This window comes from Rhodoglobus sp. GW821-FHT12B09, assembly GCF_058809925.1.
The window spans coordinates 1-50152 of record NZ_JBXATB010000006.1; the positions used below are offsets into that span (position 1 = coordinate 1).

The window sequence follows — 50152 nt, forward strand, 5'->3', positions numbered from 1 at the left end:
CGCTGAGAGTGCAGTTCGACGGAGTGGCTGCGTTCCGCAACCCCGGCAAACTGCACTCTCAGCGCACAGCACGCTCTCGGAGAGCGTCCGCGACTTCGGAAACCACGGCGTTGGGACGCTGCAGCTTTCGCGCCGTGACCAGAATGACGAGCCATCCGGCACGACGGAACATCTCACGACGGTGGATGTCGTCCTCGTAGACCTGCTCATCGGTTCGATGCCCCTCACCCTCGTACTCGATCGCGATCCGCTCGACGGGGTAGGCGAGGTCGGGCGTCCCGACAAAGTACCCGTCGTCATCGATCACGGTGTACCGAACCAGGGGCTCAGGAAGGCCAGCGCGAACGAGGATGAGACGTGTCACCGATTCGCGCGGCGAATCGGTGCCGACTCGAACATCGAGGAGTGCGGCCTCGGCCACGCACACTCCCCTGCTGCCTCTGGCATTGCAGAGCTCCCGGGCCAGCTTGTCCAACGTCGACGCCGGCCGCTTCCTCCTGACGAGATGGTCCCCGGCGATCACAAGCTCGTCCAGGGACAGGAGAGGAGCGATCTGCCGCCACGCGACCTCGGGGTGGACCACGGGCAGGCCCTCCACGGCGCGGTGCGCGAAGTCACTCAGCCGGTGACCGGTCACTCCTGCCCGTCGCGGAGGCTGCGACTCGCGGGGTACCGCCACATCGAGCTCGGATCGACGCCGCAAACTGAGGGGAAGTGGCATCCGGTACAGCCGCGCGGCCGTGACGTGGCTGAAAGCCCACGCCCTCGGTGCGATCGGGATGTACTGCTGGCACCGCCTGACGAGTGCGAGGTGCGCCGCCTCGAACGGGTCGTCGACACTCGCGAGCGGGACGCGTCGAGACCGGGCCCCGCGAAACGGGATGGACAGGTCGGATGCGCTGAGGCGATCGCGGGTCACCCCGCGGGCGAGCGCTTCCTGACGAGAGAACTCCGAGCCGAGGTGGGGATCGAGTTCTTTCCGCTTGGACACCCTCAGAGAGTGCCGGGCCCGCCCTTGTCGCGCTGAGAACAGTCCACAACTGCGCGCGAGAGTGCAGTTTGACGGGGTACCGCCGGGACAGCACTGCGTCAAAGTGCACTCTCGACGACGGCCGGGGGCCGGGCCGGGCCGGGCGGGGCCGGGGCGGGCGGGGCGGGGCGGGGCGGGCGGCGGCGGGCGGCTAGCCGACCGCCACCGTGATGGTGTGGTACCCCTCGGAGCCGTCGGGGGCGGGAGGCAGGCGCACGTCCCGTTGCGTGTCGCCGGGGGCGCCGGTCGCGCGGACGGCGACCGTGTGGTTGCCCGGCGCCGCATCCCACTCGTAGACCCACTGCCGCCAGGTGTCGATCGAGATCACGTCGGCCAGCGTGGCGGGCTCCCACGCACCGTCGTCCACGCGCACCTCGACGCCCTCGATGCCGCGGTGCTGCGCCCACGCCACGCCCGCGACGGCGACGCGGCCGGGCGCGACGGACGATCCGCTCTGCGGGACGTCGATGCGGGATGCCGTCTTCACGGGCCCGCGCGCCGACCAGCCGCGCGGGGTCCAGTAGCCCATGTCCTTCTCGAACGTCGTGACCTTGAGCTCGCTGACCCACTTCGTCGCGGACACGTACCCGTACAGCCCCGGCACGACCATACGCACGGGGTAGCCGTGCTCGATGGGCAGCGGCACCCCGTTCATCCCGACCGCCAACAATGACTGGCGGTCCTCCTCGAGGAGCACGTCGAGCGGGGAGCCCGCGGTGAACCCGTCGACGCTCGTGGAGAGCACCATGTCGGCGCCGGGCAGCGGGCCGGCCTTGGCCAGCAGATCCCGGATCGGGTAGCCGAGCCAGGTCGCGTTGCCGACCAGGTCGCCCCCGACCTCGTTCGAGACGCACATGAGCGTGACCGTGTGCTCGACGAGCGGGAGCGCGATCAGCTCGTCGAACGAGATCTCCACCTCGCGCTCGACCATGCCGGTGATGCGCAGCTTCCACGTCGAGGCGTCGACGACCGGCACCTGCAGCGCCGTGTCGATGCGGTAGAAGGTGTCGTTGGCCGAGAGCAGCGGCGTGATGCCGTCCACGTCGAGCGACGCGCCGGCGGGGAACGGCGCCTCGGGCGTGGCGGGCGGGGGCAGCGTGATGGCGTCGCGCACGGCGTTCACGGCGGCGGTCCCCGCATTGATCGCGCGTGCCCCGAGCCCCACCACCAGGGCGCCCGCGGCGGTGGAGCCGAGCATCACGAGGAATCCGCGGCGCGTGACGGCGGCACGGACGGGTCGGGATGCCGCGGCGTCCGTCCAGCGGTGCAGCCGGTCGGTCGCGACCCGCAGCACGATGACCCCCGCGAGCACGCCCACCAGGGTCGGCACCGACGACAGCGAGTTGGACTCGGCCCGCGTCACGACGGCGAGCAGTGCGACGACCCCGACCACGACGAGCGCCACGATGCCCCACGGCGAGCGGCGGTACTGCAGGATGCCGATGCCGACCGCCAGAATTAGCACGAGGATGCCCAGCGCGACGAACAGGGCGATCTTGTCGCCCGTGCCGAACAGGGCGATGACGGCGGTCTTGAACCAGCCGGGGACGAGGTCGATGACGAGCGACCCGACCCCGAAGAGCGGACTGCCGGACGGCAGAACCATGATCGCGGCGGCAGCCTCGGCGACGGCCAGGGTTACCGCGCCCGCGAGCACGCCGACGAGCGCCGACCACAGGGCCACGCGCCGCGCACTCATGTGGATGGTTCGGAGCGGAGAGTCACTCGGTGAGCCAACTCGGTCTAGCCGGGAGATCCCTGAAAGTGCGGTACACGATGTCCGACTCGGGTCGCAGCACGACCCACGCCGTCAGGAGCACGAGCCGGGCATCCAGCCACAGCGACTTGTGAGCCAGGTACCACATCTCCAGCTCGCCCTTGTACGGCGCGATCTCGTCGCGGTAGAACGCCCGCGGGTCGATGCCGGGCTTCGAGAGCAGCCGTTCCTCGTCGCGGAACACGATCGAGCCGATACCGGTGACCCCGGGCCGCACGTCGTAGATGTGCTCGCGAACGTGGGCCGGGTAGCCGTCGAAGTCGACCTGCACCTGCGGCCGCGGGCCCACGAAGCTCATCTCCCCCGTGAGCACGTTGAGCAGCTGCGGCAGCTCGTTGATCTTGGTGGCGCGCAACGACCGGCCGACGGGCGTCACACGCGGGTCCCCGCGCACCGTGAGCGAGCCGGTGCCGAGGTTCGGGCTGTCCTTGAGCATCGTCGCGAACTTCCAGATGCCGAACGTGGTGTTGCGGTAACCGATGCGCTTCTGCTTGTAGAACACCTCGCCCTCGCCCGTGAGGCGCAGCGCGAGCATCACCGGCGACAGCAGCGGGGTGAGGATGACGACGGCGATGCCGGAGATGAGCACGTCGAAGAACCGCTTGGCGAAGGGATACATCGTCACATCTTCTGGTCGAGGCTCTTGCCCGTCTCCACGTGGTGGAAGGTCGGGACGAGAGTCGCGAGGACATCGACGATGGCCTCCTTGGGCAGGTCCGCGCGCTCGAACAGCGCGCGCAGGTCGTCAAGGGTGGAGCGGATGCCCGCAACGTCGTTGCTCGCGCGCCCCCGCACGATGCCGAGCGCACTGAACGACGAGAGGTCGACCTTCTCGTCGGACGTGTAGAACTCCTCGAACGACTTCTCCCCGGAGGTCTCGGACGCGAAGTAGTACACCGGCCAGGTGGTGTCACCGGGCTGGCGCGCGGCGGCCGCAGCGCGGGCCTCGTCCTCTGAGGAGCAGTACTGGGGCTCGTAGCCGAGCTCGCGCAGCAGGGCGTCCGCGATGCTGCTGAAGGTGAGCATCCTGGGCTCGTCCAATTGCGGGAAGAAGATGTCGGCGGGCGCGCCCAGGATGCACGCGAGCAGGCACAGCTGCCCGCTCTCGATCGGCGACACGAAATAGCGGCGCACGTCGTGCGGGGCGGAGAGCGGCTGGTTCTTCGCGATGCGCTCCAGGAATCCGGCGGGCAGGCTGCCGTTGCTGAACGCGACGTTCGCGAAGCGCGCCGTGACGGCGGGGAGCTCGGCGGCGTACGCGAGCACGGCCTCCTCCATGAGCTTCTTCGACGCTCCCATGACGTTGGCGGGGTTCGCAGCCTTGTCGGTCGACACGCAGAAGAAGTGCTTCGGCGGCAGCTCGAGCAGGAGATCGAGCAGCGCGACCGTGCTCATCACGTTGTTCTCGAGCATCGCCTCGATCGAGTAGCGGTCCTTCTCGCTGCGCACGTGCTTGTGCGCGGCGAAGTGGGCCACGATGTCGAAGGGCCCCTCGGCGCGGAGCAGCCGTTCGAACACCGGGCCGCCGAAGCTGATCGGATAGGTCTTGTAGTCCTCGGGCACGTACTGGTGGTCGGTGCTGCGCAGGTCGCGCGTGAGCTCGGTGAGCCCGTTCTCGTTGAGGTCGACCACCACGAGCCGCGCCGGCCGGTACGGCAGCAGTGCGCGGATGAACGAGGAGCCGATCGTGCCGGCACCCCCGATGACCAGCACGGATGCCCCCTCGATCGCCGCGCGGAGCTCGCCGTCGTGCGCCGCCAGGTCCGGGGCGAACAGGCTCTCGCGCCGCCCGATCACGTGGTTCTCGATGAACGCCTCGAGGTTCATACGGTGCCCTCGACAGCCCGCGCGACGACGTCGATGACCTCGGCGACCTGGTCCTCCGTGAGCGTGTTGTACAGCGGCAGCGTGATCTCGTTGGCGTACAGCTCGTAGGTCTTCGGGTAGTCCGCGATGTCGTAGCCGCGGCTCTTGAACAGGGTGAGCATCGCCATCGGGATGTAGTGGACGTTCACGCCGACGCCCGCCTCGGCGATCGCGGTGATGATCCGGTCGCGCCGGTCCTCGTCGGCCCCCTTGATGCGCAGGAGGTACAGGTGCGCCGACGACTCGCGCTCGGCATCCCGGTACGGCGGCAGGATGGCCCAGTCGTACTTCGCGAACCCCTCCTGGTAGAGCTCGAACTTGTGCTTGCGGTCGGGCAGCAGCTCCGACTCGTACTTGCGGATCTGAGCCAGGCCGACCGCCGCGTTCAGGTCGGGCATGTTGATCTTGAGACCCTGGTCGATGATGTCGTAGCGCCAGGCGCCGGGCACGTTCTTCTCGAACGCGCTCTTGTTCTGGCCGTTGAGGGCGAGTGCCTTGAGGAAGGTGTACTCCTCCTCGTTGTCGAAGGGGGCGGGGAGGTTGATGGCGATCGCCCCGCCCTCGCCGGTGGTGATGTTCTTCACCGAGTGGAGGGAGAAGACCGTGGCATCCGTGAACTGCCCGTTCGGGCGGCCCTTGTAGGTCGAGCCGATCGAGTGGGCGGCATCCGTGACAACCAGAATACGGCCGAGCTTCTCCTGGCGGGCGGTGGAGGCGACGTACATCGACATGACCTCCGGCGCCTCGAGTACCGCGTGGATGGCGTCGTAGTCGGCCGGCCAGCCACCCATGTCGACGGGGATGACCGCCTTGGTGCGCGGCGTGATCGCGGCCCTGATCGCGGCAGGGTTGATCGTGAAGTCGTCCAGCACGTCGACCATCACGACCGTCGCACCGAGGTTCATCGCGCACAGCGCCGTCGCGCTGTAGGTGTATGCCGGAATGATGACCTCGTCGCCCGGGCCCACGCCGAGCCAGCGCAGCATGAGCATCGCGCCCGACGTCCAGGAGTTGACGCACAGCACGGGGGTCCCGGTAATCGTGGAGATCTCGGTCTCGAGCTGGCGGACCTTCGGCCCGGTCGTGAGCCAGCCCGTGTTGGTGAGGGCGTCGTTGACTTCCGCTATGACGTCCGCATCGATGAGCGGAAGCGAGAAGGGGATGGCCACGGACGTTAAACCTAGTCGCCGACGATGCGAGCGCCGTGCACGGGCCCGGTCGCGCGGACCACGGTCAGCCTGGCCGCGCTCAGTGCGATCTGCAGTTCGAGCGCCGAGTCGAGGTCGGCCGCGAGGAAGGCGACAGTTGGTCCCGATCCGGAGACGATCCCGGCGAGCGCTCCGTTCTGCTCCCCGAGCTCGAGCACATCGGCGAGCGACGGCTCGAGGTGCAGCGCCGGAGCCTGCAGGTCGTTGTAGAGGCACTCGGCGAGCATGTCGGGGTCGCCGGCGCGCAGCGCCTGCAGCACGTTCGCGTCGACCGACGGCGCCGTCTGGGCCGGGAAGATGTCCTGCGAGTGGCGCTCCCGGTGGCTGTCGAGCTCGCTGTACACCGCGGGGGTGGAGAGCCCGAAATCGGCGAGGGCGAGCACCCACTGGAACGTGCCCTTCGCGAGCGCCGGGCTCAGCTGGTCACCGCGGCCGGTGCCGATCGCTGTTCCGCCGGTGAACGCGAACGGGACGTCGGCGCCGAGCTGGGCTGCGAGGTCGAGCATGTCCTCGCGCGGGAGCCCGGTGCCCCAGAGGGCGTCGCACGCCAGAAGGGTTGCTGCGGCATCCGCGGAACCGCCCCCCATGCCGCCGGTGACCGGGACGTGCTTGTCGATCTGCAGCCGCACCCCGCCGCGATAGCCGGTCTTGCGGGCGAGGAGGCGCGCCGCCTTGATCGCGATGTTGGAGCCGTCGGTCGGCACGCGCGAGAGCTCGACGGTGCCGTTCACCTCGACGGAGAAGTCGTCGGCGGCGTAGGCCCGCACGTCCTCGTAGAGCGAGACCGCCTGGTACGCGATGGCCACGTCGTGGTAGCCGTCGTCCAGGAGCGAGCCGACCTTGAGGAAGACGTTGATCTTGCCCGGCGCTCTCGCGTGCACCATGGTCGTTCCCGGCTCCGGTGTCATGCACCCAACCTATCGAACGTTACGAGCGGGCTATTGCCAGGTACTGCTCGACCGTCAGCTCCTCGCCGCGCGCGGTGGGCGCCACGCCCGCCGCTTCGAGGCGCGCGACCGCGGTGTCTCCGAGCACCGGCACCAGTGCCTGGCGCAGCATCTTGCGGCGCTGCTGGAACGCCGCGTCCACGAGCTGGAAGGTCGCGAGGCGCTCGGCCTCGGTGCCCGGCTGCTCGTGGCGCTCGAACCGCACGAGGATCGAGTCGACGTTGGGCACCGGCCAGAACACCTGCCGGGAGACCTTGCCCGCGGTGCTGAACGAGCCGTACCAGGCCGCCTTCACCGAGGGCGCCCCGTAGACCTTCGAGCCGGGGCCGGCGGCGACCCGCTCCCCCACCTCGGCCTGGACCATGACGAGGCCGCGGTCGATCGACGGGAAGTGCTCGAGGAAGTGCAGCAGCACCGGCACCGACACGTTGTACGGCAGGTTCGCGACGAACACGGTGGGGCCGCCCGGCAGCGCGGTCACCTTCAGGGCGTCCTCGGTGATGACGGTGAGGGTTGAATCCGGCGCCATCTCGGCGACGGTGACCGGCAGCTGGGCAGCGAGCCGCCTGTCGATCTCCACGGCGACCACGGATGCCCCGGTCTCCAGCAGCCCGAGCGTGAGCGACCCCAGCCCGGGGCCGACCTCGACGACGGTCTCGTCCGCGGTCACCCCCGCCGACTTCACGATGCGCCGGACGGTGTTCGCGTCGATGACGAAGTTCTGCCCGAGCTTCTTGGTCGGCTGGAGGTCCAGCAGGTCGGCGAGATCGCGCACCTCGGCCGGGCCGAGCAGCCTAGTCATCGATGACGACCGGCTCGGAGTCCCACGTGCCGTAGACCTCCTCGGTGTTCGACGTGATCTGTGCGGCGAGCATGGTCACGTCGGTCTCCAGGTGCGCGGCCATCGCCCGCAGCGTCACCGGGATCAGGTACGGCGCGTTCGGCCGGCCGCGGAGCGGGTGCGGCGTGAGGTACGGGGCATCCGTCTCCACCAGGATGCGGCTGCGCGGGATGACCTCGAGCGCGTCGCGGAGGTAAGCGGCGTTCTTGAACGTGACGGTGCCGGCGAACGACAGGTACCAGCCGTTGTCCGCGCACAGCCGCGCCATGTCCGCATCGCCCGAGAAGCAGTGGAACACCGTGTGCTCGGGGGCGCCGACGCGCCGCAGGGTCGCGATGACCTCGGTGTGGGCATCCCGGTCGTGGATCTGGAGCGCGAGTCCGTGCTTCTTCGCGATCTCGATGTGCGCCTCGAACGACTCGTACTGCGCGCGCAGCTCCGCCTCGCCCTCGGTGCGGAAGAAGTCCAGTCCCGTCTCGCCGACGGCGCGCACCCGGGGCCGCGACGCGAGCTCGTCGATCTCGGCGATGGCCTCGGACAGGGTTCCGGATGCCGCATACCGCGGCGCCTCGTTCGGGTGCAGTGCCACGGCCGCGAGCACCCGCGGCTCGCGCGCGGCAATCTCGGCGGACCAGCGCGAGGACTCGAGGTCCCCGCCCACCTGCACGACACCGCGCACGCCGACGCTCGAGGCGCGGTCGAGGTGCTCGCGGTAGTCGAGCTGCCCCTTCAGCTCATTGCCGAACGGCTCGAGGTGGGTGTGGTTGTCGTACACCCCGACGGTCAGCGCCTCCGGGAGCGGTGGGTAGCTGTCGTCACTCACCCGGTTCGATCCTCGGGAACAGCGGGCTCTCGAGCGGGGTCACCGTCGTGCCGCCCTTCCACTCCCACGCGCGGTCGATGCTCTGCCCGTCGACAGCGCCCTCGCCGCCGAGCGCCTCCCACAGCTTCGCGGTCGCCTTCGGCAGCACGGGCGCGAGCAGCACCGCGAGGGTGCCGACGCCGTGGATCGCGGTGGCGAGCACCTGCGCGAGCCGGTCGCGGTCCGCCTCGTCCTTGGCGAGCACCCAGGGCTGCTGCTCGGTGATGTACAGGTTGAGCGCGTCGACGAGCTCCCAGATCGTGGCGAGCGCCTTGTCGATGGCGAAGGCGTCGATGTGCTCGCCCGCGGCAACCGTCACCCGCTTCTCGATGACCGTGATCGCGTCGTCGAGCGCGGCCGATGGAACGTGACCGTCGAAGTACTTCGTGACCATGGCGATGACGCGCGAGGCCAGGTTGCCGAACCCGTTGGCGAGCTCGGCCTGGTAGCGGGCGCTCAGGTCCTCCCACGAGAACGAGCCGTCCTGGCCGAACGTGATCGCGGAGAGGAAGTAGTAGCGGAACGCGTCGGAGCCGAACGTGTCGGTGATCTCGTTGGGCGCGATGCCGGTGAGCTTGGACTTGCTCATCTTCTCGCCGCCGACGAGCAGCCAGCCGTGGCCGAACACGGCCTTCGGCACCTCCAGGCCCGCGGCCATGAGCATGGCGGGCCAGATGACCGCGTGGAAGCGGGCGATGTCCTTGCCGACGATGTGGACGGCCGGCCAGCGGCGGTCGAAGTTCGCCTGGTCGGTGCCGTACCCGATCGCCGTGACGTAGTTGAGCAGCGCGTCGAACCAGACGTAGACGACGTGCGAGTCGTCCCACGGCACCTTGATGCCCCAGTCGAAGCTCGAGCGCGAGATCGACAGGTCGGCGAGGCCCTGCTTGACGAACTGCACGATCTCGTTGCGCACGCTCGCGGGCTGCACGAAGCCGGGGGTGTTCTCGTAGAGGTCGAGCAGCTGCTGCTCGAACGCGCTCATGCGGAAGAAGTAGTTCTTCTCCTTGAGGATCTCCACCGGGCGGCTGTGGATCTTGCACACCAGCTGGCCGGCGTAGTCGCCGTCCTTCGTCTCCATGAGGTCGTCGAGCTGCTTGTACTCCTCACAGCCCACGCAGTAGTAGCCCTCGTACTCGCCGGAGTAGATGTGCCCGTCGTCGTAGAGCTTCTGCAGGAAGATCGCGACGGCCTTCTCGTGGCGCTCGTCCGTCGTGCGGATGAAGTCGTCGTTGCGGATGTCGATGGTCTTGAGCAGCGGCTTCCACGCGCTCTCGACGAGGTTGTCGGCCCACGCCTGCGGGCTCGTGTCGTTCGCGACCGCGGTGCGCAGGATCTTCTGCCCGTGCTCGTCGGTGCCGGTGAGCAGCCAGGTGTCGTCGCCGCGCTGGCGGTGCCAGCGCGCGAGCACGTCCGTCGCCACCTCCGTGTACGCGTGTCCGATGTGGGGGACATCGTTGACGTAGAAGATGGGCGTCGTGATGTAGAAGGAGTCGCCAGCGGCCATGATCATCCAGTCTACGGATGCTCGGGCTCGTGTTACTTGCGCTGCCCCACTTGCCCTGGGCTACTTGCGCAGCGCGCCCTCGTACAGCTCGCGCTTCGACAGGCCGGTCGCCTCCGCGACCTCCGCCGCGGCCTCCTTGAGGCGGAACCCGCCCTCCACGAGCGACCGGACCTGCGCGATCCCCTCCGCGAGGTCGAGCGTCGCGGGCACCGCCCCCTCGACGACGAGGCAGATCTCGCCGCGCGCGCCCTCCGCGAAGTGCTCGGCGAGCTCGGCCGCAGTGCCGCGCACGACCTCCTCGTGCAGCTTCGTGAGCTCCCGGCAGACGGCGGCGCGACGGTCGGGCGCGACGGCCGCGAGGTCGCGCAGCGAGTCGGCAAGGCGGTTGGGCGACTCGAAGAACACCATGGTGCGCTCCTCGCGCACGAGCGAGGTGAGGTAGGCGACGCGGCCCTTGCGGGGAAGGAAGCCCTCGAACGTGAAGCGGTCGGTGGGGAGTCCGGAGACGGCGAGCGCGGTGATGACCGCGCTCGGGCCGGGGAGGGCCGTGACCGCGACGCCCGCCGCCGCTGCTGCCGCGACCAGGGGGAATCCGGGATCGCTGATGGCGGGCATCCCGGCATCGGTCAGCACCAGCACGTCGCCGTCGCGCGCGAGCTCGACGATCTCGGCGGCCTTCTCGGTCTCGTTGTGCTCGTGCAGCGCGATGAGCCGCGGCCGGTTCTCGATGCCCAGGGCGCGCATCAGGTGGATCGTGGTGCGGGTGTCCTCGCTCGCGATGACCTCCGCGCTCGTGAGCGCGTCGATGAGCCGTTTCGACGCGTCACCCAGATTTCCGATGGGCGTCGCGGCGAGAATGATCACGCCGCCTAGCATTACAGACATGCAGCCCGCCTTCGACGACCTCCTGGGCGACAAGGAGGAGGCCGAGCCCACCGGCTCCCGTCTCGACCGGTGGTGGGAGTCGCGCTCGCCGCGCGTGCAGCGGGCCGTGCGCTGGGGCGCCCCCGCACTCGTGGTCGGCGTGGCGGCGTTCACCCGGCTGTGGGGGCTGGGGCATCCGGCCGAGCTCGTGTTCGACGAGACCTTCTACGTGAAGGATGCCTGGACCCTCACCAACCTCGGCTACGAGGCGTCCTGGCCGGCCGAGGCGGACGCGTCGTTCAACGCCGGCAGCACGGACATCTACCTCGCCAACCCGTCGTTCGTGGTGCACCCGCCCCTCGGCAAGTGGATCATCGGGATCGGGATGAGCCTGCTCGGCTCCGACAACCCCGTGGGCTGGCGCATCGCGACCGCGGTCACGGGCATCCTCGCCGTCGTGCTCCTCATGCTCGTGGCGAAACTGCTCTTCCGCTCCACGGCCCTCGCCGTGCTTGCGGGCTTCCTGTTCGCGATCGACGGCAACGCGATAGTGATGAGCCGGGTCGCCCTGCTCGACAACTCCGTCATGTTCTTCGCGCTGCTGGGGTTCGGCGCGGTGCTGCTCGACCGCGGGTGGAGCTCGGCACGGCTGTCGGCGTGGATCGCCGCCCGGGAGAAGTCGGGCCGGCTCCCCGACTGGGGCCCGATGATGTGGTGGCGCCCGTGGCTGTTCCTGGCCGGCGCCGCCTTCGGTGCGGCGGCCGCCGTCAAGTGGAACGGGCTCTACTTCCTCGCCGCGTTCGCCGTGTACACGCTCGTCGTCGATGCGCTCGCGCGCCGCCGCGCGGGCCTGCCGCTCTGGTTCGCGGGCACCCTGTTCAAGCAGGCGCCGGCGACCTTCCTGCTCACGGTCCCCGTCGCGGCCGCCGTGTACCTCTCCAGCTGGACCGGCTGGTTCCTCAGCGACAACGGCTACGACCGGCACTGGTCGGATGACGCGGGCAACGCCTGGACGGGCGCTCTCGCGTGGGTGCCGCACTCCCTGCAGAGCCTGTGGCACTTCGAGACCGCGGTGTACCAGTACCACGTGGGCGAGATGAGGCCGCACGGGTACCAGGCCAACCCGCTCACGTGGCTGTTCCTGATCCGGCCGACGAGCATGTTCTACCAGTCGGTTGCGGCCGGCCAGAACGGCTGCGACTCGCTGTGCGGGCAGTCGATCACGGGCATCGCGAATCCCATCATCTGGTGGGCGGCGACGGCCGCGGCGCTCTACCTCGTCTACCGCCTCGCGCGCTACCGGGAGTGGCGCGTGGGCCTCGTGCTCGCGGGCCTGGCGGCGGGCTACCTGCCGTGGCTGCTATACCTGAACCGCACCGTGTTCCAGTTCTACACGATCGCCTTCGAGCCGTACCTGATCCTCGCGCTCGTCACCGTTGCGGGCATCCTGCTGGGCTCGCCCGACGACCCGGCCTGGCGGCGCGCGAGCGGACTGCGGATCGTCGCGATCTTCCTCGGGATCGCGATAGTCGTGAGCGTGTTCTTCTGGCCGCTCTGGACGGGCACGCAGCTCGACTACTGGCTCATCGCCGCGCACTGGTGGCTGCCGACCTGGCGTTGAGGCCGTGTCAACTAAATTAATCCGGCGTTAACACGCGGGAGTGTAGCTTTCAACGGTGATCCGACGCACTGCCGCTCGCGCGCCCGAACGCGCCCAGAGTCGTGGTCGCGCGCGCGCGGCCGTTCTCGCCCTCGCGCTCGTGGGCGTCTCCGTCTTCGGCGGCGCCTCGCCGGCGAGCGCGGCGCCCACGGGATACCCCGACATCACCGCGCTCAACGCGCTGTACCCGGACACGGCGCCGCCCAGCTTCATCGTCAGCACCCCGGACTCCGACACCGTCATCTACGTCGACTGGACCGCGACGGACGGCGGGACCACCGTGCTCGACTACTGCCCGGGCACGCAGACCTTCTCAGGCACGAGCGCGACCTGCACGGGGGCGGCGAGCCTCGCGCCGGGCTTGTACGACGTCACCGCCTACAGCGAGCTGCTCGGCGACCCGGGCTTCTTCAGCAGCACCAGCCCCGCCGTGAGCGTGGAGGTGTACGGCACGCAGGGCGGAGCGTTCCTCTCCGGCCCGGCGACGACCTCCGCCGACGCGACGCCGACGTTCTCGGGCACCGGCCCGGCGCGCGGGACTGTCGCCGTGACTGCGGACTTCGGGGGCACGCCGCTGTGCTCCACGACGGTGCTGAACAACGGGACGTGGTCGTGCACGGCGACCCTCGCCGCCGGCTTCTACGAGGGCATCGGGCTGCTGGGCACGGACCGTGCCGGCGCAACATCCACGGACGCCAGCACCGACTTCACCATCACCCCGATCGCCGACCCCACGCTCACGTCGGTCGACGGTGCCGGCTCGCCGTGGATCACCGACTACGCGTTTCCCGACGTGGGCGGAGGCAAGGACCTCTACGCGAACGCGGTCTTCACCGAGGTGTCCCAGACGATCACGGGGCCCTGGGACTCCTACTGCGGAACAGTCAACGGGGCCGGCTCGTCGACGACCTGGGCGTGCTCGGAGCCGGACCACGCCCTGCAGCACGGCGACAACTACATCCAGGTCACCTCCGAGAACGAGAACGGCGACCCCTCCCCCAACGCGCAGCAGTACTACGTGAAGCTCGTGAACACACCGGTGATCACGAGCCCCGCCAACAACTCGTTCACGAACGACGTGACCCCGCTGTTCTCCGGCACCGGCGAGGGCACGGACGCCGACGTCGTGGATGCCGGCAGCACCACGATGTGCTCGGCGAGCACGGCGTCAGGATCGTGGTCGTGCAGCACTACGCCCCTGGTCGATGGGACGTACAAGTTCCACGTCGTCGTCACACCGGGCATCAACATCACCACTGCCGATCTGACCATCACCGTGGACACGGTCGCGCCGGCAGCGCCCGCGATCACCAGCGGCGACATCTCCTCGACCGACCGCACCCCGACGATCTCGGGGACGGGCGAGCCGTTCTCCACGATCCAACTGAGCGTCAACGGCAGCTCGTGGCCCTGTAGCGGCGGTGCCCCCGTGGTGAGCTCCGGCGGCGCGTGGTCGTGCACGCTCGCGAACGACCTCGGCGTCGACAGCTACCCCGTCACGGTGCGGCAGGCCGATCGGGCGGGCAATTACTCCACCGCGAGCGGCGCGATCACCGTGACGGTGCTGCCCCTGCCCGCCCCGGAGCCCGCGCCCTCCGCAACCCCCACCGCGCTCCCCTTCACCTGGCGCCTCGGCTCGGGCCTGCCCGACGAGGTGCACCCCGGCGACGCGGTGGTGCTCACCGCGAGCAACCTCCCGCCGGGCCTCCCGGTCGACGCGGAATTCCACTCCACAGTCGTCGCTCTCGGCTCCACGAGCGTGAAGCCGAACGGCACCTTCTCGCTGCCCGTCACGATCCCGGATGACGCCACCCCCGGCCTCCACCACTTCGTCGTCACCGTCTGGTCCCCCGCGGGCGAGGCGGTCGTCGTCGAGCAGCCGGTCACGGTCGTGGCGTTCCCGAAGGGCACCGTGGTGCGCGTCGCGGAAGCCAGCGGCGGCGGCGCGGCGGCCGGCACCTTCGTCGACCGCAGCAACCCCGGCGCGCCGAGCTCCTTCACGCACGGCATCAACAGCGTCGCCTCCATCTTCAGCAACCCCGTCGTGATCGGCGTTGCGGCGGCCGCGGGCCTCGCGCTCTTCCTGCTCATCGCGTTCCCCGCGGAGCTGCTCAACTCGACGATCTCCGAGCAGTACCCGCGCTTCGCCAAGCGGGTGCCGCGCGCGCCCTGGCTCACGCGATTCACGAGCTGGCTCGAGAAGACGCCGATCGTGGGCGGTCTCGCGATCACCCTGGTCGCCGCCTACATCTTCGGCTTTGCCGACCCCGGGTTCGGGTTCGACATCACCTCGTTCCGCGTCGTCCTCGCGTGCTTCATCGCCCTCTTCATCGTGGGCTACCTCGCGAGCGTGATCTCGGGCCGGATCATCCGGCGCCGCTGGAAGCTCGACACGGTGATGGAGCTGAAGCCGCTCGGCCTCATCCTCACGGTCATGGGCGTCGTGCTCTCGAGGCTGCTCGACTTCTCCCCCGGCTTCCTGCTCGGGCTGATCCTCGGCCTCTCGATCGTCGGCTCGACGACGGCAGCCCAGCGGGCCAAGACCACCCTCGTGCAGGCCGGCGTCGTGTTCGTGCTCGCCCTCGGGGGGTGGGTGGCGTACAGCATCCTCTCCGCCACAACGAACCCGGACGACTTCGGCACCGCGCTGCTGTTCGACACCCTCGTGGCGGTGACGAGCGAGGGGCTCACCGCGGTATTCATCGGGATGCTCCCCGTGAAGTTCCTCGACGGCCCGGCGGTGTTCGAGTACTCCAAGCCCCTGTGGGCCGCGTCCTTCCTCGTCGCGGCCTTCGCCTTCGTCGTCGTCATCGTGCCCTCGGCCTGGGGCGAGCTGGGCGGCTCGCTGGGCGTGTGGATCGCGATCGTCGGCGCCTTCGCCCTCGTCGCGCTCTGCATCTACCTCTACTTCCGGTTCTGGGCGCCGCCCCTGCCGGAGGACGCGGCGGAGACCGAGCAGGAGCCCCAGAGCGTAACGGTGGGAAACCCGGAGTAACCCGTCCGGTAGCGTGATCGCATGGCTGATAGAGAGTACGGATTTCGCACGCGCGCGATCCACGCAGGCAACATCCCCGACTCCGTGACAGGCGCCCGAGCCCTGCCCATCTACCAGACCAGCGCCTTCGTCTTCGACGACACCGCCGACGCCGCGGCCCGCTTCGCCCTCCAGAAGTACGGCAACATCTACTCCCGCCTGGCGAACCCGACAGTGGCGAGCTTCGAGGAGCGCGTCGCGTCCCTCGAGGGCGGCCTCGGCGCGGTCGCCACCGCGAGCGGCCTCAGCGCGCAGTTCATCACCTTCGCCACCCTCGCGGGCGCCGGCGACCACGTGGTCTCCTCCGCCAACCTCTACGGCGGCTCGATCACGCAGCTGGATGTCACGCTGCGCCGCTTCGGCGTCGACACCACGTTCGTGCGCTCCTCGGACCCCGCGGACTACGCGGCCGCCATCACCGAGAACACCAAGTTCATCTTCGCGGAGACCATCGCCAACCCCTCCGGCGAGATCGCGGACATCGAGGGCCTCGCCGATGTTGCCCACGCGCACCACCTGCCGCTCATCATCGACTCGACGGTCGCCACGCCGTACCTCAACCGCCCGATCGAGTGGGGCGCCGACGTCGTGACCCACTCGGCGACGAAGTTCCTCGGCGGCGCGGGCACCACGCTCGGCGGCGTCGTCGTCGAGTCGGGCCGCTTCCACTGGGCCAACGAGCACTTCCCGCTCTTCGACCAGCCGGTCCCCTCCTACGGCGGACTCAACTGGCACGGCAACTTCGGCGAGTACGCCTTCCTCACCCGACTTCGGGCCGAGCAGCTGCGCGACATCGGCCCCACCCTCGCGCCGCACTCCGCGTGGCTGCTCGCCACGGGCGTGGAGACGCTCCCATTCCGCATGCAGGCCCACGTCGACAACGCCCGCATCGTGGCCGAGTGGCTCGCCGCCGACTCCCGCATCGAGCAGGTCTTCTGGGCCGGGCTGCCCGAGCACCCGCACTTCGAGCGCGCCAAGAAGTACCTGCCGAAGGGCCCCGGCTCGGTGTTCTCCTTCGTGGTCAAGGGCGGCCGCGAGGTCGGGCAGAAGTTCATCGAGAGCGTCAACCTCGCGAGCCACCTCGCCAACATCGGCGACGCGAAGACCCTCGTGATCCACCCCGCGTCCACCACCCACGCGCAGCTCACCGAGCAGCAGCTCCTCGACGCGGGCGTGCTGCCGGGCGTCGTGCGCATCAGCGTGGGAATAGAAGACCCCGAGGACATCGTTGACGACCTTGACCAGGCACTCGCTGCCGCGACGAAGGGCTAGCCATGTCGACTGCTGAACTCCAGACCACGCAGCTGGCCAACGGCCTCACCTGCGAGCTCCCGGCGAGCTCCCCCCTCGCGAAGCTGCTCAAGTCGCAGCGCACCTGGATCGGCCCCTCCGCCAAGGAGCGCCTCGCCATCCTGCGCAACGCCAAGTCGATCGCGATCGTCGGCGCCTCGCCGAACGCGGCCCGGTCGAGCTACTTCGTCGCGACCTACCTGCTGCAGTCGAGCGACTACACGGTCTACTTCGTGAACCCGATGGTCGACGAGATCCTCGGCCAGAAGTCGTACAAGTCCCTCGCGGACCTGCCCGAGGTGCCCGACATCGTCGACGTGTTCCGCAAGGGCAGCGACATCCCCTCGGTCATCGACGAGGCGATCGCCATCGGCGCGAAGACGGTCTGGGTGCAGCTCGGCATCTGGAACCAGGACGCCGCGGTCTACGGCGAGTCGAAGGGCCTGACCGTGGTCATGGACCGCTGCATCAAGATCGAGCACGCGCGCTTCCACGGCGGACTCCACCTGCTCGGCTTCGACACGGGCGTGATCACGGCGCGCAAGACCGTGCGGTAGCTAGCGCGAGCCCACCAGGTTCCGCTCGCCCGACTGCACGACCTCGCCCGTGACCTTCGCGTCGACGACGTTGTCGTTGCCCTGGATGGTCACGGCCGTGCTCGTTCCGGCGTCGACCGTGTTGCGGTCTCCGGCGATGTTCACGCCGCCGATGTCGTGGGCGTCGAGCTCGTTGTCGTTGCCTTCGAGGTCGAGGCGGCCGAGCGAGCCCATCTCGATGTCCACCCGGTCGCCCTTCACGATGATCGCCTCTGCGTTCTCCGCCTTGATGGTGATCTCGTCGCCCGTGACAGTCACGACCCCGCAGTCGCCCTGCAGCGTGTAGAACCCGATGCCGGTCACGGTGAAATCCACGCCGTCGCACACCTGGAGCGAGCCGCTCGTCGGCACCGTGGTCGGCGACGTCATGTTGGGCCTGACGAAGACGCAGCCCGACAGGACGGCGACGGTGATGGCGGAAAGAGTGAGTCCTGCAACTGTGCGTCTCATCAGTCCACCGTATTACGCCCGGTGTCGGGGGCTCTGGGCCTGACGGATGCCCGTGCGTACGGTGTAGGCATGACCGGTCCGCTCATCGACTCCCCCGTCGTCTCGACCCAGTGGCTCGCCGACCACCTCGGTGCGGAGCAGCTCGTCGTCCTCGACGCGACGGTCCTGCCGTACACGCAGCCGAGCGGGCGGCCCGGGTACCTGAGCGGCCACGAGTCCTACGTCGTCAACGGGCACCTGCCCGGCGCGGTCTTCGCCGACGTCATCGAGGAGCTCTCCGAGCCTGGCGCGCCCTACCCGTTCACGCGGCCCTCCCTCGAGCGGTTCGAGTCCGCGGTGGGGGCGCTCGGCATCGACAACGAGACGACGGTGGTCGTCTACGACGCGATGGTCGGCCAGTGGGCCGCCCGTGTCTGGTGGCTGTTCCGCGCGTTCGGGTACGACCGGGTCGCCGTGCTCGACGGCGGGCTCACCGCGTGGCGCGCCGAGGGGCGCGAGACGGACGTGGGGCACGTGGAGCCGTCCGCCGCCCGGTTCACCGCGGTGGAGCGGCCCGAGGCGTGGGCGAGCACCTCGGACGTGCAGGAGATCGTGGACGGCGTGGCGCCCGGGGCACTCGTGTGCGGCATCCCGCCCCAGGAGTTCTCGGGCGAGGCCGGGCGCGGGCACATTCCGGGCAGCATCAGCGCGCCCGCGGGGCGGCTCGTCGACCGGGACACGAACACCCTGCTGCCCGTCGACGAGCTGCGGGCGCTGCTGCCCGTGCGGGGCCGGGTCGTCACCTACTGCAACGGCGGCATTGCGGCGGCGGCGGATGCCCTGGCGCTGGTCCTGGCGGGGCACACCGAGGTGGCGCTGTACGACGGGTCGCTCAACGAGTGGGCCGCCGATCCGTCGCGCGCGCTCGCTACAGCAGCGGCTCCAGCTCCCTGATCGTGGTGACCGGCAGGCGGCACACGAAGTCCTCGCAGACGTAGGCCGCCTCCGCCGTGCGGCCCTCGAAGAGCTCGAAGCCCGCCGCCGCGAACTCGCGCGACTGCTCGGGTGTCACGACGATGCCTCCGCGGGGCCGCGCGAAGTCGGCGAGCGCGCCGCCTCCCACGACCACGAGGTGGCGCACGGGTTCGGCGAGCCGGGCCATGACCGTGAGCGCGGCGCCCAGCGAGACGGGATGCCGCTGCGCCGGCTCGGCGACGCGGGCCATCGCCGCGCGCGCCGCGGCACGGTACGGCTCGTGCGCCGTGAGCAGGAACAGCGCGTGCGCCGCCGACGCCATGGCGCTCAGGCCCGACGGGTGGGCGCCGTCGCTCGGGTCGGCCTCGACCGCGAGGCCCTGCGACGCGAGCACCGGGTCCGCGCCGCCCGGTACGCCGAACGGCTCGCCCACGGCCATCGAGTCGTCGACCAGGGTGCGGGCCGCGGCGGCGTAGCGCACCTCGCCGGTGGCCGTCGCCAGGTGGAGGAGGCCGGCGGCGAGCATCCCGAAATCCTCGAGGGTGGCGCGGGCCGACGAGACCGTGCCGCCGATGGACGCGCGGACCAGCCGGTCGCCGACGTGGTTCTCGAGGAGGAAGTCGGCGGCCCGCTGCGCGGTCGCGATCCACTCCGGTCGGCCGAGCACGCTGCCCGCGATCGACAGGCCCTCGATGGCCAGGCCGTTCCAGCCCGTGAGGACCTTCTCGTCGACGGGCGGCTTCTCCACCCGCTCCCTGCTCGCGGCGTCGAGCGTGTAGTAGAAGCCCTCGACGCGGCGGCCGTCCACGGTGCTCTCGCTGTCCTGCGCGGAGGCGAAGCCGCCCTCCGGGAGCTGCATGCCGGCCAGCCAGTCCGCGACCCCCTCGGCCACGTCGGCGCGGCCCGCCAGGGCGTAGGCGGCGACCAGCTGCGCGTTGTCGTAGAGCATCCGCTCGTAGTGCGGGTCGTGCCAGTCGCGCCGGGTCGAGTAGCGGAAGAAGCCGCCGTCGACGGGGTCGCGGAGGGCCGAGGCCGCCATGGCGTCCAGGGTGCGGGCGCCGAGTGGCGCGCGGCGCTCGACGAGGAACCTGAGCACCGGGGAGACCGGGAACTTAGGCGCTCCGCCGAAGCCGCCGAACGCGGCATCCTCGAGACTCTCGAGCTCAGCGATCACGGGGGCGAAGTCGGTCGGCAGGGCCGAGCCTGCCGGAGAGTGCTGCGCGAGGGCCTCGACGATCGCGGCGCCGTTGCGCTCGACCTCCTCGCGGCGGTTCGCCCACGCGTCGAGGACGGCGTCAAGAACCTGGCGGAACGAGGGATGCCCCTCCACGGGCTCCGGCGGCCAGTAGGTGCCGGCGAAGAACGCGCGGCCCTGCGGGGTCACGAACACGTTGAGGGGCCAGCCCAGGTTCCCGGTGAACGCCGCCGCGGCGGCGAGGTAGGTGGAGTCGACCTCCGCGTGCTCCTCGCGGTCGACCTTGATCGCCACCAGGTTGGCCTTCATGTACTCCGCGACGGCCGGGTCGCTGAAGCTCTCGCGGGCCATGACGTGGCACCAGTGGCAGGTGGAGTAGCCGATCGACACGAGCACCGGGACGTCGCGCGCCGCCGCCTCCGCGAACGCCTCGGGGCCCCACTGCTGCCAGTCGACCGGGTTGGCTGAGTGCGAGCGCAGGTAGGGGCTCGCGGCGTCCGCGAGGGTGTTGGGCATAAGTTCAGGCTAGCTCCGGCGCGCGAGTGTGCAGGAGACGCGCAGAAAAACGCGGACGAGACGGCTAGCCTCGTCCTATGTCGACGACGACCATCACGTATATCGGCGGACCCACCGCCGTTCTGGAGTATGCGGGCAAGCGCTTCATCACCGACCCGACGTTCGACGGGCCGGGCTCGTACTCCGACCCGGGCGAGACCACTCTGGTCAAGACGGCGGGGCCCGCGATCCCCCGCGAGCAGGTTGGCCCGATCGACGCAGTGCTGCTCAGCCATCACGCCCACAAGGACAACCTCGACTACGAGGGCCTCGAACTCATCGCCACGGGCATCCCGACTCTCAGTACTCCGGATGCCGCGAGCGACCTGTTCGGCGGGTCCGTGGTCGGCCTCGACTCCTGGGAGGAGTACCGGCTCGGCGACGTGACGGTCACCGCCGTCCCCGCGCTGCACGGACCGCCCGGCAGCGAGCGGCTCGTCGGCGAGGTCACCGGATTCGTGCTCGAGGCTGACGGTGAGCCGACCGTCTACGTGAGCGGGGACAACGCGTCGATCCCGCTCGTGGAGCAGATCGCCGGCCGGTTCCCGATGGTCGAGATCGCGGTCCTCTTCGCCGGCGCCGCGCGGGTTGCGGACATTGACGCCAACCTCACGCTCACCTCGCCCGACGCGGCCCGCGCCGCGATCATGCTCGGCGCGCGGAAGGTCGTCGGCCTGCACACCGAGGACTGGGAGCACTTCTCCGAGTCCCGCGCGCAGCTCGAGGCGGCCTTCGCCGGCAAGGGGCTGCTCGTGGCAACCCCTCGCGGCGAGACAGTGGCTCTCTAGGTTTCGATACGGCCGCGGGCGGCCTACTCAACCCGCTCTAGAACACGTCCGTGTCGGGGTTCGACCCCATGCGCATCCCGGCGTCGAGCGCGTCGATCGCCGCGACCTCGGTGTCGTCGAGCTCGAAGCCGAACACGTCGAAGTTCTCCGCCATGCGCTCGCGCGAGTTCGACTTCGGGAACACGATGAGCCCGTTCTGCAGGTGCCAGCGGATGACGACCTGCGCGGGCGTCACGCCGTGCGCCTCGGCCGCGCGCGCGACCGGCTCCATGCCGAACAGGTCGTACTTGCCCTGCCCCAGCGGGCCCCACGACTCGATCTGGATCCCCTTGGCCGCGGCGAAGGTGCGCACCGGCAGCTGAGCCAGACCGGGGTGCAGCTCGATCTGATCCACCGCCGGGACGGTGCTGCTGCCCGCGATGACCTTCTCGAGGTGGTTGACGTGGAAGTTAGAGACGCCGATGGAGGTGGAGCGGCCCGACTCCTTGATCTGCTCCAGCGCCAGCCACGTCTCGAGGTACTTGTCGAGGTCGGGGCGCGGCCAGTGGATCAGGTACAGGTTGACGCTCTCGAGCCCGAGCTTCTCCAGCGACAGGTCGATGGCGTCGAACGCCGACTGGGTGCCCTGGTCGCTGTTCCACAGCTTGGTGGTGATGAACAGCTCGTCGCGCGGGATGCCCGACGCCGCGATCGCGCGCCCGACGCCGACCTCGTTGCCGTAGACGGCCGCGGTGTCGATGTGGCGGTAGCCGACCTCGAGCGCGTCCGAGACGATGCGCTCCGTCGCATCCGGATCGACCTTGAAGACGCCGAAACCGAGCTGGGGGATGGTGTTGCCGTCGTTGAGGGCAATGGTGGGAACAGTCATGGTTCAAACCTAGAACACCTCCGCGAGCAGGTCGGCGAACAGGTCCTCCGCATCGAGGTGGATGCGCTGCCGGGTGAACCACGTCGCGACGTTCACGCAGTCGCGGTGGAGCAGGTCGAGCCCGTTCGGGTTGCTCACCGCGTCGACGATCTGGGGCAGGTCGATCACCACCACGCGCCCCTCGTGCACGAGCAGGTTGTAGGGCGAGAGGTCGCCGTGGGCGAACCCCGCGCGCGAGATCACGTGCATGAGGGAGACGACCTGGTCGAGGTGGTCGCGCGTGGGGCTCACCTGCGCGAGGCGCGGGGCGGCGGTGCGGCCCGAGCCGATGAACTCCATGAGCAGCTCGGTGCCGTTGACCTGCACGGGGTAGGGCACCGGGGCGCCCAGCTCGTAGAGCCTGCTCATCGCCTCGAACTCGGCGACCGACCAGTGCTCGGCGGCGACCGAGCGGCCGTACGACGACTTGTTGGCGATCGCGCGCGAGTCACGGGTGCTCCGGGTGCGGCGGCCCTCCTCGTAGAGCGACGACCGGTGGAAGTCGCGCTGCTGGGCGCCGCGGTACCGCTTGGCGGCCATGACGGCACCGGGATGCCCGGGCTCGGCCCGCTCGATGAGGAAGACGTCCGCCTCCTTGCCGGTCTTGACGATGCCGAGCTCGGTGTCGAAGGCGCCGGACGAGGTGACTACCCAGGGCGGGCGCGGCTCGGGGCCGCGCATGCTCGGGATGATCGAGGGCCAGGTGGACCAGCGCTGGTCGGCGCCGGGCTCGAGCTGGAGGAAGGAGAGGTCGGTTTCGGGGAGAGGCAGGTCTGACGCGAAATAGGACAAGGTTCAGCTTTCGGAGAGGAGGCCTCCGGGTGCGAACTGTCTAGGAGACCTCAAAGGAAGGGTGGACATAGCGATCCACGGCAATGGTGGTCATCGGGTCCTCCTTCCGGCTCTCAGTGGGTGTGGCGAGTGTAGCGCATGCGCATCGCGGTCTGCGAGAGCGCCGAGGCCTGGTGGAACCCGCGGAGGCTCTCCCAGCCGCCCGTCCACGTCACGCGGCTGGCGACCTCCCACACCGTGGCGGCGGGGTCGGCGCTCAGGATCGCGGCGACCTCGTCGGTGCGCCCGACCTGGTGCGCCCGGGATGCCGCGACCCGCTCCCCCAGCCCGCGGAACACGTACCCGTGGCCGGGAGCGACGAGGGGGTCGCCCAGTGCCTCGACCCTGTCGAGCGAGCGCAGGTAGTCCGCGAGGGGATCGTCCGAGTCCCCGCCGAGTCCCACGCCCGGGAAGATCGTCGGGAGCAGCAGGTCCCCCGTGAAGACGGTGCCGCCCTCGACCAGCGAGATGCTGCCGGCCGTGTGGCCCGGCGTATGCAGCACCCGCACCTCGCGGCCGGGGATGTCGAGAAGCTGCCCGTCGACGAGCAGCACGTCGGCGGTGAGCTCGAGCGGGCGGGTGCGCCCGACGATCGCCGCGATGCCCTCGTGCAGCTCCGGCGGAACGCCCCAGGCGGACAGGTCCGGTACGGTCACACCGCGGGCGGCGAACTCGTCGAGCCCGCGCTGCTCGGCCTCGTGCACCTGCACGCGCGCGCCGGAGGCCGCGCGGATGCGCTCCGCGAGGCCCAGGTGGTCGGAGTGCAGGTGGGTGGCGGTGACCGACTCCACCCCGTCGAGCGCGAGGCCGATCGACTGCAGGCCGGCCGCGAGCAGCTCCAGGCTGCCGGGAAGGTCCCAGCCGGTGTCGAGGAGATGAGCGTGGCCGCGGGCATCCGTGAAGACGTAGACGAGCGTGTAGGCCGGCGGGCCCACGGGCAACGGCAGCGCAAGCGCCCAGAGCCCGTCGGCCAGCTCGACCGCGGCGGGCAGCTCGCCCGCGTCGTGTGCGGCGAGCTGCCCGGCGTCGAAGGCGATCACTCGATGTGGCGCTCGTCCGGCCCCACGTACTGCGACAGGGGGCGGATGAGTGCGTTGGCCTCGAGCTGCTCCATGATGTGCGCGGTCCACCCGGTGACCCGCGCGGCCACGAACAGCGGCGTGAAGATCTCGGTGTCGAAGCCGATGAGGTGGTACGCCGGCCCGCTCGGGTAGTCGAGGTTGGGCTTGATGCTCTTGCGCTCGTTCATCGCGTTCTCGAGGGCGTCGTAGAGCTCGGCGAGATCCGGGCGGTCGTACTCGGCGATCAGGGTGTCGAGCGCGGCCTTCATGGTCGGAACGCGGGAGTCGCCGTTCTTGTAGACCCGGTGGCCGAAGCCCATGATCTTCCGCTTCTCGGCGAGCGCGGTGTCGAGCCACTCCACTGCCCTGTCGGCAGTCCCGATCTCATCGAAGATGTGCATGACCGCTTCGTTGGCGCCGCCGTGCAGCGGTCCCTTGAGTGCGCCGATTGCGCCGACGACCGCGGAGTACAGGTCGGCGAGGGTGCTCGTGATGACGCGCGCAGTGAAGGTGCTCGCGTTGAACGAGTGCTCCGCGTAGAGGATCATCGACACGTCGAACGCGTCGACGACTACCTCGTCGGGCATCTCGTCGAAGGTCATGAACAGGAAGTTCGCGGAGTAGCCGAGGTCGTCCCGCGGTTCCACGAGGTGCTGGCCGCGGCGGCGGCGCTGGTCGTACGCGACGATCGACGGCAGTTGCGCGAACAGCCGGACGGACTTGTCGAGGTTCGACGCGGGGCTCGAGTCGGCGGCATCCGGGTCGCTCGCACCGATCACGCTCACCGCAGTTCGCACGACGTCCATGGGATGCGCGGAGACGGGCAGCTCGTCGATGACGCGCTTGACGCGCTCGTCGAGGCGGCGCAGCGACCGCTCGCGGGTCTCGAACTCCGCGAGTTGCTTCGCATCGGGAAGCTCGCCGTGCCACAGCAGGTACGCGACCTCCTCGAACGTGCACTTCGCAGCGAGCTCCTGCACGGGGTAGCCGCGGTAGAGCAGCGAGTTCGTCTCGGGGTTGACCTTGGAGATCGACGTGGTGTCGACGACGACACCGGCGAGGCCCTTGCGGATATCAGGATCGGTCATGGTTAGCGCCCTTCTGGGACCTGGAAGTTGAACACCGACGTGTCGAACGCGTTGTACGCCTCGTAATCGAGCAGCTCGTACAGTCTCGCGCGAGTCTGCATCTGCGGCACCTGCGATCCCAGTGAACCTTCGGCGACGAGTGCGTCGAGGCCGCGCTCGGCGGCGCCCATCGCGATGCGCAGCAGCGACACGGGGTAGATGACGATGTTCACACCGACGTCCGCGAGCTGCTGCGTGCTGAACAGCTCGCTCTTGCCGAACTCGGTCATGTTCGCGAGGATCGGCACGTCCACGGCCTGGCGCACAGCCTCGAACTCGCCGAGGTCGGCCATCGCCTCGGGGAAGATCGCGTCCGCGCCCGCGTCGACCAGCGCCTTCGCCCGGTCGATCGCGGCCTGCAGCCCGTCGATCGCACGGATGTCGGTGCGCGCCATGATGAGCAGGTTCGGGTCGCGGCGGGCATCGACGGCGGCCCGGATGCGCTTGGTCGAGGTCTCGAGGTCGACCACGGCCTTGCCGTCGAGGTGGCCGCAGCGCTTGGGGTTCACCTGGTCCTCGATGTGGAGCCCGGCGACGCCCGCGTCCTCGAGCGTCTGCACCGTGCGGGCGACGTTCATCGGCTCGCCGAAGCCGGTGTCGGCGTCGATGAGGGCCGGGAGGTCGGTCATCCGGGCGATCTGCTGGCCGCGGCCCGCCACCTCGCTGAGGGTCGTGAGGCCGATGTCGGGCAGGCCGAGGTCGGCGGCGAGCACGGCGCCGGAGATGTAGACGCCCTCGAAGCCCTTCTCCTCGATGAGCCTGGCGCTCAACGGGTTGAAGGCGCCCGGGAAGCGCAGCAGCTCACCGGTCGCGAGGGCCGCGCGCAGGTTGATGCGCTTCTGGGCGGCAGTGGTCTTCGAGTACAGCATCAGAAGAGTCCCTTCGGGCCGGCGCTGAGGATGCCGGGCTTGGCGACGAAGTTCAGACCGGTGAGGTCGGTGAGCTCCGGCAGGCGCTGCACGGTGTCGAGGAAGCGCTCGATCTCGGCCTCGTCGAGCACGGGAGCGGCGAGCGTGCGGAACTTCTTGATGTAGTCCGCACGGGCGAACGGGCGGGCGCCGAGCGGGTGCGCATCGGCGACCGCGATCTCGTCGACGATCGTCGAGCCGTCGGTGAGGGTGATGGCGACGCTGCCGCCGAACGCCTTCTCCTGCGGGTCGTTGGAGTGGTACCGGCGGGTCCACTCGGGGTCCTCCTCCGTCACCACCTTGTTCCACAGGGCGACGGTGTCCTCCCGCTGTGCCCGCGAGGGCGCGTAGGACTTCTCGTGGTCCCATTCGCCGTCCTGCAGGGCGACCGTGAAGATGTACGGGATCGAGTGGTCGAGCGTCTCGCGGCTCGCGGTCGGGTCGTACTTCTGCGGGTCGTTCGCGCCGGAGCCGATCACGAAGTGCGTGTGGTGGCTCGTGCGGATGATGACGCGCTCGATGCGGTCGGCGGTCAGGTCCGGGTACTCGTTGTGCAGCTTGCGGGCGAGGTCGATCCACGCCTGGGCCTGGTACTCCGCCGAGTGCTCCTTCGTGTAGGTGTCGAGGATCGCGCGCTTCGCCTCGCCCTTCTCGGGCAGGGGTACCTCGTAGTGGGCATCCGGGCCGTCGAGCATCCAGGCGATCACGCCGTCCTCGCCCTCGTAGATGGGCTCCGGGCTCGTCTGCCCGCGCATCGCGCGGTCGACGGCCTCGACAGCCATCTTGCCCGCGAAGGCCGGGGCGTGCGCCTTCCAGGTGGAGATGAGCCCCTTGCGCGACTGGCGCGTTGCTGTCGTCGTGTGGAGGGCCTGGTTGACGGCCTGGAAGATCGTCTCGACCGGCAGTCCGAGCAGGGTGCCGATGCCGGCCGCCGCCGACGGGCCGAGGTGGGCGACGTGGTCGATCTTGTGCTTGTGCAGGCTGATCGCCTTGACGAGGTCGACCTGGATCTCGTAGCCGGTGGCGATGCCGCGGATCAGGTCGGAGCCCGACTTCCCGGCATGCTGGGCGACGGCGAGGATCGGCGGGATGTTGTCACCGGGGTGCGAGTACTCCGCGGCGAGGAACGTGTCGTGGAAGTCGAGCTCGCGCACGGCGACGCCGTTGGCCCAGGCGGCCCACTCCGGGCTGACGCGCTCCGTGATGCCGAACACCGTGGATCCGGGGGTGGCGGGGTGCGCCTCCGCCTGGGCGCGTGCGGCGATCGCGGGAGCGCGCGCGATGCTCGCCGCGGCCACGGCCGCGTTGTCGATGATGCGGTTGATGACCATCTCGGTGACCTCGTCGGTCACGGCGACGGGGTCGGCGGCGACCTCCGCGATCTTCCAGGCGAGCTGGTCGGGGCGTTCGAGGTTCTCGTCGCTCTTGTACACGCGAACGGGGTGGAGTTTCACTTGCTGTTCCTCTCAGTGGACGCCAGCACGTTGCGCAGGCTCCGGTACAGGTGGACTTGGGTGGCGGATGCCGCAAGCTCGGCATCCCCGTCGACGATCGCCTCCACGATCAGGAGGTGCTCCGCTGCAGCCGCGCGAAGGCGTGCGGGGTCGTCCTGTGCGACGCGGCGGATGCGCACGAGGTGCGGCCGGAGGCTGCGCAGCGCTCCCACGAGGTAGGAGTTCCCGGTGGCGTTGTCGACCGCCACATCGAAGCGCGCGACGAGATCGTAATACGCGGCGTGCAGCGGGTCGTCGTCGCCGAGCAGATCGGGCGCCGCGCGAAACTCGTCGCGCAGCGCGGTGAACACATCGAGGTCGCGCCGACGAGCAGCGAGCCGCGCGGACTCCTGCTCGAGCACTTGGCGCAGCTCGAACAGCTGAGCGATGTTCTCGAACGAGACGTCGGTCACGACGAGCCCGCGACCGCCCTGCGCGGCGACGAGGCCGTCGGCGGCGAGCCTGCTGAGCGCCTCCCGGAGGGGCGTGCGCGAGATTCCGAGCCGTTCGGACTGCTCGACCTCGGCGAGCACAGTGCCCGGTTCGAGCCGCCAATCGAGGATGTCCTGGCGGAGCGTGCGGTAGGCCTGCTCGCTCGCGCGCATGTCTCCGCCTCTCCGCTTGTGTATACACAGGGTAGTTGCATCTGGGTATATCGCGCTACATCTCGCCGCTGTGTATGCACACTAGGAGTACAAGTTCCACGTTTGGTCTGGATCATGCAGCCGTCCCCGCTTCCCCTTGCGGCTCACGGGCTTGCCGTCGGCAAGCTTCTCGGGGCGGCGGGAGTAGTGGTCGCCCTCGCCGTCTATCCATCCGACGCGGCGGTCCCACAGCTTGCGATAGGTGAATGCGGCCCTCTCGAGCCGCTCGATCACGGACGGGTCGAGCCGGTGCCAATGATTCGGCCAGTCCTCCCGGATGATGGTCCAGCCGGCCCGCGACAAGAATCGCAGGTGGTGCTGGACTGCACTGCGGCCGACGCCGTACTCGGTGCAGATGACGTCCTCGAGCATGCCCGCAGTGTGCTCCCCGCTCGCGAGCAGTTCGACGAGCCGTCGCCTGATCGGCTCGGCCATGACGGTGAAGGGGTCCACAAATATACGTTGTCAGTTCCGCATGACGTCATGCGGAACTGACAACACGATTTGGAGGACCCTCTCCTCCGTGAAGGGTGAGGAGGACTCGCGCCGCGCCTAGACTGTAAGGCTGATGTCTCCCGAGAATCCCACCATCGTCTACCCGGAGTCTCTGCCGGTATCCCAGCGACGGGACGACATCAGCGAGGCGATCCGCGGCAACCAGGTCGTCATCGTCGCGGGCGCCACCGGGTCGGGCAAGACCACCCAGCTGCCGAAGATGCTGCTCGAGCTGGGCTACGAGTCCATCGGCCACACGCAGCCCCGGCGCATCGCCGCGCGCACTATCGCCGAGCGCATCTCCGAGGAGCTCGGCCAGGAGGTCGGCCAGCTCGTCGGCTACCAGGTGCGCTTCACCGACCGGGTCGGCAAAGACACCAAGATCAAGCTCATGACGGACGGGATCCTCCTCAGCGAGATCCACCGCGACCGCGACCTCAAGAATTACGACGCGATCATCATCGACGAGGCGCACGAGCGCAGCCTCACCGTGGACTTCCTGCTCGGCTACCTCAAGCAGCTGCTCCCCCGGCGGCCCGAGCTCAAGGTCGTCATCACGTCGGCCACGATCGACCCCGAGAGCTTCAGCAGGCACTTCAACAACGCTCCGATCATCGAGGTCTCCGGCCGGACCTACCCGGTCGAGATCCGGTACCGGCCGCTCGTCGCCGAGATCCCCGAGGACGAGGAGGGAGACCCCTCCGATGACCGCGACTACCTGCAGGGCATCAACGACGCGCTCGACGAGCTCGCGCGCGAGGGCAATGGCGACGTGCTCGTGTTCCTCTCCGGCGAGAACGAGATCCGTGACGCGGAAGACGCTATCCGGGGTCGGAACCTCCCCGGGACGGAGGTGCTCCCGCTCTACGGCCGATTGAGTGCGGCGGATCAGCACAAGGTGTTCCAGCCGTCCGCGACCGCGGGCACCCGTCGTCGCATCGTGCTGGCGACCAACGTTGCGGAGACGAGTCTGACGGTGCCGGGCATCCGGTACGTCGTCGACGCCGGTACCGCGCGCATCTCCCGGTACAGCGTGCGGTCGAAGATCCAGCGGCTGCCCATCGAGGCGATCAGCCAGGCGTCGGCCAACCAGCGCAGCGGACGGTCCGGGCGCACGAGCGACGGCATCGCGATCCGGCTGTACTCGCAGGAGGACTTCGAGAAGCGACCCGAGTTCACCGAGCCTGAGATCCTGCGGACGAACCTCGCTGCGGTCATCCTGCAGATGATCTCGCTCGGGCTCGGCGACATCGCGGCGTTCCCGTTCCTGCAGCCGCCGGACTCGCGCGGCATCAAGGACGGGCTCGACCTGCTGCGCGAGTTGCATGCCGTCACCGCAGACAACCGCATCACCACGGTCGGCAAGCAGCTCAGCCAGCTGCCGATCGACCCGCGCTTCGCGCGCATGGTCGTCGAGTCGAAGCGGCACGGCACCACCCGGGAGGTGATGGCGATCGTCGCGGCGCTGAGCATCCAGGACCCGCGCGAGCGGCCCCTCGAGCGGCGCGCGCAGGCGGACCAGCAGCACGCCCGGTTCACCGACCCGACCAGCGACTTCCTCACCCTGCTGAACCTCTGGAACTACCTCGAGGAGAAGCAGAAGGAGCTGAGCGGCAGCGCGTTCCGCCGGCTCGTGAAGAACGAGTACCTCAACTACCTGCGCGTGCGCGAGTGGCAGGACGTGTACCGGCAGCTCACGCGGATGTCGAAGCAGCTCGGACTGCACGTGGGCGAGCCGCACGCGAATCCGGACGGCATCCACCGCTCGCTGCTGGCCGGCCTGCTGAGCCAGATCGGGCTGAAGGACGCCGCGAAGAAGGACTACGTCGGCGCGCGCCAGACCCGGTTCGTGATCTTCCCCGGCTCCGCCCTGGCGAAGAAGCAGCCCGCCGCGGTGATGAGCGCGGAGCTCGTCGAGACCAGCCGCCTGTTCGCGCGCACCAACGGCGCCATCGACCCGGCGTGGGCGGAGGCGATCGCGGCCGACCTCGTGAAGCGCACCTACTCCGAGCCGCACTGGGAGAAGAAGCAGGGCTCCGTCGTCGCCTACGAGCGGGCGACCCTGTACGGCGTGCCGATCATCGTCAAGCGGCGCGTGCAGTTCTCGCGCATCGACCCGGCCTACGCGCGCGAGCTGTTCATCAGGCACGCCCTCGTCGAGGGCGAGTGGGAGTCGCAGCAGGCCTTCGACCGGGCGAACCGCAAACTCCGGGCGGAACTGGCCCAGCTCGAGGAGCGCACGCGGCGCCGCGACATCCTGTTCGACGACGAGGCGATCTTCGACTTCTACAACCGGCGCATCCCGCCGGAGGTCGCCAGCACCCGCGACTTCGAGGGCTGGTGGAAGAAGGCCCGCGTCGAGACTCCCGACCTGCTCACGATGACGGCAGAGAACCTCGCGCCCGAGGATGCGGTCGAGGTGGACGAGGATGCCCTCCCGAGTGCCTGGCGCCAGGGCGACCAGACCCTCGCCCTCAGCTACAGGTTCGAGCCGGGTGCCGACGACGACGGTGTCACGGTGGCGATTCCGCTGCCCCTTCTGGCGGGCCTGCGGGCGGACGGGTTCGACTGGCAGGTCCCGGGGATGCGCGAGGAGCTCGTCACCGCCCTCATCAAGTCGCTGCCGAAACAGATCCGCCGCAACGTCGTGCCCGCGGGCGACTGGGCGCGCAGGCTGCTCGCCGGGGCGCCCGCGGAGCCCGACGGCCCGCTGACGGCCTACCTCGCGCGCGAGATCGCGGCCCAGACCTTCACCGCCGTCACCGAGAAGGACTTCGACCTCGACCGCGTCCCGCCGCACCTGCGAGTGACGTTCGCGGTGATGGATGAACGGGGCAGGCGCCTCGCGTCGGGCAAGGTGCTGAGCGCGCTGCAGGCGAGCCTGAAGCCCGCCGCGCGGGCGAGCGTGGCCAAAGTCGTCGAGACGCCGCGCGACACCCTGGAGCGGGCCGGGCTCGTCGCGTGGGACTTCGACACCCTCGACCGCTCGCGCGACGTCAAGCACGGCGGCAATACGATCCGGGCGTACCCGGCCCTCGTCGACGAGGGCACGAGCGTCGCCATCCGGCTCATGAGCACCCCCGAAGACCAGGCGGCCGCCCACCACGACGGCGTGCGGCGCCTGCTGCTGCTCGGGATCCCCTCGCCGCTGGGCTACGTGCAGGAGCACCTCACCACGCAGGAGAAGCTCGTGCTCGCGCAGTCGCCGTACCGCAACAACGCGGCGCTGTTCGAGGACTGCATGGCCGCGTGCGTTGACGCCGTCGTCGGCTCCGCGGAGATCTACACCCGGGCCGAGTTCGAGGCGGCGCGCGACGCGGTATCGGCCACGATCGTGGACTCGCTCTTCCAGACCGTGGCCCTCGTCTCGAAGGTCGTGGCGAAGAGCCGCGACGCGGACCGGGCGATCAAGCAGGCGACCAGCCTCGCCCTCATTGCCCCGCTCGGCGATGCTCGCGCCCAGCTGGACGCCCTCGTCTACCCTGGCTTCGTGGCGGTGGCGGGCCTCGAGCGCCTGCGCCGCATCCCGGCCTACCTCGACGGCATCGTGCACCGCGTGGCGAAGCTGCCCGAGAATCCGGCGCGCGACCGGGTCTGGATGTCGGAGGTCGAGCTGGCGACCAACAGGTACCGGGATGCCGGCGGGGAGCTGCCGCTCGCCGCGGGATCAGACCCACGGCTCATCCGGGCCCGCTGGATGCTCGAGGAGCTGCGGCTGAGCCTGTTCGCGCAGCACATCCCGACCGCGGAGCCCGTGAGCCTGCAGAGGATCACGAAGGTACTCGCGGGCTGAGCCGGGGGGCTAGCGTAGTCGAGGAACTATCTGGCAGAGAGGCCTCAATCGTGCACCACGCACCCCGTACCGTTTCCGCGGAGATCGCCCGCTCGTGGCTGCTCGTCGCCGCCACCCGCCCGGGCGACTTCGATGCCGCGGAGGCCTCGCGCGCCGACCAGATCATCCTCGACGTCGAGGACGCCGTCGACCCGGGCCTCAAGGGCAAGGCCCGCGAGGATGTCGCGAACTGGCTGAGTGGCGGCGGCAGCGGCTGGGTGCGCATCAACGACCGGACCAGCGACTTCTGGTCGGACGACGTTGACGCGCTGGTGGGCCTGCCCGGCCTGCTCGGGGTCATGCTCGCCAAGGCGGAGTCACCAGCACACGTGACCGAGACCTTCGACCGCCTGCACGGGCAGACCCCCGTCATCGCTCTCGTCGAGTCGGCCCTGGGCATCGAGGAGGCAGCGAACATCGCGCGCGCCCGCGGCGCCTACCGCCTCGCGTTCGGCAGCGGGGACTACCGCCGCGACACCGGCACCGCCGCGGACGACATGGCGATGGCCTACCCCCGCTCCCGCCTCGTCGTCGCCTCGCGCGTGGGCAACCTGCCCGGCCCCATCGACGGCCCCACTGTCGGCTCCAATCACCCCGTACTGCGCGAGCAGGGCGCGCACGCGGTCGCACTCGGGATGACCGGCAAGCTGTGCCTCGACGTCGAGCAGCTGCCCATCATCAACGAGGTGATCTCCCCGACCCGCTCCGACGTTGCCTGGGCGCGCGACTTCCTCGAGGACTTCGAGGCCCGCGGCCGCGTCATCCGGGACGGCAGCGACCTGCCCCGTCTCGGCCGCGCGCAGAAGATCGACAAGCTCGCACGGGCGTTCGGGGTCGAGCCCGCCTAGCGTCGCAGCGGCCTCCGGGCGCGCAATACGCTGTACCTCGGAGCGGAGTCGTGCCCCTTGGCGGAGCCCGGCTCCGCTCCGCTAGCGGCGCCGGATCGCGCGCACGCTGAGCTGGATCGCCGTGAGCACGAGGAGCACCGCGAACAGCACCGTGGAGACCCTCGGCGGCAGGGCGAGGCCGAGGTACGAGCCGCCCACGGCGGCCACCGCGGCGACGCCGCCGACGATGAGGGCGGTGCGCACGTCGACCAGGCCGGTGCGGCGGTTGGCGATCGTCCCCGTGACGCTCGTCGCCACGATCACCGCGAGGCTCGTGCCCTTGGCGATCAGGTCGCTGATGCCGAGACCGGCGACCAGGGCCGGAACCGCGATGACCGCTCCCCCGATGCCGAACAGCCCGGAGGTGAGCCCCATGACGAGCCCGATCGCGAGGTAGACGATCGCGATGCCGACCGAGAGCTCCAGCGGTTCGCCGCGCACCGGCTCGACGAACAGCAGCCGCGCGGCAACGAGCACGAGCAGCGCGATGAAGCCCCAGGTCAGCGCGGGCAGCGGCAGCCGCTTGAGAAGCACCGAGCCGATGATCGAGCCGACGACCGCCCCGATGGCGATCACTCCCGCCGCAACCAGGTCGACCTCGCCGTTCGCGAGGTACGTGATGGCCCCCGCCAGCGAGCTGGGCAGGATCGCGAGCAGCGAGGTGGCTGAGGCCCGGCGCTGGTCGAGACCGGCGAACGTGACGAGGAGGGGCACGAGGATGATCCCGCCGCCGGCCCCGAAGGTACCGCTGAACACCCCGCCGACCACACCGAGCACGACGAGGATCCAGGCGCGCGGTCGGAGCACGGCTCCAGCGTAGCCTTTCGTCCGGGCCGCCCCGCGCGCTACCGTGGGCGCATGACTGACTCCGCGACCATCGACAACCCGCTCGCCTCGCTCGCCAAGGGGGTGTGGTGGCTGCTGCTCCTGCGCGGCATCCTCGCCGTCATCTTCGGCATTGTCGCCCTCATCGCCCCCGGTGCCGCGCTCACCGCCATCGCACTGGTCGTGGGCGCCTACGCGGTCGTCGACGGCATCGCCGCGATCGTGCACTCGTTCCAGCTGCGCGCCTCGAACCCCCGCTGGGGCTGGCTGCTCGCGAGCGGCATCCTGACCGCGCTGGCCGGTCTCGCCGCTCTCATCCTGCCCGGCGTCGCCGCGCTGTTCGGCGGGCTCTTCGTCCTCTGGACCATCGTGTTCTGGACGATCATGACGGGTGCGCTCGGGCTCCGCTCGGCGGCGGGCGCCGCCGCGGGCCGCGCGAAGACGTTCGGAATCCTCGCCGGCGTCGTGAGCCTCGTGTTCGGCGTGATCCTCGCGATCTCCCTCTTCGTCGCGCCCGGCTCGACCGTGATCGGCCTGATCTGGACCGTCGGCATCTGGGCGATCGTGTTCGGCGTCATGCTCATCGGGGCCGCCATCACCTCGAGGACCGCGCGCGCTTAAGCTGGGCCTATGGCTACCGCTGTCATCGTCGACGCCCTCCGCACTCCGTCCGGCAAGGGGAAGGCGGGTGGCGCGCTCGCGCAGTGGCACCCGGTGGACCTGCTCGGCACCGTCCTGCGCGAGCTCGTCGCGCGCAACGACCTCGACCCGGCGCTCCTCGACGACGTGATCGGCGGCTGCCTCTCGCAGGTCGGCGAGCAGGCGGTCAACATCACGAGGAACGCGGTGCTCGCGGCCGGCTTCCCGGTGTCGGTGCCCGGCACGACCGTCGACCGGCAGTGCGGCTCGAGCCAGCAGGCCGCGCACTTCGCCGCGCAGGGCGTCATCGCGGGGGCCTACGACATCGTGATCGCGTGCGGCGTCGAGCTCATGAGCAAGAACCCGATCAACGCCGCGACCCTCGGGCAGGACAACTGGGGCCCTCTCGTACGCGAGCGCTACCCCGAGGGGCTCGTCGGCCAGGGCATCTCCGCCGAGCTCATCGCCTCGCGCTGGAAGCTCTCGCGCGAGGCCCTCGACACCTTCGCCGAGCGCTCCCACCGCCTCGCGGGCGCCTCGGACTTCACGAGCGAGATCCTGCAGTTCGGCGACTTCAGCACGGACGAGACCATCCGCCCGGGCACGACTGTCGCGGGCCTCCGCGAGCTCAAGCCGGCGTTCCAGGACGAGGCCCTGGCCGAGCGCTTCCCCGAGATCCACTGGAAGATCACCGCCGGCAACTCCTCGCCCTACACGGACGGCGCATCCGCGGTGCTTATCATGAGCGAGGAGCGCGCGCTCGAGCTGGGCCTCACGCCGCGCGCCCGGTTCCACTCGTTCGCCGTCGTCGGCTCCGACCCGATCGAGATGCTCACCGGCGTGATCCCCGCCACGCAGCGCATCCTCGACCGCAGCGGGCTCGGCATCGACGACATCGACACGTTCGAGGTCAACGAGGCCTTCGCCTCGGTCCCGCTCGCCTGGCAGCACGAGTTCGGCGTCGACCCGGATCTCGTCAACCCGCGCGGCGGTGCCATTGCGCTCGGGCATGCGCTCGGGTCATCCGGAACCCGCCTGCTCACCACGATGGTCAACCAGCTGGAGCGCACCGGCGGGCGCTACGGCCTGCAGGTGATGTGCGAGGGCGCGGGCATGGCCAACGCGACGATCGTCGAGCGGCTCTAGCGGCCCGCGCCCCTTCCGCGCTACTCGCTCTTCTTGGCCGACGTCGCGCTCGCGTTCGACTCGTACGACGTGTTCGTCGACTCGAAGAAGTTCACGAGCTGGAGGGTGTCGTTGGCCGCGGCCATCCACTTGGCCGGGTTCGAGACGTTGTAATGCGCCTCGAAGCCGAGCTCCTCGAGCCGGCGGTCGGCCAGGTACTTGACGTACTGGTTGATGTAGGTGGCGTTCAGGCCGAGGATGCCGCCGGGGAGGAGGTCTTGGTTGTACTCCTCCTCCATCTCGACCGCGTCGAGGATCATCTGCTTGATCTCGGTCGCGAACTCCTCGGTCTGGAGGTCGGGGTTCTCCTCCAGCACGGTCAGGATCAGGTTGATGCCGAACTTGAGGTGCAGCGACTCGTCGCGCACCACCCAGTCCATGAGCGAGCCGAAGTTGCGCAGCAGGTTCCGCTGGCGGAACGACAGCGCCACCATGAAGCCCGAGTAGAACCACACGCCCTCGAGGATCACGTTGTACGCGACGAGGTTGCGGACGAAGTCCTTCTTCCCCTCGGTCGACGTGATATCGAGGGTCTGCTCCGTCATACGGCGGATGTACTTGACCTCGAACTCCTCCTTGCGCGCCATCGACGGGATGTCGGCGTGCGCGGCGTAGGCGGCCTCGCGGTCGATCGGGAACGTCTCGAGCACATACTCGAAGCTCATGCAGTGGTTGGCTTCCTCCCACATCTGCTTCGCCAGGTAAAGGCTGCACTCGGCCGCGTTGACGTACGGGTAGACCCCGAACGCCAGCGCCTTGTTGACGAGCAACTCATTCGGGTTGAAGTAGCTCATCAGGAACGTCACGGCGTGGCGCTCCTCGTCGGTCATCTTCTTGAAGTCCGCGATGTCCTCACCGAGTTGGATCTCGTTGGGGAACCACGTGTTCGCGACAGCCTGGTCGTACAGGTCCATCGCCCACTGGTAGCGGATGGGCTTGAGCAGCAGGCCCTCTTGCAGGCCGGTTCCGAGAATTCCCATGTCTACTGGCAGCTCTCGCACTGGAGGTCGTCCATGGGGTCGGACGGCACGTAGTACTCCTCGACGGCGATGGCGCGGTCCATCAGTTCCCTGCCTTCGGTGCGAGGCCGCCGAAGCCACGACGGGCGGGGGCGGCGGCGGGCGCTGCCTCCGTGGTCGAGCCTGCAGCGACGGGGGCGGATGCGGCGGCGACGATGTCCTCCGACTTGTTGACCTTCACCGTCGACTGCTCGGCGGTGTGGCGCGGCTTCATGTGCAGGTAGTACGTCGTCTTCACGCCGCGCTCCCACGCCGCGAAGTAGATGTCCATCATGTCGCCGAGGTCGCGCGTCTCGAGGTACATGTTGCGGCTGATGGCCTGGTCGATCCACTTCTGGGCGCGAGCGGCGACCTCGAGGAAGGCGTACGGCGAGAGCTGGAAGCTCGTCTTGTACACCTCCTTGATGTTGTCGGGGATGGCGGCGACGTTCTGGATGTCGCCCTGGCTGCGCAGGATCGCCTCGCGGGTGGAGTCCCAGATGCCGAGCTTCTGCAGGTCGGCGACGAGGTTGCGGTTGACCTCGAGGAACTTGCCGTTCGAGGTCGCGCGGCTGAAGATCTGTGAGAACTGCGGGTCGAGGCCCGGGGTGGTTCCCGCGACGAGGCCGATCGACGCGGTCGGCGCGATCGCCATCAGGGTCGCGTTGCGCATGCCGCCCTTGACCTTGATGCGAAGTGCATCCCAGTCGAGGCGGGTCGTGCGGTTGACCTTGATCTCCTGGCCGCGGTCGGCCTCGGTGAGCGCGATCGAGTCGAGCGGCACGAGGCCCTCCGACCAGCGGCTGCCCTGGAAGTTCGGGTACGCGCCGCGCTCCTTGGCGAGCTCGGCCGACGCGTCGATTGCCGCGTAGGAGACGTGCTCCATGATCTCGTCGATCAGGTCGTAGGCCGCTTCGCTCTCGTAGCTGATGCCGAGCTTCTCGATGATGTCGGTGAAGCCCATGACGCCCAGGCCGACGGCGCGGTTCTGCGCGTTGGAGAAGTCGGCCTCCTTCACGCTCGAACGCGTGATGTCGATGAGGTTGTCGAGCTGGCGGACCGCCAGGCGGGCGGATGCCTCGATCTTCTCGAAGTCGACGACGAGGTTGCCGTCTTCCAGCGTGAGCATGTGCTGCGACAGGTTGATCGACGCGAGGTTGCAGACGGACACATTGTCTTCGTCCTGCGGGAGCGTGATCTCGGTGCAGAGGTTCGAGAGGTGGATCGTGCCCGTGTTGTTGTTCAGGGCGCGGTTGTTGATCGTGTCCTTCCAGGTGAGCCACGGGTGGCTCGTGGTCTGGAGGGAGATGAGGATCGACTTGAACTGCTCGCGGGCGCCGATCTTCTTGAACATCCGGATCTCGCCGGCCTCGGCCTTGGCAACGTACTCGTTGTACTTCGCCGAGAAGGCCTTGCCGTAGAGCTCGTTGAGGTCGGAGACCTCGAGCGGGTCGAAGAGGTACCAGTCGTCGTCGTTCTGCACGCGCTTCATGAACTCGTCGCTGATCCACACCGCGGTGTTGGCGGTGCGGGTGCGGCGGTACGGGTCGCCGGAGTTGTTGCGGAGCTCGAGGAACTCCGGGAAGTCCATGTGCCAGTTCTCCATGTAGAAGCACAGGGCGCCGAACTTCTTGCCGCCGCGGCTCACCGCGCGCAGGATCGAGTCGATCGTGTGCATGAACGGGATCGGGCCGGTCGACGTGGTGTTGTTGGAGCGGATGGGCGAGCCCTGCGCGCGCAGCTTCGTCACCGAGAGGCCGATGCCGCCGGTGCCCTTGGTGAGCCACATGACGTCGCGCGTGGTCTTGGCGATGTGCTCCATGTCGTCCTGCATCTCCATGACGAAGCAGTTCGCGAGCTGGGGGTAGATCGTGCCGGCGTTGACGAGGGTGGAGCCCGCCGCGAGGTACTCGAGGCTGGACATCTTCTCGTAGAACGCGAGCGCCGCCGTGGTCGGGTCGACCTCGTTGAGCGAGAGGCCCATGGCGATGCGCATCCAGAAGTACTGGGGGACCTCCAGCGCGTCGCCGTTGCGGCCCTTGATGCCGTAGCGGTTGTTGAGGGTCACCACGCCGATGTACTTGAGCAGCTCGTCGTGGGCGGGCTCGAGCTGGGTGGCGAGGAAGTCGAGGTCGAACAGCTGGGTGAGGCGGGGGTCGAGCAGGCCCTCGTCGACACCGCGCTTGACGTTGACGGCGAAGTGCGAGCGGTGGAGCTCCTTGAGCTCGGCGGCGGTCTCGTAGTCGCCGAGCACGCGCTTGTAGATGGTCTTGAGCAGCAGGCGGGCCGCGACGATGTCGAAGGCCGGGTCGTCCTTGACGTTCTGCAGCGCGACCTGGATGACAGCCTCGTCGAGCTGCTGGGTCGTGATGCCGTCGAAGAGGGTGAGCTCGAGCTCGGAGGCGATCTGCGTCACCCACGTGATGTTCTCGTCGAGGCCGGCGCTGGCCGACTCGATGGCGAGGTTGATCTTGTTGGCGTCGTACGGCTCCCGCTCACCGCTGCGCTTGACGACTGTGATACCCACGAAAATGACTCCCTCTGTGCCCGAAAAGACACGCTCTGCACCCCGAAAAAACGTCCGAAACCGTTACCCCCGGCCCGGCGGTCTCACCACTATATCTAGTTCCACCGACACTCTGCCAACCCCACATGTTGTGGGCGTGTCATCCACAGATGTGCATAACTTGTACTACTTCTGCACAGGCTGTGAGGCAATCCGACACGCTGTGAATCCACGATATGTACCCCTACTGACACCCCCGTCGGCTGTCGCACCCGCGGTCTAAGCTGGTGCTCTCATGAAGAGCTACATCGACCTCCTGAAGACGCCGGGGGTCGGGCGCATCATCGCCGCGCAGCTCACCGCGCGATTCCCGAGCGGGATGCTCTCCCTCGCCTACCTCATCCACATCGAGCACACCCTCCACTCGTACGGCGCCGCGGGCCTCGTGCTCGGCGCCACGAGCCTCGGGCAGGCCCTCGCCGGGCCGCTCACGAGCCGCTGGATGGGCGTGTGGGGCATGCGCAGGGTGCTCGCCCTCACGCTGGTGGTGTGCGCGGCGAGCATCTTCACCATCGCGCTGGCGCCGCTCACGCTGCCGCTGTACATGCTCGTCGGGTTCATCGGCGGGCTGAGCACGCCGCCCATCCAGCCGGCCGTGCGCACGATCTACCCGAAGATGGTGAACTCGCGCCAGCTCACCCCGCTGTTCTCCCTCGACGCCTCCGCCCAGGAGATCATCTGGATCGCCGGCCCCGTGATCACGACCTTCGTCGCGGTGCAGATCTCGAGCGTCCTGGCCATCACCATCGCCGGCGCGTTCCTCATCGGGGGCGGCATCTGGTTCATCGCGAGCCCGGAGGTCGGGCGCGTGCGCATCCCCCGCAGCAAGCGCAGGTTCGGCGTGGTCCTGCGCCGGCCCGCGGTGCTGCTCGGCACCATCACGGGCTTCCTGCTGGTCGGCTCGTGCGCCGCGGTCGAGGCCGGCGTCGTCGCGGTGTTCGGCGAGGGCGGCCCGCAGTCCGGGCTCGTGCTCGCGATCTGGGCGATCGGCTCGATCGTCGGCGGCCTGTCGCTCGGGCACGTGCCCATCGGCCCCTGGGCGCTCGCGCGGCGCATGTTCGCCGTGCTCGTGGGCCTCTCGCTCGCGATGGGCTACGGCCTCGTCGCGGGCCAGGGCCTGGAGTTCTGGTGGCTCTCCGTCACCCTGCTCATCGCGGGCATCGGCATCGCGCCGGCCCTCGCGGTGATCTTCGCCATCGTGTCGTCGAGCGTGAAGTTCAGCGACACGGCCGAGGCCTACGGCTGGGTCGGCACGGGGCAGCTCATCGGTGCGGCACTCGGGTCCGCCGCCGCCGGGTTCCTCATCGACGCCAACGGCGCGATCGGCGGCTTCTGGGCGGCGGGCGCCCTCGCGCTGGTCGGCTTCATCGTGCCGACCGTGCTGCGGCGGTGGCATCCCGACCTTCGCGGCAAGGATGCCAGCCCGCTCGCCGACACCGAGCCGGTGCCCGTCCAGCCGAGCTGAGCTGCTACAGCTTGTTGTCCTCGATCGGGTAGACCGACCACTCGTCGCCCTTGCGCGTCCAGGCGGCGAACGTCACCTCGCGCTTCTTGTTCAGCACAGTGACCGGGTAGACGAGGATGCCCTCGTCCAGCCTGCTCAGATCGTGGATGTCGTGCGCGTCGTCGGACGAGCCGAGGGGCTCGGGCATCGTCGCGGCCAGCATCCCCTCGTAGCGGACCGTGCCGAGGGACATGAGCTTCGCGGCCCGAGTGAGCTCCGCGAGCTGCTCGGCGGTGAGGTCGCCGCGCGTGCCGATCGCCTTGATGTAGTAGCCGGTGCCCTCGTGCTCGCGCTGGTCGAGGGTGTAGCTGCGCGCCACGCCCTTCTCGTCGGCCGAGCTGAAGAGCTCGTGCGCCGCCTTGGCGCGCTTGCCGCCGAGGAATCCGATGATCTTCTTGAAGCCGGCGGGCTCGGAGAGCCTCTGGACGAGCTCGTCGGTGGTGGTCACGCGTGTCCTTTCAGGGGGGGGGTTACAAGGTGGGCAGTATCTCGGTGAAGAAGTAGTACGCGAGCGCCCCGGCGACGACGACGGACGACAGCACGGTCACCAGGCGCTGCGCCCCGCCCGCCCGGGTGCGCAGGCGGCGCCCGGCGGCACCCACCGCCCCGGCCCCGGCGGCGTGCTCCTCGGGCGAGACCGTGCGCGGGGAGGCGGCGGTGACCGCCCGGTCGTCCGCGTAGCTGCGGGTCTGGCGGTGGGTCTTCTGCTGCACGAGCTCGGTGGTCGCCATGATCCGGGCGAGAGCGCCCTCGTCGCGGTAGCGGCCCGGCGAGCTGTAGACGAACATCCAGTCGTCGACGAGCTCCACGTCGCATCCCGCCGTCGTCTCGATCAGCCGCTGCATGAGGTCGGGCGCGAAGATGTAAAGAGCGTCGCGCTCATAGCCCGACGGGCAGTACAGGGTGAACGACCGGTCGAAATCGCCCTCGAGCGAGAGCCGCTGGCGGCCGGCCATCGCGACCCCGGCGAGGGTGAGCATGCCGATGCCGCTGCCGAGAAGCACGATGTTCGGCACCGCCGTGGGCAGAGGCAGCGCGATGAAGGATGCCGCTATCCGCCGCGGGAGCGATGTGTCCGAGCCGTACGTGCCCGTGATCGTGCCGGCCAGGAACGGCGTCGGCGAATCGAGGGCGTCGACGACGTCGAACACCTCGGTCTTCTCGCCGCTGCGGAACAGCAGGCCGGGCAGCCCCGGTGCCGAGCCCTGCTTGCGGAACGCGAAGCCGTGGGCGACCGCGTCGCTGAACCACGCGTCCCGGCCCTTCGAGCCGCGGACGTTGAGCACGATCGACACGACCAGGCCCGCGAGCATGACCGCGGCGAGGATCGCCGGGAAGATCGCGAGCTCCGGGCCGAAGCCGCGGATGGCTCCGGAGTAGCCGGCGACGGAGAGGGCGGCCAGCACGACTGTCGCAACGAGGGCGAACGCAATCGCTCCCCCGCTCGCCCGTCCCACGTTTTTCACCCTAGCGGGCAAACGCGGCGCGTGTCACCCGACCGGGGTACATCAGCGCAGCGGCTTGAGCGCCCCGCTGAGCTCCTCGAGCTCCACGATCACCTTGTGCAGGATGGCGGTCTCCTTCTCGGTGGGCGTGAACACGCCGTCCGCGACCATCGCCGACACGAAGGGGATCTCGACGTTCGCGCCGGTCTTCACGAGTCCGAGCGTTGTGAACGCGGGCTCGAACGCGGTAACACCGCGGCTGCCGCCGGCGACCCCGCCGTAGCTGACGAACCCGACCGCCTTGCGCCACCACTCCTGATTCAGGTAGTCGAAGGCGTTCTTGAGGGCAGGCGAGAAGCTGTGGTTGTACTCGGGCGTCACGAAGATGAAGGCGTCCGCGGCGTCGACGCGCTCGCTCCACGCGATCGTGTGCGGCTTCGTGTACTGGCGCTTGGACGGGTGGTGGGGCTCGTCCATGAACGGGAGGTTGATCTCCGCGAGGTCGGCGAAGTCGATCTCGTCGAATCGGCCGTCCGCCTCCGCCTGCGCGCGCACCCACTCGGCGACGGCGAGGCCGACTCGGCCTGGACGGACACTGCCCACAACAATCATCAGTTTCATGTGACGTGTCAACGACTTCTGCAACCGCGGTATTCCTGACGACAATCCACCAGTACCTGCCATCGTGGCGGCGGCTCCGGAAGCCTCTCCGGCCAGCCGCTACCGTGGGAGGATGAGCGAGCATCCGGAGTACCGCGGGACTGCCCTGCTCGTGCACGGCCTCAGCTCGGACTCGGAGTCGTGGTGGCGCGTCGCTGCCGCCCTCGAGGCCGACGGCTGGGATGTCGCCGCGGTGGACCTCCGCGGTCATGGCTACGGCGCGCGCGCCGAGAGCTACGCGCTCACCGACTACGCCCGCGACCTCGATGACGGGTGGGACCTCGTGGTCGGCCACTCGCTGGGGGGCGCCGCCGCCGTCCTCGCGGCTCAGCGCCCGCACTTCACGAAGCTGCTCGCGCTTCTCGACCCCGTGCTCGACGTGCCCGTCGCCGAGGAGGCGGCGATCATCGCCGACCAGGTCGCGGAACTCGGCTTCACCGCCGAGTCGCTCGCCCGCGACAAGCCGCACTGGCACGAGCGCGACCGCGAGGCGAAGCTGGCCGGCGTACAGCGCGTGGACCCCGCGGCCGTGACAGGGACCTTCACCGATACAGGGCGGTGGGATGTCACGGCGCAGGCCCGCGCGCTGACCATGCCCACCCTCATCCTCTCCGGCGACCCCGCCGTCTACACGATGCTCGACCCCGCACTCGGGCGCGAGCTCGGTGCCGTGGTGGTCGAGGGCGCCGGCCATTCCCCGCACCGGGACCGCCCGGAGGAGACGCTCACGGCGCTGCGGGAGTGGCTACTCCTGCACCGCGGGATCGGTGGGACCGGCTCCCGGGACTAGCAGCGGGTCGCCGTTGTCGACGTCCTCCGGGTTGGGGAGCGTCATGAGGAACCGGAAGAACAGCAGGCTCGCCAGCAGGTCGAGGCCGCCCCCGATGATGAACGGCAGCGCGAGGTCGACGCGCGCGATGAGGCCGCCGATCAGGGAGCCGAGCGGCATCGCTCCCCAGAGCAGAGTGCGCCAGGTGCCGTGCACGCGGCCGAGCAGCCTGCCCGGGATGATGCTCTGCCGCAGCGACATCACGAGGATGTTCCACGCCGTGATGGAGAGGGAGGTGAGAGCGAATCCCACGCCCGCCACCCACGGGATCGGGACGAGGCCGATGAGCAGCGTCGAGGCGCCGGTGAGCGTCGTCATGAGCGCCATCGACAGGCCGGTGCCGAAGATCGCCTTGAGGCGGCTCGCGAGGAACGCGCCGACGAGCCCGCCGACCGCGCCGAAGACCAGGAACAGGCCGAAGAAGGCCTCGGGAACTCCGAGCGTGTCGAGCACGAACAGGACGAACGCGGCGGTGGCCGCGGTGCCCACGATCCCGCAGAAGGTGCTGAAGAACCACAGGGTGCGCAGTTGCGCGTTCGCGATGATGAACCGGAACCCGTCGACGAACTGGCGGTACCACGCCACCCGCGGCTCGTCGTCGGCGGCGGCCGCGAACTGCCGGCCCGAGGCCGCCCTCGGGAGCAGGAGGGCGAGGCCTCCGGCGAGGGCGAAGACGAGCCCGTTGATCCCGACCGGGATGAGCACCGACACCGCGAACAGCGCCGACGTGAACGGCGCGGAGAGGAAGTTCTGGACGACGAGCTCCCCGGCCTCGATCCGGGAGTTCGCGCGCGGGAGGTTCGCCTTGCCGACGATGCTCGGCACCACGGCGCGGATCGCTCCGTCGTAGACCGTCTCGAACACGCCGTAGATGAAGACGACGATGTACAGCCACCAGATCGTGAGAGTGCCGGTCAGCACCAGGACGAACATGAGGGCGGCGAGCGCAGTCCGCACAGCCTGCGCGAGGGCGAGCGCACGGCGGCGGTCGATACGGTCGATGAGGATCCCGGCGGGGATCGCGAAGAACAGCCACGGCAGCAGCGCGAGCGCGCCGATGAGCGAGATGAGCAGCGGGTCGCTCGTCAGGCGCGCGGCGAGCAGCGGCATAGCCGTGCGGACGATGCCGTCGCCGAGGCTCGACGCCAGGTTCGCCGTGAAGATGTTGGCGAACGCGCGGCCGAGCGGCTCTGGCTTCTGCTTCACCACCGGTCGTGGATCTCGTTCCGGAAGTAGCTGTCGTACAGCTCGGTGACCTGAGGCGTGATGTCGAGCCCCTCGACGGAGCCGGCACTCGCATTGCCCTGCGCCTGCGCGACGCTGCGGGCGCCGGGGATGACGGTGGTGACGCCCGGCAGCTGCGCGAGCCAGGCGAGTGCCGCCACGGGAGCCGTGAGACCGACGGATGCCGCGAGCGCCGAGAACTCCTGCGCGGCGGCGACGCCCCGCTCGAAGTCGACGCCGGAGAACGTCTCCCCCACGTCGAATGCCTCGCCCTGCCGGTTGTACGTGCGGTGGTCGTCGGCGGCGAACACGGTGTCTTTCGTGTATTTGCCGCTCAGCAGCCCCGAGGCAAGAGGAACGCGCGCGATGATGGCGACACCGGCGTCGATCGCGGCGGGGAGGACCGCGTCGAGCGGCTTGAGCCGGAAAGCGTTGAGGATGATCTGCACGCTCGCCACCCCGGGGCGGGCGATCGCGGCGAGCGCCTGGTCGGCGGTCTCGACGCTCACGCCGTAGCGGGCGACCGCGCCGTCCGCCACGAGGGTGTCGAGGTCGTCGAAGACCCGGTTGCTCTCGATCACGGCGGTGGGCGGGCAGTGCAGCTGCACGAGGTCGAGAGTCTCGACGCCGAGGTTGGCGCGCGAGCGGTCCGTCCAGGCGCGGAAGTTGGCCATCGAGTAGTTCTCGGGCTCCTGCGGGAGGCGGCGGCCCATCTTGGTGGCGACGAAGACGTCGGGGTGCGTGCGGAGGAACCGGCCGATGATCTGCTCGCTGCGCCCGTCTCCGTACACGTCGGCCGTGTCGAACACCGTGACGCCGGACTCGACGGACGCCTCGAGGATGGCCGCGGCATCCCGCTCGCTGACATCGCCCCAGTCGGCGCCCAGCTGCCAGGTGCCGAGGCCGATCACGGAAACTGGTCTGCCGAGTCGAGCGGCGCTGCTGCTGTGCATCACCCCAGCCTAGGCGGGGCCGACGACACCGCTCAGTCGACGACCTTCGCCACGGCGCGGGCGAGCCGGGCGCGCACGAGGTGGTCGTTGACCTCGACGCGGTGCATCGTGACGTGCCGCATCTGCTCGATGATGCGCATGGTGCCGGCCGCGATGAACTGGTCCTGTGCGCCGTACACGACATCGATCGGAACCCGGACTGCCGCGATGTCGCTCACGGTGGTCTGGGACTCGATGCAGTTCTGCAGGCTCAGCATGAACGGCACCCAGTTGCGCTCGCTGACCTCGAGGGCGTCCTTCAGCTGGAACAGCTGCGAGATGCGCGCCGCGGTGGTCATGGTGAACGCCTTGTTCGCGCGCATGAACTCGTACACGCGGAGGTAGGCGCCCACCTGGCGCCGCACCCGCGGGTCGCTGATCTCCGAGGGCGAGAGGTACACGGGCGGGCTCACGAGAACGAGGCGGGAGACCTGCTCGGGATGCACGGCGGCGTACCGGGCGGAGAGCAGGCTGCCGAGGGAGTGGCCCACGAGCACGAACGGCGCACGGAGCCGCAACGAGTTGACCGTCTCGTGGATCGCGGCGACATGCTCCTCGATCGTGTAGGTGGCGCCCTCGGGGACGGGCGACTCCCCGAACCCGAGGAGGTCGATCGAGATGCAGCGGTGCCGGTCGGAGAGCAGGGGGATGAGCTTCGTGAAGGTCGCCGCCGACGACGCGATGCCGTGCACCAGCACGACGACCGGCCCCTCTCCGACATCGCCCGCGATGTGGAGGATCGGGGCACGGCGCGGCCGGAACAGCTTCCACCAGGTCATGGGCACAGCTTAACGACGAGACGGGAGCGCCCGTGGGCACTCCCGTCTCGGTGGGCGAGGTCAGGCGGTCGGCGTCGCGGCCGGCGGGGCGTCGTCCTCGTGCAGCTTCTCGTGCACGTGGTCGGTCACGTCCGTCACCTTGTCCTTGGCGAACTCCGCGGCGTCCTCCGCCTTGTCCTTCACGAACTCGCCGGCGTCCTCCGCGAGGTCCTTGGCCTTCTCGAAGCCCTCGGCGATGTTCTCCTTGGCGTCATCAACAAATCCCATTGGTGCATCCCTTCAGAAGTGAATGCGGCAACTGCCGACGCCTAGAGGATACTCAGTCGCGGAGGCGCTCCTTGTAGTCGTTCTTGGCCTCGGTGGCGTCGCGCTCGGCCTCGGCCCGCTTCACGTCCGCCTCGGCGCGCTTGACCTCGGCGTCGGCCTTGACCTCGTCGACCTTGTCGCTCACGCGCTCCTTGGTGTCGTCGACGAACTCGCCGACCTTCTTGCCGGTGGCCTCGGCGGCGTCCTTGGCGTCATCGATGAGTCCCATGGTGTGCTCCTTCGTTCGTTGTCCTTTCGACGCTACGTCTCTCCGCCGAGACCGGGGAGGGGCTTGCAATGACGATCGAATCGTGACAAACGTTGGGTACCGCCCGTGAACTTGCCTCAGTACGGTGAAGCCATGAGGCGCATCATCACTATCCCCACAGCCCTTGTCCTCGCGACGATCGCCCTGACCGGGTGCTCGGCCGCGGGCAATCAGAGCGCATCCGACTCCGGCGGGTCCGCTCCCCAGGTCCAGACCGGCACCGAGTTCGAGTCCGGCACGGTCTCCTCCGACGGCAGCAAGTCGGAGAACGGCACCGAGCAGGTGGCCGCCGGCGACCGCCAGGTCATCACGACGGGCTGGGTCACCATCACCGTCGACAATCCGACGGATGCCGCGGCCGACGCCGTGCGCATCACCGAGCAGAGCGGCGGGCGCATCGACGGCCGCAGCGAGTACGCGCCGAAGGACGGCACGGACAACGGCAGCGCGACCCTGACCCTGCGCATCCCGTCGGCGAAGCTCACCGAGACGCTCGACAAGCTCCGCGAGCTCGGCACGGTCGAGGAGGTCTCGCTCAACTCGAGCGATGTCACCATGACGACGCAGGACCTGGATGCCCGCATCACGGCGCTCTCGGCATCCGTCGACCGCCTGCTCACCCTGCTCGCGAACGCGACGGACACGGACACCCTGATCCAGCTCGAGACGGCGATCTCCGACCGCCAGGCACAGCTGGAGAGCCTCGAGAGCGAGCGGCGCTACTACGCCGACCAGGTCAGCCTGTCGACGGTGACGCTCAACCTCGTGACCGTGTTCGACGGGCCGGTGGCGCAGCCGGGCAACTTCCTCGACGGGCTCGCCGCGGGGTGGGCCGCGTTCGTGGCGTTCTTCGCCGGGCTGCTCGTGGCACTGGGCGTGCTGCTGCCGTGGCTCGTCTTCGCGGGGATCGTCACGTTCGCGATCATCGCTATCATCCGGTGGAACCGTCGCCGCAAGGCCGCTGCGGCCCAGCCGGTCGAGAGCCCCGCAGCCACTCCCGACGAGTAGCTGCCGTCCGCTGGGCGCACTCAGCCCGCGGCGAGCATGTCCTTCACCATCGGGAGCACCTTCGTGCCGTAGAGCTCGATCGACTTCATCATGAGGTCGTGGGGCAGGGTGCCCGCACTGTACTTGAGGTCGAAGCGCTGGATGCCGAGAGTCTTGATGGTCTTGGCGACCTTCCGGGCGACGGTCTCCGGCGAGCCGAGGTAGAGGGAGCCGTGCGCGATCTCGTTGTCGTACTCGGCGCGGGTGGACTCGCCCCAGCCGCGCTCGGCGCCGATGCGGTCACGCATCGCCTTGTGGTGCGCGAAGTACTGCTCGGCTGCCTCGGCGTCGGTGTCGGCGATGAAGCCCGGGGAGTGCACGGCGATGGGGAGGTCGGGCATCTCCAGCTGGGCGAGCGCGCGGTGGAAGAGGTCGACGTAGGGCGCGAACCGGGCCGGGTCGCCCCCGATGATCGCGAGCACGAGCGGGAGCCCGTAGCGCGCGGCGCGCACGACGGACTCGGGGCTGCCGCCCACGCCGATCCAGGTCTTGAGGTGGCCGCCCTCGGTACGCGGGTAGATGTCCTTGTCCATGAGCGGCGGCCGCAGCTCGCCGGCCCAGGTCACGGGCTTCTCCTTGATGACCTCCGAGAACAGGTCGAGCTTCTCCTCGAAGAGCTGCTCGTACTGGGCGAGGTCGAAGCCGAACAGGGGGAACGACTCGGTGAAGGAGCCGCGGCCGAGGATGACCTCCGCGCGGCCGTTGCTGAGCGCGTCGACGGTGGCGAACCGCTGGAACACCCGGATCGGGTCGTCCGAGCTCAGGACGGTGACGGCCGAGCCCAGGTGGATGTTCTTCGTCACGGACGCGATGCCCGCGAGCACGACCTCCGGGGCGGCGACCGCGAAGTCGACGCGGTGGTGCTCCCCCACGCCGATGAAGTCGATGCCGAGCTCGTCCGCCAGGACGGCCTCCGCCACCACGTTGCGGATCACCTGCGCCTGGCTCACCGGGCTGCCGTCCACCCCCACGGTCACGTCGCCGAAGGTGTCGAGCCCGAATTCCACGTCTGCCATGTCTGCCACTGCCTCTCCTCGATGCGTTCGCATCGAGTTTGTCAACTCCGCGGGCGTGCCCGGCATTCCCGGCCCGCCTCGGTGGCACGCGGACGGGCGCGCCCCGACCCAGTCTCGTTCACCGGCGCGCCCCGAGCGCACCGCCGAGCCTGTGCGGGGGCCGCCGAGCCCGTGCGGGGGGCGGTGCCGAGCCCGTGCGGGGGGCCGTGCGGGGGCCCGCGCCGAGCCCATGCGGGGTGGCGCCGCACCCATGCGGAGGT

The 50152-nt window shown here is 69.4% G+C and carries 45 protein-coding genes; 13 read left to right on the forward strand and 32 right to left on the reverse strand.

Translation table 11 applies throughout. The features are described 5' to 3' along the window. Positions 1–58: 58 nt before the first annotated feature. The 10 genes from AC1RTC_RS12150 to rsmI all read right to left on the reverse strand — a co-directional run bounded on the left by AC1RTC_RS12150 (position 59) and on the right by rsmI (position 10902). Positions 59–991: a putative endonuclease domain-containing protein gene (locus tag AC1RTC_RS12150; protein WP_493156001.1), complete on the reverse strand. Its 933-nt coding sequence runs from the start codon at positions 989–991 to the stop codon at positions 59–61. A gap of 190 nt (positions 992–1181) precedes the next feature. Further along, positions 1182–2729 (reverse strand): molybdopterin-dependent oxidoreductase, encoded by a 1548-nt coding sequence (locus AC1RTC_RS12155; protein ID WP_493156003.1) that lies wholly within the window; start codon positions 2727–2729, stop codon positions 1182–1184. 22 nt (positions 2730–2751) lie between these two features. After that, positions 2752–3426, reverse strand: a complete 675-nt coding sequence (locus AC1RTC_RS12160; protein ID WP_493156004.1) for a sugar transferase — start codon at positions 3424–3426, stop codon at positions 2752–2754. Positions 3427–3428: 2 nt separating this feature from the next. Continuing rightward, positions 3429–4634, reverse strand: coding sequence for a polysaccharide biosynthesis protein (locus AC1RTC_RS12165; RefSeq protein ID WP_493156006.1), 1206 nt, complete (start codon positions 4632–4634; stop codon positions 3429–3431). Continuing rightward, a complete protein-coding gene (locus tag AC1RTC_RS12170; protein ID WP_493156008.1) occupies positions 4631–5842 on the reverse strand; it encodes a DegT/DnrJ/EryC1/StrS family aminotransferase in 1212 nt (403 codons plus the stop codon). Before AC1RTC_RS12170 ends, AC1RTC_RS12165 begins: the two co-directional genes overlap by 4 nt. 11 nt (positions 5843–5853) lie before the next feature. Beyond that, positions 5854–6789, reverse strand: coding sequence for a 4-(cytidine 5'-diphospho)-2-C-methyl-D-erythritol kinase (locus AC1RTC_RS12175; protein WP_493156010.1), 936 nt, complete (start codon positions 6787–6789; stop codon positions 5854–5856). Between the two features lie 19 nt (positions 6790–6808). Beyond that, complete coding sequence (gene rsmA / locus AC1RTC_RS12180) at positions 6809–7630, reverse strand: 16S rRNA (adenine(1518)-N(6)/adenine(1519)-N(6))-dimethyltransferase RsmA (RefSeq protein ID WP_493156012.1); 822 nt, start codon at positions 7628–7630, stop codon at positions 6809–6811. Then, positions 7623–8492: a TatD family hydrolase gene (locus tag AC1RTC_RS12185; protein ID WP_493156014.1), complete on the reverse strand. Its 870-nt coding sequence runs from the start codon at positions 8490–8492 to the stop codon at positions 7623–7625. Before AC1RTC_RS12185 ends, rsmA begins: the two co-directional genes overlap by 8 nt. Next, entirely contained in the window at positions 8485–10038 is a 1554-nt protein-coding gene (gene metG / locus AC1RTC_RS12190) for a methionine--tRNA ligase (protein ID WP_493156016.1), read from the reverse strand. The genes AC1RTC_RS12185 and metG overlap by 8 nt, the downstream gene beginning before the upstream one ends. 60 nt (positions 10039–10098) lie before the next feature. Continuing rightward, positions 10099–10902 (reverse strand): 16S rRNA (cytidine(1402)-2'-O)-methyltransferase, encoded by an 804-nt coding sequence (gene rsmI / locus AC1RTC_RS12195; RefSeq protein ID WP_493156322.1) that lies wholly within the window; start codon positions 10900–10902, stop codon positions 10099–10101. 19 nt (positions 10903–10921) lie between these two features. Here rsmI and AC1RTC_RS12200 point away from each other — a divergent pair, with 19 nt between their 5' ends. From AC1RTC_RS12200 to AC1RTC_RS12215, 4 genes are read left to right on the forward strand one after another with little or no spacing between them, the layout of a single operon-like run. Continuing rightward, a complete protein-coding gene (locus tag AC1RTC_RS12200) occupies positions 10922–12523 on the forward strand; it encodes a dolichyl-phosphate-mannose--protein mannosyltransferase (RefSeq protein WP_493156018.1) in 1602 nt (533 codons plus the stop codon). A gap of 55 nt (positions 12524–12578) precedes the next feature. Beyond that, positions 12579–15557, forward strand: a complete 2979-nt coding sequence (locus AC1RTC_RS12205; protein WP_493156020.1) for an Ig-like domain-containing protein — start codon at positions 12579–12581, stop codon at positions 15555–15557. Between the two features lie 21 nt (positions 15558–15578). Further along, on the forward strand, positions 15579–16868 hold the full coding sequence (locus tag AC1RTC_RS12210; protein WP_493156022.1) for an O-acetylhomoserine aminocarboxypropyltransferase/cysteine synthase family protein: 1290 nt from the start codon (positions 15579–15581) through the stop codon (positions 16866–16868). 2 nt (positions 16869–16870) lie between these two features. Beyond that, on the forward strand, positions 16871–17443 hold the full coding sequence (locus AC1RTC_RS12215) for a CoA-binding protein (RefSeq protein WP_493156024.1): 573 nt from the start codon (positions 16871–16873) through the stop codon (positions 17441–17443). Here AC1RTC_RS12215 and AC1RTC_RS12220 read toward each other — a convergent pair whose 3' ends face one another. Further along, entirely contained in the window at positions 17444–17932 is a 489-nt protein-coding gene (locus tag AC1RTC_RS12220) for a DUF3060 domain-containing protein (RefSeq protein WP_493156026.1), read from the reverse strand. A gap of 69 nt (positions 17933–18001) precedes the next feature. Here AC1RTC_RS12220 and AC1RTC_RS12225 point away from each other — a divergent pair, with 69 nt between their 5' ends. Then, a complete protein-coding gene (locus AC1RTC_RS12225; protein WP_493156028.1) occupies positions 18002–18865 on the forward strand; it encodes a sulfurtransferase in 864 nt (287 codons plus the stop codon). Here AC1RTC_RS12225 and AC1RTC_RS12230 read toward each other — a convergent pair. After that, a complete protein-coding gene (locus tag AC1RTC_RS12230; protein WP_493156030.1) occupies positions 18840–20597 on the reverse strand; it encodes a thioredoxin domain-containing protein in 1758 nt (585 codons plus the stop codon). The two genes, AC1RTC_RS12225 and AC1RTC_RS12230, sit on opposite strands and share 26 nt — an antisense overlap. A 77-nt stretch (positions 20598–20674) precedes the next feature. Here AC1RTC_RS12230 and AC1RTC_RS12235 point away from each other — a divergent pair, with 77 nt between their 5' ends. Continuing rightward, positions 20675–21424: an MBL fold metallo-hydrolase gene (locus AC1RTC_RS12235; RefSeq protein ID WP_493156032.1), complete on the forward strand. Its 750-nt coding sequence runs from the start codon at positions 20675–20677 to the stop codon at positions 21422–21424. 37 nt (positions 21425–21461) lie between these two features. Here the strand turns inward: AC1RTC_RS12235 and AC1RTC_RS12240 are convergent, their stop codons facing one another. The 8 genes from AC1RTC_RS12240 to AC1RTC_RS12275 all read right to left on the reverse strand — a co-directional run bounded on the left by AC1RTC_RS12240 (position 21462) and on the right by AC1RTC_RS12275 (position 28848). Next, positions 21462–22292: an aldo/keto reductase gene (locus AC1RTC_RS12240; RefSeq protein WP_493156034.1), complete on the reverse strand. Its 831-nt coding sequence runs from the start codon at positions 22290–22292 to the stop codon at positions 21462–21464. Between the two features lie 9 nt (positions 22293–22301). After that, the gene (locus tag AC1RTC_RS12245; protein WP_493156036.1) at positions 22302–23123 is read right to left on the reverse strand and encodes a serine protein kinase RIO; all 822 of its coding nucleotides are present in this window, start codon (positions 23121–23123) and stop codon (positions 22302–22304) included. Between the two features lie 113 nt (positions 23124–23236). Beyond that, positions 23237–24202, reverse strand: a complete 966-nt coding sequence (locus AC1RTC_RS12250; protein WP_493156037.1) for an MBL fold metallo-hydrolase — start codon at positions 24200–24202, stop codon at positions 23237–23239. Next, the gene (locus tag AC1RTC_RS12255) at positions 24199–25311 is read right to left on the reverse strand and encodes a bifunctional 2-methylcitrate synthase/citrate synthase (RefSeq protein ID WP_493156039.1); all 1113 of its coding nucleotides are present in this window, start codon (positions 25309–25311) and stop codon (positions 24199–24201) included. Before AC1RTC_RS12255 ends, AC1RTC_RS12250 begins: the two co-directional genes overlap by 4 nt. A gap of 2 nt (positions 25312–25313) precedes the next feature. Next, positions 25314–26219 carry a methylisocitrate lyase gene (gene prpB / locus AC1RTC_RS12260; RefSeq protein ID WP_493156041.1) on the reverse strand — a complete coding sequence of 302 codons (906 nt, stop codon included), beginning with the start codon at positions 26217–26219 and terminating at the stop codon, positions 25314–25316. Next, positions 26219–27712 carry an MmgE/PrpD family protein gene (locus tag AC1RTC_RS12265; protein ID WP_493156043.1) on the reverse strand — a complete coding sequence of 498 codons (1494 nt, stop codon included), beginning with the start codon at positions 27710–27712 and terminating at the stop codon, positions 26219–26221. The genes prpB and AC1RTC_RS12265 overlap by 1 nt, the downstream gene beginning before the upstream one ends. Further along, positions 27709–28356: a GntR family transcriptional regulator gene (locus AC1RTC_RS12270; protein ID WP_493156045.1), complete on the reverse strand. Its 648-nt coding sequence runs from the start codon at positions 28354–28356 to the stop codon at positions 27709–27711. The genes AC1RTC_RS12265 and AC1RTC_RS12270 overlap by 4 nt, the downstream gene beginning before the upstream one ends. 81 nt (positions 28357–28437) lie before the next feature. Beyond that, the gene (locus tag AC1RTC_RS12275) at positions 28438–28848 is read right to left on the reverse strand and encodes an ArsR/SmtB family transcription factor (RefSeq protein ID WP_493156047.1); all 411 of its coding nucleotides are present in this window, start codon (positions 28846–28848) and stop codon (positions 28438–28440) included. Between the two features lie 115 nt (positions 28849–28963). Between AC1RTC_RS12275 and hrpA the strand changes: the two genes are divergently transcribed. Together hrpA and AC1RTC_RS12285 are read left to right on the forward strand one after the other, a co-directional pair. Continuing rightward, entirely contained in the window at positions 28964–32683 is a 3720-nt protein-coding gene (gene hrpA, locus AC1RTC_RS12280) for an ATP-dependent RNA helicase HrpA (RefSeq protein WP_493156049.1), read from the forward strand. A gap of 50 nt (positions 32684–32733) precedes the next feature. Beyond that, entirely contained in the window at positions 32734–33570 is an 837-nt protein-coding gene (locus tag AC1RTC_RS12285) for an HpcH/HpaI aldolase/citrate lyase family protein (protein ID WP_493156051.1), read from the forward strand. 81 nt (positions 33571–33651) lie between these two features. On the opposite strand, the gene AC1RTC_RS12290 is transcribed toward AC1RTC_RS12285, so the two are convergent. Next, on the reverse strand, positions 33652–34416 hold the full coding sequence (locus AC1RTC_RS12290; protein WP_493156052.1) for a sulfite exporter TauE/SafE family protein: 765 nt from the start codon (positions 34414–34416) through the stop codon (positions 33652–33654). 51 nt (positions 34417–34467) lie between these two features. Here AC1RTC_RS12290 and AC1RTC_RS12295 point away from each other — a divergent pair, with 51 nt between their 5' ends. Both AC1RTC_RS12295 and AC1RTC_RS12300 read left to right on the forward strand, forming a co-directional pair. Continuing rightward, positions 34468–35055 carry an HdeD family acid-resistance protein gene (locus AC1RTC_RS12295; protein ID WP_493156054.1) on the forward strand — a complete coding sequence of 196 codons (588 nt, stop codon included), beginning with the start codon at positions 34468–34470 and terminating at the stop codon, positions 35053–35055. 9 nt (positions 35056–35064) lie between these two features. Next, positions 35065–36219, forward strand: coding sequence for a thiolase family protein (locus tag AC1RTC_RS12300; RefSeq protein WP_493156056.1), 1155 nt, complete (start codon positions 35065–35067; stop codon positions 36217–36219). Between the two features lie 20 nt (positions 36220–36239). Here AC1RTC_RS12300 and AC1RTC_RS12305 read toward each other — a convergent pair whose 3' ends face one another. Together AC1RTC_RS12305 and AC1RTC_RS12310 are read right to left on the reverse strand one after the other, a co-directional pair. Continuing rightward, entirely contained in the window at positions 36240–37238 is a 999-nt protein-coding gene (locus tag AC1RTC_RS12305; protein ID WP_493156058.1) for a ribonucleotide-diphosphate reductase subunit beta, read from the reverse strand. An 82-nt stretch (positions 37239–37320) separates the two neighbouring features. Next, positions 37321–39783, reverse strand: a complete 2463-nt coding sequence (locus AC1RTC_RS12310; RefSeq protein WP_493156060.1) for a ribonucleoside-diphosphate reductase subunit alpha — start codon at positions 39781–39783, stop codon at positions 37321–37323. 274 nt (positions 39784–40057) lie between these two features. Between AC1RTC_RS12310 and AC1RTC_RS12315 the strand changes: the two genes are divergently transcribed. Continuing rightward, entirely contained in the window at positions 40058–41287 is a 1230-nt protein-coding gene (locus AC1RTC_RS12315; RefSeq protein ID WP_493156062.1) for an MFS transporter, read from the forward strand. A 4-nt stretch (positions 41288–41291) separates the two neighbouring features. Here the strand turns inward: AC1RTC_RS12315 and AC1RTC_RS12320 are convergent, their stop codons facing one another. The 3 genes from AC1RTC_RS12320 to AC1RTC_RS12330 are packed head-to-tail and all read right to left on the reverse strand — an operon-like array spanning position 41292 to position 43392. Next, positions 41292–41774 (reverse strand): hypothetical protein, encoded by a 483-nt coding sequence (locus tag AC1RTC_RS12320; protein ID WP_493156064.1) that lies wholly within the window; start codon positions 41772–41774, stop codon positions 41292–41294. Between the two features lie 22 nt (positions 41775–41796). Continuing rightward, positions 41797–42783: a hypothetical protein gene (locus AC1RTC_RS12325; protein WP_493156066.1), complete on the reverse strand. Its 987-nt coding sequence runs from the start codon at positions 42781–42783 to the stop codon at positions 41797–41799. Positions 42784–42834: 51 nt separating this feature from the next. Continuing rightward, positions 42835–43392 (reverse strand): NADPH-dependent FMN reductase, encoded by a 558-nt coding sequence (locus tag AC1RTC_RS12330; protein WP_493156068.1) that lies wholly within the window; start codon positions 43390–43392, stop codon positions 42835–42837. 112 nt (positions 43393–43504) lie between these two features. Here AC1RTC_RS12330 and AC1RTC_RS12335 point away from each other — a divergent pair, with 112 nt between their 5' ends. Then, positions 43505–44221: an alpha/beta fold hydrolase gene (locus tag AC1RTC_RS12335; protein WP_493156070.1), complete on the forward strand. Its 717-nt coding sequence runs from the start codon at positions 43505–43507 to the stop codon at positions 44219–44221. Here the strand turns inward: AC1RTC_RS12335 and AC1RTC_RS12340 are convergent. The 5 genes from AC1RTC_RS12340 to AC1RTC_RS12360 are packed head-to-tail and all read right to left on the reverse strand — an operon-like array spanning position 44177 to position 47790. Next, on the reverse strand, positions 44177–45466 hold the full coding sequence (locus AC1RTC_RS12340; RefSeq protein ID WP_493156072.1) for an MFS transporter: 1290 nt from the start codon (positions 45464–45466) through the stop codon (positions 44177–44179). The genes AC1RTC_RS12335 and AC1RTC_RS12340 overlap by 45 nt on opposite strands. Further along, positions 45463–46437: an aldo/keto reductase gene (locus tag AC1RTC_RS12345; RefSeq protein WP_493156074.1), complete on the reverse strand. Its 975-nt coding sequence runs from the start codon at positions 46435–46437 to the stop codon at positions 45463–45465. The genes AC1RTC_RS12340 and AC1RTC_RS12345 overlap by 4 nt, the downstream gene beginning before the upstream one ends. Before the next feature lie 32 nt (positions 46438–46469). Next, positions 46470–47255, reverse strand: a complete 786-nt coding sequence (locus AC1RTC_RS12350) for an alpha/beta fold hydrolase (RefSeq protein ID WP_493156076.1) — start codon at positions 47253–47255, stop codon at positions 46470–46472. Positions 47256–47315: 60 nt separating this feature from the next. Then, positions 47316–47522 (reverse strand): hypothetical protein, encoded by a 207-nt coding sequence (locus AC1RTC_RS12355; RefSeq protein ID WP_493156078.1) that lies wholly within the window; start codon positions 47520–47522, stop codon positions 47316–47318. Between the two features lie 52 nt (positions 47523–47574). Beyond that, entirely contained in the window at positions 47575–47790 is a 216-nt protein-coding gene (locus AC1RTC_RS12360) for a hypothetical protein (protein ID WP_493156080.1), read from the reverse strand. Between the two features lie 132 nt (positions 47791–47922). On the opposite strand from AC1RTC_RS12360, the gene AC1RTC_RS12365 reads away from it, so the two are divergent. Further along, a complete protein-coding gene (locus tag AC1RTC_RS12365; protein ID WP_493156082.1) occupies positions 47923–48837 on the forward strand; it encodes a DUF4349 domain-containing protein in 915 nt (304 codons plus the stop codon). Between the two features lie 20 nt (positions 48838–48857). Here the strand turns inward: AC1RTC_RS12365 and AC1RTC_RS12370 are convergent, their stop codons facing one another. Continuing rightward, complete coding sequence (locus tag AC1RTC_RS12370) at positions 48858–49892, reverse strand: LLM class flavin-dependent oxidoreductase (protein ID WP_493156084.1); 1035 nt, start codon at positions 49890–49892, stop codon at positions 48858–48860. Positions 49893–50152: the final 260 nt, after the last annotated feature.

What these genes read in the sequence shown, in the direction of transcription:
- AC1RTC_RS12295 (WP_493156054.1), top strand. Translation starts at nt 34,468, where the DNA reads ATGACTGACTCCGCGACCATCGACAACCCGCTCGCCTCGCTCGCCAAG.
- AC1RTC_RS12240 (WP_493156034.1), bottom strand. Translation starts at nt 22,292, where the DNA reads ATGACTGTTCCCACCATTGCCCTCAACGACGGCAACACCATCCCCCAG.
- AC1RTC_RS12215 (WP_493156024.1), top strand. Translation starts at nt 16,871, where the DNA reads ATGTCGACTGCTGAACTCCAGACCACGCAGCTGGCCAACGGCCTCACC.
- AC1RTC_RS12155 (WP_493156003.1), bottom strand. Translation starts at nt 2,729, where the DNA reads ATGAGTGCGCGGCGCGTGGCCCTGTGGTCGGCGCTCGTCGGCGTGCTC.
- AC1RTC_RS12225 (WP_493156028.1), top strand. Translation starts at nt 18,002, where the DNA reads ATGACCGGTCCGCTCATCGACTCCCCCGTCGTCTCGACCCAGTGGCTC.
- AC1RTC_RS12270 (WP_493156045.1), bottom strand. Translation starts at nt 28,356, where the DNA reads ATGCGCGCGAGCGAGCAGGCCTACCGCACGCTCCGCCAGGACATCCTC.
- prpB (WP_493156041.1), bottom strand. Translation starts at nt 26,219, where the DNA reads ATGCTGTACTCGAAGACCACTGCCGCCCAGAAGCGCATCAACCTGCGC.
- AC1RTC_RS12220 (WP_493156026.1), bottom strand. Translation starts at nt 17,932, where the DNA reads ATGAGACGCACAGTTGCAGGACTCACTCTTTCCGCCATCACCGTCGCC.
- hrpA (WP_493156049.1), top strand. Translation starts at nt 28,964, where the DNA reads ATGTCTCCCGAGAATCCCACCATCGTCTACCCGGAGTCTCTGCCGGTA.
- AC1RTC_RS12230 (WP_493156030.1), bottom strand. Translation starts at nt 20,597, where the DNA reads ATGCCCAACACCCTCGCGGACGCCGCGAGCCCCTACCTGCGCTCGCAC.
- AC1RTC_RS12160 (WP_493156004.1), bottom strand. Translation starts at nt 3,426, where the DNA reads ATGTATCCCTTCGCCAAGCGGTTCTTCGACGTGCTCATCTCCGGCATC.
- AC1RTC_RS12305 (WP_493156058.1), bottom strand. Translation starts at nt 37,238, where the DNA reads ATGGGAATTCTCGGAACCGGCCTGCAAGAGGGCCTGCTGCTCAAGCCC.
- AC1RTC_RS12350 (WP_493156076.1), bottom strand. Translation starts at nt 47,255, where the DNA reads ATGACCTGGTGGAAGCTGTTCCGGCCGCGCCGTGCCCCGATCCTCCAC.
- AC1RTC_RS12345 (WP_493156074.1), bottom strand. Translation starts at nt 46,437, where the DNA reads ATGCACAGCAGCAGCGCCGCTCGACTCGGCAGACCAGTTTCCGTGATC.
- AC1RTC_RS12175 (WP_493156010.1), bottom strand. Translation starts at nt 6,789, where the DNA reads ATGACACCGGAGCCGGGAACGACCATGGTGCACGCGAGAGCGCCGGGC.
- AC1RTC_RS12255 (WP_493156039.1), bottom strand. Translation starts at nt 25,311, where the DNA reads ATGACCGATCCTGATATCCGCAAGGGCCTCGCCGGTGTCGTCGTCGAC.
- AC1RTC_RS12300 (WP_493156056.1), top strand. Translation starts at nt 35,065, where the DNA reads ATGGCTACCGCTGTCATCGTCGACGCCCTCCGCACTCCGTCCGGCAAG.
- AC1RTC_RS12210 (WP_493156022.1), top strand. Translation starts at nt 15,579, where the DNA reads ATGGCTGATAGAGAGTACGGATTTCGCACGCGCGCGATCCACGCAGGC.
- rsmA (WP_493156012.1), bottom strand. Translation starts at nt 7,630, where the DNA reads ATGACTAGGCTGCTCGGCCCGGCCGAGGTGCGCGATCTCGCCGACCTG.
- AC1RTC_RS12330 (WP_493156068.1), bottom strand. Translation starts at nt 43,392, where the DNA reads ATGAAACTGATGATTGTTGTGGGCAGTGTCCGTCCAGGCCGAGTCGGC.
- AC1RTC_RS12315 (WP_493156062.1), top strand. Translation starts at nt 40,058, where the DNA reads ATGAAGAGCTACATCGACCTCCTGAAGACGCCGGGGGTCGGGCGCATC.
- AC1RTC_RS12335 (WP_493156070.1), top strand. Translation starts at nt 43,505, where the DNA reads ATGAGCGAGCATCCGGAGTACCGCGGGACTGCCCTGCTCGTGCACGGC.
- AC1RTC_RS12200 (WP_493156018.1), top strand. Translation starts at nt 10,922, where the DNA reads ATGCAGCCCGCCTTCGACGACCTCCTGGGCGACAAGGAGGAGGCCGAG.
- AC1RTC_RS12360 (WP_493156080.1), bottom strand. Translation starts at nt 47,790, where the DNA reads ATGGGACTCATCGATGACGCCAAGGACGCCGCCGAGGCCACCGGCAAG.
- AC1RTC_RS12365 (WP_493156082.1), top strand. Translation starts at nt 47,923, where the DNA reads ATGAGGCGCATCATCACTATCCCCACAGCCCTTGTCCTCGCGACGATC.
- AC1RTC_RS12165 (WP_493156006.1), bottom strand. Translation starts at nt 4,634, where the DNA reads ATGAACCTCGAGGCGTTCATCGAGAACCACGTGATCGGGCGGCGCGAG.
- metG (WP_493156016.1), bottom strand. Translation starts at nt 10,038, where the DNA reads ATGGCCGCTGGCGACTCCTTCTACATCACGACGCCCATCTTCTACGTC.
- AC1RTC_RS12235 (WP_493156032.1), top strand. Translation starts at nt 20,675, where the DNA reads ATGTCGACGACGACCATCACGTATATCGGCGGACCCACCGCCGTTCTG.
- AC1RTC_RS12370 (WP_493156084.1), bottom strand. Translation starts at nt 49,892, where the DNA reads ATGGCAGACGTGGAATTCGGGCTCGACACCTTCGGCGACGTGACCGTG.
- AC1RTC_RS12355 (WP_493156078.1), bottom strand. Translation starts at nt 47,522, where the DNA reads ATGGGATTTGTTGATGACGCCAAGGAGAACATCGCCGAGGGCTTCGAG.